At 71.5% G+C, this 57,244-nt stretch carries 51 protein-coding genes (1 of these 51 cut by a window edge); 31 read left to right on the top strand and 20 right to left on the bottom strand.

Going from position 1 to position 57,244, the window contains the following annotated elements; translation table 11 throughout:
- The 9 genes from AMK22_RS15535 to recQ all read left to right on the top strand — a co-directional run.
- Positions 1–241 carry the 3' end of an NADH-quinone oxidoreductase subunit G gene (locus tag AMK22_RS15535; protein WP_073785434.1) on the top strand. It extends 2,273 nt beyond the left edge of the window, so the window shows 241 of its 2,514 coding nt (coding positions 2,274–2,514); the start codon falls outside the window, past its left edge; its stop codon occupies positions 239–241.
- Positions 238–1,641: an NADH-quinone oxidoreductase subunit NuoH gene (nuoH, locus tag AMK22_RS15530; protein WP_073785432.1), complete on the top strand. Its 1,404-nt coding sequence runs from the start codon at positions 238–240 to the stop codon at positions 1,639–1,641. The genes AMK22_RS15535 and nuoH overlap by 4 nt, the downstream gene beginning before the upstream one ends.
- Positions 1,634–2,281: an NADH-quinone oxidoreductase subunit NuoI gene (gene nuoI, locus AMK22_RS15525; protein WP_073785430.1), complete on the top strand. Its 648-nt coding sequence runs from the start codon at positions 1,634–1,636 to the stop codon at positions 2,279–2,281. The genes nuoH and nuoI overlap by 8 nt, the downstream gene beginning before the upstream one ends.
- A complete protein-coding gene (locus AMK22_RS15520) occupies positions 2,278–3,174 on the top strand; it encodes an NADH-quinone oxidoreductase subunit J (protein WP_073785428.1) in 897 nt (298 codons plus the stop codon). The genes nuoI and AMK22_RS15520 overlap by 4 nt, the downstream gene beginning before the upstream one ends.
- On the top strand, positions 3,171–3,470 hold the full coding sequence (gene nuoK / locus AMK22_RS15515; protein WP_073785426.1) for an NADH-quinone oxidoreductase subunit NuoK: 300 nt from the start codon (positions 3,171–3,173) through the stop codon (positions 3,468–3,470). The genes AMK22_RS15520 and nuoK (AMK22_RS15515) overlap by 4 nt, the downstream gene beginning before the upstream one ends.
- A 14-nt stretch (positions 3,471–3,484) precedes the next feature.
- Positions 3,485–5,380, top strand: a complete 1,896-nt coding sequence (gene nuoL / locus AMK22_RS15510) for an NADH-quinone oxidoreductase subunit L (protein WP_073785424.1) — start codon at positions 3,485–3,487, stop codon at positions 5,378–5,380.
- A 5-nt stretch (positions 5,381–5,385) separates the two neighbouring features.
- A complete protein-coding gene (locus tag AMK22_RS15505) occupies positions 5,386–6,957 on the top strand; it encodes an NADH-quinone oxidoreductase subunit M (protein WP_073785422.1) in 1,572 nt (523 codons plus the stop codon).
- On the top strand, positions 6,954–8,657 hold the full coding sequence (nuoN, locus tag AMK22_RS15500) for an NADH-quinone oxidoreductase subunit NuoN (RefSeq protein ID WP_073785420.1): 1,704 nt from the start codon (positions 6,954–6,956) through the stop codon (positions 8,655–8,657). The genes AMK22_RS15505 and nuoN overlap by 4 nt, the downstream gene beginning before the upstream one ends.
- A 144-nt stretch (positions 8,658–8,801) precedes the next feature.
- Positions 8,802–10,904, top strand: a complete 2,103-nt coding sequence (recQ, locus tag AMK22_RS15495; RefSeq protein ID WP_443333294.1) for a DNA helicase RecQ — start codon at positions 8,802–8,804, stop codon at positions 10,902–10,904.
- Positions 10,905–10,929: 25 nt separating this feature from the next.
- Here the strand turns inward: recQ and AMK22_RS15490 are convergent, their stop codons facing one another.
- The 4 genes from AMK22_RS15490 to AMK22_RS15475 form a co-directional block, all read right to left on the bottom strand.
- Entirely contained in the window at positions 10,930–11,538 is a 609-nt protein-coding gene (locus tag AMK22_RS15490; RefSeq protein WP_073785676.1) for a Uma2 family endonuclease, read from the bottom strand.
- Positions 11,539–11,679: 141 nt separating this feature from the next.
- A complete protein-coding gene (gene fahA / locus AMK22_RS15485) occupies positions 11,680–12,909 on the bottom strand; it encodes a fumarylacetoacetase (protein ID WP_073785416.1) in 1,230 nt (409 codons plus the stop codon).
- A gap of 208 nt (positions 12,910–13,117) precedes the next feature.
- On the bottom strand, positions 13,118–15,115 hold the full coding sequence (locus AMK22_RS15480; RefSeq protein WP_073785414.1) for a CocE/NonD family hydrolase: 1,998 nt from the start codon (positions 15,113–15,115) through the stop codon (positions 13,118–13,120).
- Between the two features lie 89 nt (positions 15,116–15,204).
- Positions 15,205–16,704, bottom strand: coding sequence for a peptide MFS transporter (locus tag AMK22_RS15475; RefSeq protein ID WP_073785412.1), 1,500 nt, complete (start codon positions 16,702–16,704; stop codon positions 15,205–15,207).
- A 156-nt stretch (positions 16,705–16,860) separates the two neighbouring features.
- Between AMK22_RS15475 and AMK22_RS15470 the strand changes: the two genes are divergently transcribed.
- From AMK22_RS15470 to AMK22_RS15450, 5 genes are all read left to right on the top strand, one after another.
- Positions 16,861–17,868: a polyprenyl synthetase family protein gene (locus AMK22_RS15470; RefSeq protein WP_073785410.1), complete on the top strand. Its 1,008-nt coding sequence runs from the start codon at positions 16,861–16,863 to the stop codon at positions 17,866–17,868.
- A gap of 360 nt (positions 17,869–18,228) precedes the next feature.
- The gene (locus AMK22_RS15465; RefSeq protein ID WP_073785408.1) at positions 18,229–19,530 is read left to right on the top strand and encodes a LolA family protein; all 1,302 of its coding nucleotides are present in this window, start codon (positions 18,229–18,231) and stop codon (positions 19,528–19,530) included.
- Between the two features lie 175 nt (positions 19,531–19,705).
- Complete coding sequence (locus AMK22_RS15460; protein ID WP_073785406.1) at positions 19,706–20,671, top strand: ABC transporter ATP-binding protein; 966 nt, start codon at positions 19,706–19,708, stop codon at positions 20,669–20,671.
- A gap of 85 nt (positions 20,672–20,756) precedes the next feature.
- A complete protein-coding gene (locus AMK22_RS15455) occupies positions 20,757–21,632 on the top strand; it encodes an ABC transporter permease (RefSeq protein ID WP_073785674.1) in 876 nt (291 codons plus the stop codon).
- A gap of 222 nt (positions 21,633–21,854) precedes the next feature.
- Positions 21,855–22,475: a TetR/AcrR family transcriptional regulator gene (locus AMK22_RS15450; RefSeq protein ID WP_073785404.1), complete on the top strand. Its 621-nt coding sequence runs from the start codon at positions 21,855–21,857 to the stop codon at positions 22,473–22,475.
- Between the two features lie 64 nt (positions 22,476–22,539).
- Here AMK22_RS15450 and AMK22_RS15445 read toward each other — a convergent pair whose 3' ends face one another.
- Complete coding sequence (locus tag AMK22_RS15445; RefSeq protein ID WP_073785402.1) at positions 22,540–23,355, bottom strand: HAD family hydrolase; 816 nt, start codon at positions 23,353–23,355, stop codon at positions 22,540–22,542.
- 396 nt (positions 23,356–23,751) lie between these two features.
- On the opposite strand from AMK22_RS15445, the gene AMK22_RS15440 reads away from it, so the two are divergent.
- The 3 genes from AMK22_RS15440 to AMK22_RS15430 all read left to right on the top strand — a co-directional run bounded on the left by AMK22_RS15440 (position 23,752) and on the right by AMK22_RS15430 (position 25,901).
- On the top strand, positions 23,752–24,738 hold the full coding sequence (locus AMK22_RS15440; protein WP_073785400.1) for a nitroreductase/quinone reductase family protein: 987 nt from the start codon (positions 23,752–23,754) through the stop codon (positions 24,736–24,738).
- Between the two features lie 16 nt (positions 24,739–24,754).
- On the top strand, positions 24,755–25,150 hold the full coding sequence (locus AMK22_RS15435) for a VOC family protein (protein WP_242433986.1): 396 nt from the start codon (positions 24,755–24,757) through the stop codon (positions 25,148–25,150).
- Positions 25,151–25,283: 133 nt separating this feature from the next.
- The gene (locus AMK22_RS15430) at positions 25,284–25,901 is read left to right on the top strand and encodes a CGNR zinc finger domain-containing protein (protein ID WP_073785396.1); all 618 of its coding nucleotides are present in this window, start codon (positions 25,284–25,286) and stop codon (positions 25,899–25,901) included.
- Positions 25,902–26,017: 116 nt separating this feature from the next.
- Here AMK22_RS15430 and AMK22_RS15425 read toward each other — a convergent pair whose 3' ends face one another.
- The 5 genes from AMK22_RS15425 to AMK22_RS15405 form a co-directional block, all read right to left on the bottom strand.
- Positions 26,018–26,794: an HAD hydrolase family protein gene (locus AMK22_RS15425; protein ID WP_073785394.1), complete on the bottom strand. Its 777-nt coding sequence runs from the start codon at positions 26,792–26,794 to the stop codon at positions 26,018–26,020.
- A gap of 144 nt (positions 26,795–26,938) precedes the next feature.
- Positions 26,939–27,469 (bottom strand): hypothetical protein, encoded by a 531-nt coding sequence (locus AMK22_RS38375; protein ID WP_143203566.1) that lies wholly within the window; start codon positions 27,467–27,469, stop codon positions 26,939–26,941.
- Positions 27,470–27,589: 120 nt separating this feature from the next.
- Positions 27,590–29,191, bottom strand: a complete 1,602-nt coding sequence (locus AMK22_RS15415; RefSeq protein WP_073785390.1) for an FAD-dependent monooxygenase — start codon at positions 29,189–29,191, stop codon at positions 27,590–27,592.
- Positions 29,192–29,287: 96 nt separating this feature from the next.
- Positions 29,288–30,337: an EamA family transporter RarD gene (rarD, locus tag AMK22_RS15410; RefSeq protein WP_073785388.1), complete on the bottom strand. Its 1,050-nt coding sequence runs from the start codon at positions 30,335–30,337 to the stop codon at positions 29,288–29,290.
- 112 nt (positions 30,338–30,449) lie between these two features.
- Positions 30,450–31,352 carry an SDR family oxidoreductase gene (locus AMK22_RS15405; protein WP_073785386.1) on the bottom strand — a complete coding sequence of 301 codons (903 nt, stop codon included), beginning with the start codon at positions 31,350–31,352 and terminating at the stop codon, positions 30,450–30,452.
- A gap of 172 nt (positions 31,353–31,524) precedes the next feature.
- On the opposite strand from AMK22_RS15405, the gene AMK22_RS15400 reads away from it, so the two are divergent.
- Positions 31,525–31,929: a winged helix-turn-helix transcriptional regulator gene (locus AMK22_RS15400; protein ID WP_073785384.1), complete on the top strand. Its 405-nt coding sequence runs from the start codon at positions 31,525–31,527 to the stop codon at positions 31,927–31,929.
- Positions 31,930–31,998: 69 nt separating this feature from the next.
- On the opposite strand, the gene AMK22_RS15395 is transcribed toward AMK22_RS15400, so the two are convergent.
- The 6 genes from AMK22_RS15395 to AMK22_RS15370 all read right to left on the bottom strand — a co-directional run bounded on the left by AMK22_RS15395 (position 31,999) and on the right by AMK22_RS15370 (position 41,491).
- A complete protein-coding gene (locus AMK22_RS15395) occupies positions 31,999–33,987 on the bottom strand; it encodes an APC family permease (RefSeq protein WP_073785382.1) in 1,989 nt (662 codons plus the stop codon).
- Between the two features lie 102 nt (positions 33,988–34,089).
- Positions 34,090–35,148 carry a 2-oxoacid:ferredoxin oxidoreductase subunit beta gene (locus AMK22_RS15390; protein ID WP_073785380.1) on the bottom strand — a complete coding sequence of 353 codons (1,059 nt, stop codon included), beginning with the start codon at positions 35,146–35,148 and terminating at the stop codon, positions 34,090–34,092.
- Positions 35,141–37,096: a 2-oxoacid:acceptor oxidoreductase subunit alpha gene (locus tag AMK22_RS15385; protein ID WP_073785378.1), complete on the bottom strand. Its 1,956-nt coding sequence runs from the start codon at positions 37,094–37,096 to the stop codon at positions 35,141–35,143. Before AMK22_RS15385 ends, AMK22_RS15390 begins: the two co-directional genes overlap by 8 nt.
- Before the next feature lie 284 nt (positions 37,097–37,380).
- A complete protein-coding gene (locus tag AMK22_RS15380; protein WP_338014167.1) occupies positions 37,381–38,055 on the bottom strand; it encodes a response regulator transcription factor in 675 nt (224 codons plus the stop codon).
- 423 nt (positions 38,056–38,478) lie between these two features.
- On the bottom strand, positions 38,479–39,834 hold the full coding sequence (locus AMK22_RS15375) for a sensor histidine kinase (protein WP_073785377.1): 1,356 nt from the start codon (positions 39,832–39,834) through the stop codon (positions 38,479–38,481).
- Between the two features lie 412 nt (positions 39,835–40,246).
- Positions 40,247–41,491 carry a sensor histidine kinase gene (locus tag AMK22_RS15370; RefSeq protein ID WP_073785666.1) on the bottom strand — a complete coding sequence of 415 codons (1,245 nt, stop codon included), beginning with the start codon at positions 41,489–41,491 and terminating at the stop codon, positions 40,247–40,249.
- Positions 41,492–41,683: 192 nt separating this feature from the next.
- On the opposite strand from AMK22_RS15370, the gene AMK22_RS15365 reads away from it, so the two are divergent.
- The 12 genes from AMK22_RS15365 (at position 41,684) to htpX (ending at position 53,755) form a co-directional block, all read left to right on the top strand.
- Complete coding sequence (locus AMK22_RS15365) at positions 41,684–42,085, top strand: NADH-quinone oxidoreductase subunit A (protein WP_073785375.1); 402 nt, start codon at positions 41,684–41,686, stop codon at positions 42,083–42,085.
- The gene (locus AMK22_RS15360; RefSeq protein WP_274535424.1) at positions 42,076–42,816 is read left to right on the top strand and encodes an NADH-quinone oxidoreductase subunit B; all 741 of its coding nucleotides are present in this window, start codon (positions 42,076–42,078) and stop codon (positions 42,814–42,816) included. Before AMK22_RS15365 ends, AMK22_RS15360 begins: the two co-directional genes overlap by 10 nt.
- The gene (locus tag AMK22_RS15355) at positions 42,813–44,123 is read left to right on the top strand and encodes an NADH-quinone oxidoreductase subunit C (RefSeq protein WP_443333293.1); all 1,311 of its coding nucleotides are present in this window, start codon (positions 42,813–42,815) and stop codon (positions 44,121–44,123) included. Before AMK22_RS15360 ends, AMK22_RS15355 begins: the two co-directional genes overlap by 4 nt.
- Entirely contained in the window at positions 44,120–45,088 is a 969-nt protein-coding gene (locus tag AMK22_RS15350; protein ID WP_073785373.1) for a complex I subunit 1/NuoH family protein, read from the top strand. Before AMK22_RS15355 ends, AMK22_RS15350 begins: the two co-directional genes overlap by 4 nt.
- Entirely contained in the window at positions 45,085–45,795 is a 711-nt protein-coding gene (locus AMK22_RS15345; RefSeq protein ID WP_107430562.1) for a NuoI/complex I 23 kDa subunit family protein, read from the top strand. The genes AMK22_RS15350 and AMK22_RS15345 overlap by 4 nt, the downstream gene beginning before the upstream one ends.
- Before the next feature lie 11 nt (positions 45,796–45,806).
- On the top strand, positions 45,807–46,394 hold the full coding sequence (locus AMK22_RS15340; protein ID WP_073785670.1) for an NADH-quinone oxidoreductase subunit J: 588 nt from the start codon (positions 45,807–45,809) through the stop codon (positions 46,392–46,394).
- Positions 46,394–46,816, top strand: coding sequence for an NADH-quinone oxidoreductase subunit NuoK (gene nuoK, locus AMK22_RS15335; RefSeq protein WP_073785369.1), 423 nt, complete (start codon positions 46,394–46,396; stop codon positions 46,814–46,816). The genes AMK22_RS15340 and nuoK (AMK22_RS15335) overlap by 1 nt, the downstream gene beginning before the upstream one ends.
- Positions 46,813–48,813 carry an NADH-quinone oxidoreductase subunit 5 family protein gene (locus AMK22_RS15330; protein ID WP_073785367.1) on the top strand — a complete coding sequence of 667 codons (2,001 nt, stop codon included), beginning with the start codon at positions 46,813–46,815 and terminating at the stop codon, positions 48,811–48,813. The genes nuoK (AMK22_RS15335) and AMK22_RS15330 overlap by 4 nt, the downstream gene beginning before the upstream one ends.
- A 27-nt stretch (positions 48,814–48,840) precedes the next feature.
- Positions 48,841–50,397, top strand: a complete 1,557-nt coding sequence (locus AMK22_RS15325) for a complex I subunit 4 family protein (RefSeq protein ID WP_073785365.1) — start codon at positions 48,841–48,843, stop codon at positions 50,395–50,397.
- Positions 50,394–52,058, top strand: coding sequence for an NADH-quinone oxidoreductase subunit N (locus tag AMK22_RS15320; RefSeq protein WP_443333292.1), 1,665 nt, complete (start codon positions 50,394–50,396; stop codon positions 52,056–52,058). Before AMK22_RS15325 ends, AMK22_RS15320 begins: the two co-directional genes overlap by 4 nt.
- A gap of 98 nt (positions 52,059–52,156) precedes the next feature.
- The gene (locus tag AMK22_RS15315; RefSeq protein ID WP_073785363.1) at positions 52,157–52,615 is read left to right on the top strand and encodes a large conductance mechanosensitive channel protein MscL; all 459 of its coding nucleotides are present in this window, start codon (positions 52,157–52,159) and stop codon (positions 52,613–52,615) included.
- A 276-nt stretch (positions 52,616–52,891) separates the two neighbouring features.
- Complete coding sequence (gene htpX, locus AMK22_RS15310; protein ID WP_073785361.1) at positions 52,892–53,755, top strand: zinc metalloprotease HtpX; 864 nt, start codon at positions 52,892–52,894, stop codon at positions 53,753–53,755.
- 96 nt (positions 53,756–53,851) lie between these two features.
- Here htpX and AMK22_RS15305 read toward each other — a convergent pair whose 3' ends face one another.
- Positions 53,852–54,253, bottom strand: coding sequence for a YccF domain-containing protein (locus AMK22_RS15305; RefSeq protein WP_073785359.1), 402 nt, complete (start codon positions 54,251–54,253; stop codon positions 53,852–53,854).
- 113 nt (positions 54,254–54,366) lie between these two features.
- Between AMK22_RS15305 and AMK22_RS15300 the strand changes: the two genes are divergently transcribed.
- Positions 54,367–54,978 carry an SMI1/KNR4 family protein gene (locus tag AMK22_RS15300; protein ID WP_073785357.1) on the top strand — a complete coding sequence of 204 codons (612 nt, stop codon included), beginning with the start codon at positions 54,367–54,369 and terminating at the stop codon, positions 54,976–54,978.
- A gap of 61 nt (positions 54,979–55,039) precedes the next feature.
- Here AMK22_RS15300 and AMK22_RS15295 read toward each other — a convergent pair whose 3' ends face one another.
- The 3 genes from AMK22_RS15295 to AMK22_RS15285 all read right to left on the bottom strand — a co-directional run bounded on the left by AMK22_RS15295 (position 55,040) and on the right by AMK22_RS15285 (position 57,038).
- Positions 55,040–55,714 (bottom strand): alpha-ketoglutarate-dependent dioxygenase AlkB family protein, encoded by a 675-nt coding sequence (locus tag AMK22_RS15295; RefSeq protein ID WP_073785355.1) that lies wholly within the window; start codon positions 55,712–55,714, stop codon positions 55,040–55,042.
- 1 nt (position 55,715) lies between these two features.
- Positions 55,716–56,225, bottom strand: a complete 510-nt coding sequence (locus tag AMK22_RS15290; RefSeq protein WP_073785353.1) for a methylated-DNA--[protein]-cysteine S-methyltransferase — start codon at positions 56,223–56,225, stop codon at positions 55,716–55,718.
- A 150-nt stretch (positions 56,226–56,375) separates the two neighbouring features.
- On the bottom strand, positions 56,376–57,038 hold the full coding sequence (locus AMK22_RS15285) for a hypothetical protein (protein WP_073785351.1): 663 nt from the start codon (positions 57,036–57,038) through the stop codon (positions 56,376–56,378).
- Positions 57,039–57,244: the final 206 nt, after the last annotated feature.

Below are 57,244 nucleotides of genomic sequence, written 5' to 3'. Positions count from 1 at the left end.
CGCCGCCACCGCAGCCGAGACGGGTGTCGAGGACGGCGACCTGCTGGCCGTGAGTGGCCCGGCGGGCCGCGTCGAACTCCCGTTGAAGATCACCGACATGCCGGACCGGGTGGTCTGGGTGCCGCTGAACTCCGTAGGGCGGGGCGTCCCGGCCGACACCGGCGCCCGGCCCGGCGGCCTGGTCCGGATCGGCCCCGCCGCACCGGGCACCGACGACACCACACCGGAGGTGGGGGCGTGACTGCCTTCGCTCAACTGGCCGCGGCACCGCACGAACCGGTGCTCGCCGCCGAGAACCTGTCGATGTTCGGCACCGACCCATGGTGGCTGGTCGTCGTCAAGGCGGTGTTCTGCTTCGCGTTCCTGATGGTGACCGTGCTGTTCTCCATCGTGTGGGAGCGCAAGGTCGTCGCCTGGATGCAACTGCGCATCGGCCCCAACCGGAACGGGCCCTGGGGCATGCTCCAGTCGCTCGCCGACGGCGTGAAGCTGATGCTGAAGGAAGACGTCGTCGTCAAGCGCGCCGACAAGATCGTGTACGTGCTCGCGCCGATCGTCGCCGCCATCCCGGCGTTCATGGCGATCGCCGTGATCCCCTTCGGCCCGCCCGGCAACGAGGTCTCGATCTTCGGGCAGCGCACGGCGATGCAGCTCACCGACCTGCCGATCGCGATGCTCTACATCCTCGCGGTCGCCTCGGTCGGGATCTACGGCATCGTGCTGGCGGGCTGGTCCTCCGGTTCGACGTACCCGCTCCTCGGCGGGCTGCGTTCCTGCGCCCAGATGATCAGTTACGAGATCGCGATGGGCGCCGCGTTCGCCTCGGTCTTCCTCTACTCCGGGTCGATGTCGACCTCGAAGATCGTGGAGGCGCAGCAGGATCGCTGGTTCATCCTGCTGCTGCCGGTGTCGTTCCTCGTCTACATCGTCACGATGGTCGGCGAGACCAACCGGGCGCCGTTCGACATGCCGGAGTCCGAGGGCGACCTGGTCGGCGGGTTCAACACCGAGTACTCGTCGATCAAGTTCGCGATGTTCATGCTCGCCGAGTACGTGAACATGGTGACCGTCTCCGCGGTCTCCACCACCCTGTTCCTCGGCGGCTGGCGGGCCCCGTGGCCCATCAGCACCTTCTGGGAGGGCGCGAACCACGGCTGGTGGCCGATGCTCTGGTTCGTCCTCAAGGTCCAGCTGCTGCTGTTCTTCTTCATCTGGCTGCGCGGCACGCTGCCCCGGGTCCGCTACGACCAGCTGATGAAGCTCGGCTGGAAGGTCCTGATCCCGGTGTCCGTGGTCTGGCTGATGCTGGTCGCCACCGTGCGGGCACTGCGCAACGACGGCTACGACTTCACGCGGATCGTGCTGTACGTGGCCGGGGCCGTGATCGCGGTCCTGCTGCTCTCCTTCGTCGCGGACGTCTTCCGCGACAAGAAGGGCCGGGCCGAGGCGGCGAAGGCCGGGCCGGAGCCCGAGTTCGACCCGATGGCGGGCGGATTCCCGGTGCCGCCGCTGCCCGGACAGACCCTGCCGCCGGTGCCGCGCCGCAGGCCGCGGGGCGAACGGCAGCTCGTTGTCAGTGGTGGATCGGATACTGAGAGTGACGGAGATTCGAGTGACGGAAAGGAGGCTGACGGTGTCTGAGTCGAAGGAGCCCTCGGGGGAGAAGTTCCAGAACCCCGTCGCCGGCTTCGGCGTGACCTTCAAGGCCATGTTCAAGAAGCGGCTGACGGAGCAGTATCCGGAGACACGGAAGGTGACGGCGCCGCGCTTCCACGGCCGGCATCAGCTCAACCGTCACCCGGACGGCCTGGAGAAGTGCATCGGCTGCGAGCTGTGCGCCTGGGCCTGCCCGGCGGACGCCATCTACGTGGAGGGCGCGGACAACACGGACGAGGAGCGCTACTCCCCGGGCGAGCGATACGGCCGCGTCTACCAGATCAACTACGCGCGCTGCATCCTGTGCGGGCTGTGCATCGAGGCGTGCCCGACCCGGGCGCTCACGATGACCAACGAGTTCGAGCTCGCCAACACCTCCCGCGCGAGCCTCATCTACACCAAGGACGAACTGCTCGCAGGCCTGGAGGAGGGCATGGTCGACACCCCGCACGCGATCTACCCGGGGATGGACGAGCAGGACTACTACCGGGGCCTGGTCACCGAGGCCGCGCCCGGCACGGTGCGTCAGGCCGCCGTCTCCAAGGGCGAGAAGCCCATCGACGAGGCGTCCGGGACGAGCGACGGCCGTGGGAACGACGGCTCGGCGCGGGAGGTGGACGCATGATGCTCCTGGCCGCGGCGGCCTCGCAGACCTCGACCGGTGAGGCCGTCCAGTTCTGGCTGCTGGGCATCGTCGCCGTGATCGGCGCGCTGTCCACCGTACTGATGAAAAAAGCCGTGCACAGCGCGCTGAGCCTCGCCGGGACCATGATCGTCCTGGCGGTGTTCTATCTCGCCAACGGCGCCTACTTCCTCGGCATCGTCCAGATCGTCGTCTACACCGGCGCGATCATGATGCTGTTCCTCTTCGTCGTCATGCTCGTCGGTGTCACGGCCGCCGACTCGCTGAAGGAGACCATCAAGGGACAGCGCTGGCTGGCCGCGGCCTGCGGGATCGGCTTCGGCGTCCTGCTGATCGCGGGCATCGGCAACGCCTCGCTGAACAGCTTCAACGGGCTCGGCGCGGCCAACTCCGCACACGGCGGGAACGTCGAGGGGCTGGCCGCCCTCATCTTCACCAAGTACGTCTTCGCCTTCGAGATCACCGGCGCCCTGCTGATCACGGCGACGGTCGGCGCGATGGTGCTCACCCACCGGGAGCGCACCGAACGCGCCCGTACCCAGCGGGAGTTGTCCGAGGCCAGGGTGCGCGGCGGGGAGCAGTTGCCGCCGCTGCCCGCCCCCGGCGTCTACGCCCGGCACAACGCCGTGGACATCCCGGGTCTGCTCCCGGACGGCACCCCGGCCGAGCTCACCGTCATGCGGACCCTGCGCGAGCGCGGCCAGATCCGCGACGTGTCGGGCGAGTCCCTGGAACAGCTCAGGGCGCTGGAGCAGCGCTCCGAGGAGCGGCTCGGCCGCGGGGGCGAGGGGCGCGAGGACGAGGGCCGCGGCGGCGGGTCGCGCGGCCGGAACAACGACGGCAGCGACAACGAAACAGAGGAGGTCGCCAAGTGAATCCGGTCAACTACCTCTATCTCGCCGCCCTGTTGTTCACCATCGGCGCGGCCGGGGTGCTGATCCGGCGGAACGCGATCGTGCTGTTCATGTGCGTGGAGCTGATGCTCAACGCCTGCAACCTCGCGCTGGTGACCTTCTCCCGGATGCACGGCAACCTCGACGGCCAGATCATCGCGTTCTTCACGATGGTCGTCGCCGCCGCCGAGGTCGTGGTGGGGCTCGCGATCATCGTGTCGGTGTTCCGTTCCCGCCACTCGGCCTCGGTCGACGACGCCGGCCTGATGAAGCTGTAAGGGGACGTTGAATCGTGGAGAACCTGATTGCGCTGCTCGTCGCGGCGCCTCTGCTCGGAGCGGCGGTCCTGCTCTGCGGCGGCCGACGACTCGACCGCTCCGGACACTGGATCGGCACCCTGCTCGCCGCCGTGTCCTTCGTCATCGGCGCGGTGCTCTTCACCGACATGCTGGGGCGGGCCGCCGACGAACGGGCCCTGCACCAGAAGCTGTTCAGCTGGATCCCGGTCGAGGGCTTCCGGGCCGACGTGGCCTTCCAGCTCGACCAGCTGTCGATGACCTTCGTGCTGCTGATCACCGGCGTCGGCACCCTGATCCACCTCTACTCGGTCGGCTACATGGCGCACGACGAGCGCCGGCGCCGCTTCTTCGCCTATCTGAACCTGTTCCTCGCGGCGATGCTGTTGCTGGTCCTCGCCGACAACTACCTGCTGCTGTACGCCGGCTGGGAAGGCGTCGGCCTGGCGTCGTACCTGCTGATCGGCTTCTGGCAGCACAAGCCCAGCGCGGCCACCGCCGCCAAGAAGGCGTTCCTGGTCAACCGGGTCGGCGACATGGGCCTGTCGATCGCGATCATGCTGATGTTCACCACCTTCGGCACGTTCGCGTTCGGCCCCGTCCTGGCGGCGACGGGGGAGACCGGTGAGGGCAAGCTGACGGCGATCGGCCTGATGCTGCTGCTCGCCGCCTGCGGCAAGTCGGCCCAGGTGCCGCTCCAGTCCTGGCTCGGCGACGCGATGGAGGGCCCGACCCCGGTCTCCGCGCTCATCCACGCCGCGACCATGGTGACCGCGGGCGTCTACCTCATCGTCCGCTCGGCCGCGATCTTCGACGCCGCGCCCGACGCGCAACTGGTCGTGGTGATCGTCGGCGCGGTCACGCTCCTGTTCGGTGCGATCGTCGGTTGCGCCAAGGACGACATCAAGAAGGCCCTCGCCGGTTCGACGATGTCGCAGATCGGCTACATGGTGCTCGCCGCGGGCCTCGGCCCGATCGGCTACGTCTTCGCGATCATGCACCTGGTGACGCACGGCTTCTTCAAGGCCGGGCTCTTCCTCGGCGCCGGTTCCGTCATGCACGGCATGAACGACGAGGTCGACATGCGCAAGTACGGCGGCCTGCGCAAGCACATGCCGGTCACCTTCGTCACCTTCGGCCTCGGCTATCTGGCGATCATCGGCTTCCCGGGACTTTCCGGCTTCTTCTCCAAGGACAAGATCATCGAGGCGGCCTTCGCGAAGGGCGGCGCCGAGGGCTGGATCCTCGGCTCGGTCGCCCTGCTGGGCGCCGCGATCACCGCGTTCTACATGACGCGCGTGATGCTGCTGACCTTCTTCGGCGAGAAGCGCTGGCAGCCGGACGCGGACGGAAACGAGCCGCGCCCGCACGAGTCCCCGAGGTCGATGACCATCCCCATGATCGTCCTGGCCTTCGGGTCGGTCTTCGCGGGCGGCCTGTTCTCCGTCGGCGACCGCTTCCTGAAGTGGCTGGAGCCGGTCACCGGCCACAGCCACGGACATGCGCCGGTCAGTGCCACGACCGTCACGGCGGCCACCATGGTGGTGCTCGCCGTCGGCGTCGCCATCGCCTGGGCGATGTACGGGCGCAAGCCGGTCCCGGTCACTGCCCCGCGCGGCTCGCTGCTCACCCGGGCGGCCCGCCGCGACCTGCTCCAGGACGACTTCAACCACGTGGTCCTGGTCCGCGGCGGCGAGCACCTCACCCGCTCCCTGGTGTACGTCGACCACACCCTGGTCGACGGCGTGGTCAACGGCACGGCCGCCACGATGGGCGGGCTCTCCGGCCGGCTGCGCAAGCTGCAGAACGGCTACGCCCGCTCCTACGCGGTCTCGATGTTCGGCGGTACGGCGATCCTCATCGCCGCGACCCTGCTGATGAGGGCGGTCTGATCACCATGTCCTTTCCCCTCCTGACAGCGACGGCGGCGCTCCCGGCGATCGGCGCGATCGCCACCGCCGCCGTCCCGGCCGCCCGGCGCACCGCCGCCAAATGGACGGCGCTGGTGTTCTCGCTGGCCACGCTCGTCCTGGCGGGCGTCGCGCTCGCCCGGTTCGAGCCCGGCGGCGACCGCTACCAGCTCACCGAATCGCACGCCTGGATCAAGGACTTCGGCGTCCGGTACGAACTGGGCGTGGACGGTATCGGGGTGGCGCTCATCGCGCTCACCGCCCTGCTCATCCCGTTCATCGTCCTGGCGGGCTGGCACGACGCCGACCCCCTGGTGACGAAGTCCTCGCGCTGGCGCCCCACCCAGGGCTTCTTCGCCCTGATCCTGATGGTCGAGGCGATGGTGATCCTCTCCTTCGAGGCCACCGACGTCTTCCTCTTCTACGTCCTCTTCGAGGCCATGCTCATCCCGATGTACTTCCTCATCGGCGGCTTCGGGGACCGGGCGCACACGGGCAGCGACGAGAACGCGGCGGCGCAGCGCTCGTACGCGGCGGTGAAGTTCCTCCTCTACAACCTGGTCGGCGGGCTGATCATGCTGGCCGCGGTGATCGGGCTCTATGTGGTCGCGGGGACGTTCTCGCTCTCCGAGATCGCCGAGGCCCGTGCCAACGGCTCGTTCTCCATGGCGACGAGCACGGAGCGCTGGCTGTTCCTCGGGTTCTTCTTCGCCTTCGCGGTGAAGGCCCCGCTGTGGCCGCTGCACACCTGGCTGCCCAACGCGATGGGCGAGGCGACCGCCCCGGTCGCCGTCCTGATCACCGCGGTCGTCGACAAGGTCGGCACGTTCGCGATGCTCCGCTTCTGCCTCCAGCTCTTCCCGGAGGCCAGCAAGTGGGCGACGCCGGTGATCGTCGTCCTGGCCCTGGTCAGCATCGTGTACGGGGCGTTGCTCGCCGTCGGCCAGCGCGACATCAAGCGGCTGATCGCCTACGCGTCGATCTCGCACTTCGGCTTCATCGTCCTGGGCATCTTCGCGATGACCAGCCAGGGCCAGTCCGGCGCCACGCTCTACATGGTCAACCACGGGATCTCGACCGCCGCGCTGATGCTGGTGGCGGGCTTCCTGATCACCCGGCGCGGTTCGCGGCTCATCGCCGACTACGGCGGGGTGCAGAAGGTGGCGCCCGTCCTGGCCGGCACGTTCCTGATCGGCGGTCTGGCCACCCTGTCGCTGCCCGGGCTCGCCCCGTTCGTCAGCGAGTTCCTGGTCCTGGTCGGCACGTTCAGCGTGTACCCGGCGGCGGGCGTCATCGCCACGACCGGCATCGTGCTCGCCGCGCTCTACGTCCTCGTCCTCTACCAGCGGACGATGACCGGCCCGGTGAAGGCGGAGGTCAAGGGCATGGCGGACCTCAAGGTCCGCGAGATGGCGGTGGTCCTGCCGCTGATCGCGCTGCTGCTGTTTCTGGGGGTCTACCCGAAGCCGCTGACCGAGATCGTCAACCCGGCGGTGCAGCACACCATGTCGGACGTCCAGAAGAAGGACCCCCAGCCTGAGGTGGAGGCCGCCAAGTGAGCGCAACAGCTGTCCACAGCCTGTGGGCGACGGCGGGCGGGGTGACGTCGGCCGCCCCGGGCGAGAAGTTCCAGGCACCCGTCATCGAGTACACCCAGCTCATGCCGGTCCTGATCGTGATCGGCGCGGCCGTCGTCGGCGTGCTCGTCGAGGCGTTCGTGCCGCGCCGGTCCCGCTACTACACACAGGTCTTCCTGACCGTCGTCGCCCTCGCCGCCTCCTTCGCCGCGATCATCGGCCTCGCGGCCGGGGGACACGGCACGACGAAGGCGGGCGTCGTGGCGATGGGCGCCATCGCGATCGACGGCCCGACGCTGTTCCTGCAGGGCACCATCCTGCTGACCGCGCTGGTCGCCGTCTTCACCTTCGCGGAGCGCCGGCTCGACCCCGCCTCGCACGGCGATGGGGTATCCCCTGCTCGAACGAAGCTGAGAGCTTGGGGAAGGGTGGACTCCTTCGCCGCGCAGGCCGCGTCGGTCCCCGGCAGCGACAGCGAGAAGGCCGCGGTCCGGGCCGGGTTCACCACCACCGAGGTCTTCCCGCTGGTCCTCTTCTCGGTGGCGGGCATGCTGGTCTTCCCGGCGGCCAACGACCTGCTGACGCTGTTCGTGGCCCTGGAGGTCTTCTCCCTCCCGCTCTACCTGCTGTGCGCCGTCGCCCGCCGCAAGCGGCTGATGTCGCAGGAGGCGGCGGTGAAGTACTTCCTGCTCGGTGCCTTCTCGTCGGCCTTCCTGCTGTTCGGGATCGCCCTGCTCTACGGGTACGCGGGCTCCGTCTCGTACGCCGAGATCGCGCACGTGGTCGAGGGCTCCGTCACGAAGGTCGACCCGGCGCTCGCCGCCACCATGGGCAACGACGCGCTGCTGCTGATCGGCGGGGCGCTGATCCTGACCGGTCTGCTCTTCAAGGTCGGCGCCGTCCCGTTCCACATGTGGACCCCGGACGTCTACCAGGGCGCACCGACCCCGGTCACCGGGTTCATGGCCGCGGCCACGAAGGTCGCCGCGTTCGGCGCGCTGCTGCGTCTGCTGTACGTGGTGCTGCCGGGCCTCACCTGGGACTGGCGGCCGGTCATGTGGGCCGTCGCGATCGTCACGATGCTGGGCGGTGCGATCGTCGCCATCACTCAGACCGACATCAAGCGGCTGCTCGCCTACTCGTCGATCGCGCACGCCGGGTTCATCCTCGCCGGTGTCATCGCGGCCACCCCGGACGGCGTCTCGTCGGTCCTCTTCTACCTGGGCGCGTACTCCTTCGTGACGGTCGGCGCGTTCGCCGTCGTCACCCTGGTGCGCGACGCGGGCGGCGAGGCGACGCACCTGTCGAAGTGGGCGGGGCTCGGACGCCGCTCCCCGCTGGTCGCGGCGGTCTTCGCGGTGTTCCTGCTGGCCTTCGCCGGTATCCCGCTCACCTCCGGGTTCTCCGGGAAGTTCGCCGTCTTCAAGGCGGCGGCGGACGGAGGCGCGGGCGGGCTGGTCGTGGTCGGTGTGATCTCGTCGGCGATCGCCGCGTTCTTCTACATCCGGGTCATCGTGCTGATGTTCTTCAGCGAGCCGAAGGCGGACGGCCCGACGGTCGCCGTCCCGTCCCCGCTGACGATGACGACGATCGCGGTCGGCGTCGCGGTCACGCTGGCGCTGGGCCTGGCCCCGCAGTACTTCCTGGACCTGGCGAGCCAGGCGGGGGTCTTCGTGAGGTAGCGCACACGCGCACGGCCGGCACCCCCGGCCGGGACGGCGCCGGACGGGCTCGAGAAGTCAAGCCCGTCCGGCGTTGTCGTACGCGGCGCCTATCGTGGCAGGGAGCGGTGGCGGCACGGCACGTGCGGCACCGGGGCCAGGCGGATGAGCACGACGGGCGGGACCATGGATGTGACCGAGAGCGAAGCACGGCGGACCCTGCACCGCGTGTTCGGGTACGAGGCGTTCCGCGGCGAGCAGGAAGCCGTCGTGGACCACGTGGTGGCGGGCGGCGACGCCGTCGTCCTCATGCCGACCGGTGGCGGGAAGTCCCTGTGCTACCAGATCCCGGCCCTGGTCAGGTCGGGTACGGGCGTGGTCGTCTCCCCGCTGATCGCCCTGATGCAGGACCAGGTCGACGCCTTGCGGGCGCTGGGCGTGCGGGCCGGTTTCATCAACTCCACGCAGGACTTCGACGAGCGCCGCTCGATGGAGGCGCAGTTCCTCGCGGGCGAGCTGGACGTGCTCTACCTGGCCCCCGAGCGTCTCCGGCTGGACTCCACGCTGGGCCTGCTCGCGCGGGGCGAGATCTCCGTCTTCGCGATCGACGAGGCGCACTGCGTCGCCCAGTGGGGCCACGACTTCCGCCCCGACTACCTGGCCCTCTCGGTCCTCGGGGAGCGCTGGCCCGGCGTCCCGCGGATCGCCCTGACGGCCACCGCGACGAACGCCACGCACGAGGAGATCATCCGGCGCCTGGGCATGCCCGACGCCAAGCACTTCGTCGCCAGTTTCGACCGGCCCAACATCCAGTACCGGATCGTGTCCAAGGCCGATCCGAAGAAGCAGCTGCTGTCCTTCCTCAAGGAGGAGCACGCAGGGGACGCGGGCATCGTCTACTGCCTGTCGCGCAACGCGACCGAGAAGACCGCCGAGTACCTGTGCCGCAACGGCATCGAGGCCGTCCCGTACCACGCGGGTCTGGACGCGGGCACGCGCGCCGCGCACCAGTCCCGGTTCCTGCGCGAGGAGGGCCTGGTCGTCGTCGCGACCATCGCCTTCGGCATGGGCATCGACAAGCCGGACGTCCGTTTCGTCGCCCACCTCGACCTGCCGAAGTCGGTCGAGGGCTACTACCAGGAGACCGGCCGCGCGGGCCGTGACGGGCTGCCGTCCACGGCGTGGATGGCCTACGGGCTCCAGGACGTCGTCCAGCAGCGCAAGCTCATCCAGGGCGGCGAGGGCGACGAGGCGTTCCGCCGCCGCGCCGCCTCCCACCTCGACGCGATGCTGGCCCTGTGCGAGACGGCCCGGTGCCGCCGCGGCCAACTGCTGCGGTACTTCGGCCAGGAGCCCGGCGCCGCAGCCTGCGGCAACTGCGACACCTGCCTCACCCCGCCGGAGACCTGGGACGGCACGGTGGCCGCGCAGAAGCTGCTGTCGACGGTGGTACGGCTGAAGCGGGAGCGTGGGCAGAAGTTCGGCGCGGGCCAGATCACCGACATCCTGCTCGGCCGCAAGACCGCGAAGATCATCCAGTTCGACCACGACCAGCTCTCGGTCTTCGGCATCGGCGGTGAGCTGTCCGAGGCCGAATGGCGTGGAGTCGTACGGCAGTTGCTCGCCCAGGGCCTGATCGCGGTCGAAGGCGAGTACGGCACGCTGGTGCTGACGGAGGAGAGCGGCGCGGTCCTCGGGGGGCAGCGCCAGGTGCCGCTGCGCAAGGAGGCGGCGAAGCCCGCCTCGCGTTCCGGCTCCGCGAAGGGCGAACGCAAGGCGAAGTCCTCGCAGGCCGCCGCCGAGCTGGCGCCGGAGGCCGTCCCCGTCTTCGAGGCGCTGCGGGCCTGGCGCGGGGGCCGGGCGAAGGAGCAGGGCGTCCCGGCGTACGTCATCTTCCACGACGCGACGCTGCGCGAGATCGCGACGGTGCGGCCGGACTCGGTGGCCGCGCTCGGCGGCATCAGCGGCCTGGGCGAGAAGAAGCTGGCGACGTACGGGGAGGGGGTGCTGGAGGTGCTGGCGGAGTTCACGGGCGCGCCGGACGCGGCGGGCGCGCCGGACGCGGCGGCGGGGCCGCGGCAGGACGCGTTTTCGCAGGCCGGTCCGACGGCGGACCCGGGACCCGCGACGGGGTCCGGCCCGGCCGCGCCCGCCCCGGTCCCGGCTCCGGCCGCTCCCGCGCGGGCCGCTTCGACCCCGGCCGCTTCGGCCGCGCACGACGACCCGGGATTCGACTGGGACGAGGAGCCGCCGCCCGAGTACGAGTGAGCCGGGCGGGGCGGCGGCGGCGGGGCTACTCCGGGGCCGCCGCCCGGCGGCGCGCGGTGATCGCGGTGAGGTCGAGATCGACCGGGAAGGGGACGGAGACCTTCATCCGGTCGTGGAAGATGCCGGTGGATGTGTAGGTCCCGGTCGACGGCTCCAACTCGAAGACGTAGACCACCACCCTGCCGTCGTGGTTTTCCACTCGCCAGTAGTGAGGGATCCTCGCCCGCGAGTACTTCACAGGCTTGGTCTCCCGGTCCCGGGTCAGGGACTCGTCGGACACGACCTCGACCGCCAGCAGCACCGCCTCTGCAGGGAACCGTGTCTGCCGCAGACTCTCGACCGCGTCCGCCCGCACGACGACCACATCGGGTTCGGGCCGGTTCTGCCAGTCGACGTCGATGGTGAATTCGCGAAAGACTTCCAGGTCGAGCGGCGCGAGCGATTGCAGCTGCCACTTGAGGTAGTCGATCGCGCGCTCGTGGAATACGGTCTGCGGACTCACGAAAACGAGGCTCCCGTCGATCAGCTCCGTGTGCGGAGGCAGATTCGGGAGTGTGTCCAGGTCATCGGCGGTCCAGCCGCCCACGGGCGGAACCGCCCACCTCGGCTCGTTGGCCCCGGGTTCGACGCTCATCAGTGCTCCCATGCGCGGAGTCTCGCGGGTCTGTCCAGCGTATCGACCAGAAACCCATTCGGGACCGCGCGAACGAATGAACCCGTCGGGAGACATCGACGGCCGTGACCCTCGCGAGGGTCACGGCCGTCAATGCGTACGTCACGCGGACGGAACGATCCGCCCCGTCACCTCGCCGAGGCCCACCCGGGTGCCGTCCGGTCCCGGGGCCCAGGCCGTCATCGTGACCGTGTCGCCGTCCTCCAGGAACGTCCGCTTGCCGTCGGGGAGGTCCAGCGGGTCGCGGCCGTTCCAGGTCAGCTCCAGGAGCGAGCCGCGCAGGCCGGGCTCGGCGCCGCTGACCGTGCCGGAGCCGTACAGGTCGCCGGTGCGCAGCGACGCGCCGTTCACCGTCATCTGGGCCAGCATCTGGGCCGGGGTCCAGTACATGGTGGCGAACGGCGGCTCGGAGACGGTCTGCCCGTTGATCGCGACGGAGATCCGCAGGTCCAGCCCGCCGTCCTGCTCCTCGCCGCCGTCCTGCAGATAGGGCAGGAGCGGGAAGTCCCGGGCGGGGGGCGCGGTCCAGGCCGCCTCCAGGGCCTCCAGCGGGGTCACCCACGCCGACACGGACGTGGCGAAGGACTTGCCGAGGAACGGGCCGAGCGGCACGTACTCCCACGCCTGGATGTCCCGCGCCGACCAGTCGTTGAGCAGCGAGAGCCCGAAGACGTGCTCGCGGAAGTCGCCGAGCGGGACCGGGCGGCCGTGCTCGGAGCCGACGCCGACGACGAACCCGACCTCGGCCTCGATGTCCAGCTTGACGGACGGACCGAAGACCGGGGCCGCGTCGGTGGGCGCCTTGCGCTGGCCGGACGGGCGCACCACGTCCGTTCCGGAGACCACGACGGTGCCCGACCGGCCGTGGTAACCGATCGGGAGGTGCTTCCAGTTGGGCGTCAGCGGGTCGCCGTTCGGCCGGAAGATCTTCCCGACGTTGGTGGCGTGGTGCTCGCTCGCGTAGAAGTCGACGTAGTCCGCGACCCGGTAGGGGAGGTGCAGCGTGACGGACTCGACGGGGTGCAGCAGCGGTTCGATGTCCGGGCGGTGCGCCGGGACCGTCACCCACGCGGTCAGGGCCCGCCGGACGTCCCGCCAGGCGGTGCGGCCCGCGGCCAGCAGCGCGGTCAGGTCCGGCTGGGCGAGGAGCCGCGCGTAGGGGGAGCCGAGCGCGTGTGCGGCGGCCCCGGCGTCCAGCACGTGGTCGCCGATGCGGACGCCGACCCGGCGGTCCTCGGGGTGGCCGGGGGTGGAGAACACACCGTACGGAAGGTTGTGCGGGCCGAAGGGGTCGCCCTCGGCCAGATCGAGCGGGCTGCTCTGCTCGGGCATGTGTTGCCGCCTCGCTTTCCAGGTCGCTTGGGGGACACGTTACGTCGGTGCCGCCGCCCGTGGGAGTGTCCCGAGGGTGTCCCAACTGTCCGCGAGGACCGGAAAGTTCCGCCGTGCCCCGGGGGTACGGGGCTCGGCGGAAGCTCTCGTCGGCGGCGCCGGGCCCGCGCGCTCGGCAGGGCTCGTGTACTCGGCGGGGCCCGTGCGCTCAGCCGGCCGTGCGCGGGATCCGCTTCTCCCAGGTGCGGTGGAAGACGACCTCGCCGCCGTCCCGGCACACCACCTCGTCGGACGTGATGAAGTCGGTGGCGTCCGCGCTGATCTCGGAGCGGGTCTCGATCCGCACGTCCCAGGCCATCTCGGGCCGGTGCAGCCGGATCGACCAGTCGGAACGGGTGCGCGCCGAGAGCGGGTCGTCCTCCTGGATCGTGTACGTCTCCAGGGCGTCCTCGGTGAACTCCAGGCCGTCCGGGTAGACGCGGGTGCCGCCGTAGCGCGGGTCGACCTCCAGCCGCCACTCGCCCGTGGCGACGTCGCGCACCACCAGGCGCTCGGGACGCTGCCGCCCGTCCAGCTGCACCGGCTGGACGACGCCCAGCGGCGGGGACTGTTCCGGTTCCTCGAACCGGATCTCCGGGTCCTCGGTGTGCCGGCGCACCGGCAGTTCGAGGAAGCTGCCGTCGGCGTCCAGGGTGAAGCCCACCGACCCCGGCTGCGGCCAGATCCACGGCCAGTACGTGGAGGAGACCGCGAGCCTGATCCGGTGGCCGGGCGGGAAGGTGTGCCCGATGCCGTTCAGCTCGAAGCCCACGTCCTCGGTCGCCCCGGCCGGCCACTCCACCGCGCGGTCGCGGCCCTGCCGGGCGGAGAGGTTCAGCGCGCCGCGGGTGACCAGCGTGGACGAGCCGTCCGGCGCCACGTCGCAGAGCCGGGCGATCGCCTGCCCGCGCGGCGCGTCCATGCGCAGGCGCAGCCTCACCCGCGGCCGGCCCAGGATCTCGATCGGGGCGTCCTCGACCGGGAACTCGAAGCACACCGACGCGGCGTCCTCGTCGCGCTGGTCCGGCGGCAGGTCGGCGTCGTTGCCGAACGGGAAGAACCGTCCCGCGTCCAGCCCGGTGCGCTGCGGCGAGTCGACGATCTGCGGGCCGCCCCGGAGGGCGTAGGCGACGGTCGACACGTTCGGGGACGGCCAGACGCCGTCCCCGACCCAGCGGCCGGGCAGCGTCTCGTACGTGGTGGCGGGCCGGTGCGACTCGCTGATCCAGGACCGCAGCAGCGGCTCGGCCATGACACCGGTGTCCTCGCCCTTGAGATGCTGGTCCCACCAGCGCAGCGTCTCCTGGAGGAAGCCGATCGCCGGTCCGGGCGGCAGCCCCCGGTCCGGGTACTGGTGCGACCAGGGGCCGATCAGCCCGCGCACCCGGCCCTGCGGCAGGTGTTCCACGAGCCGCAGGACGGTGTCGCGGTACGGGTCGTGCCAGCCGCCCACCGCGAGGACGGGGGCCTGGATCGCGGAGTAGTCCTCGCAGACGCTGCCGTGCTTCCAGTAGTCGTCGCGGGTCTGGTGCGCCAGCCAGGTGTGGATGAACGGCTCGACGCCCTCCAGCCGCTTCAGCCACATGTCCTTCCAGCCCTCGCCGACCTGCGCCGGGTCCGGGGGCCGGCAGACGAAGGCCAGCATGGTCGCCGCCCAGGCGTGCATGTCGACGCCGAGGACCGAGCCGCCCATGTAGTGCACGTCGTTGTCGTAGCGGTCGTCGGTCGAGCAGACGGTGACGACCGCCTTCAGCGGCTCGGGGGCCAGGGCGGCGATCTGGAGCGAGTTGAACCCGCCCCAGGAGATGCCGAACATGCCGACCCGGCCGGAGCACCACTCCTGCTGGGCCAGCCAGTGGACGACGGCGACGCCGTCGGCCAGCTCCGTCGAGTCGTACTCGTCGCCCGGCATCCCCTCGCTGTTGCCGTGGCCGCGCACGTCCACCCGGACGGAGGCGTAGCCGTGGCCCGCGTACCAGGGGTGGCGCTGCCAGTCGCGCGGGGCCGTCCAGTCGCTCAGCCGGTACGGCAGGTACTCGAGGAGCGCGGGGACCGGCTCGTCGGTGACCGGCCGCCAGATCCGGGCGTAGAGCCGGGTGCCGTCCGGCAGCGGGACATGGACGTCCTCATGGGTGGTGTCGTACGGGAACGTGGTGCGGATGTGCATGGCGGTACCTCGGTCGACGGGGCGCGTGGCGCGTCGGTGGACGGGGGTGCGCGTGGTCTGTGCGTCGGCGCACGGGGCGCGTGTGGTGGTCAGCGGACGGGGTGCATGGTGCGCCTGAGCCAGGGGGCGGCGGCGATGACGGCCACCCCGGCCACCACCGCGATCGCGCCGTTGACACCGAAGTAGGCGGGGGTGGAGACCTCGCCGTACAACTTCACGACCTGGGCCTGGATGCCGTTGGCGAGGGCCAGCGAGAGGAACCAGAGCGCCATCGTCTGACCGGAGAACGCCTTGGGCGCGAGTTTCGTGGTCGCCGACATGCCGGAGGTCTCCAGCAGGATGTCGCCGAGCCCGAGCAGCAGGTACGAGCCGACGATCCACCAGGCGGCCATCCGGTACGTGTCGCCGGAGTGGCCGGACGTCGGCAGCACCATCACCAGGAACGACAGCCCGCCGAGGATCACGCCTATCGCGATCTTGTTGGAGGCGTGCGGCTGACGCGACCCCATCCGGGCCCAGACGGTAGCGACCACCGGGGCGAGCGCGACCTCGAAGGCGCCGAGCGCGGAGGCGTACCAGCCGGCCGGGAAGTGGAAGCCCAGGATCTCGGTGCGCGCGTTGGTCGACGCGAGCAGCATCATCGTCGAGTACGCCTGGAAGAGGATGAAGTTGAAGGCGACGGAGGCCAGGAACAGCACCACGTACGGGCGCAGCCTGCCGCGCTCCTCGGCGGTGACCCGCGGGCTGCGGAACATCACCACGAAGTACACGACCGGGGCGATCACCGAGACGAGGGTGAGCACGTCGACGAACCGGCCCATGGTGAGCCATCCCGCCAGGGACAGCGCGGTGGCGAGGACGGCGACGACGACCGCGCCGGCCGCGATCAGCCGTACGGCGCGCCGCATGGCCGGCGGCGCCAGCGCGAATTCGGCGCCGTGCTTTCGGCCGATCAGGTGACGTCGGCCCAGCACGTACTGGATCAGGCCGAGCGTCATGCCGACGGCGGCGGCGGAGAAGCCCCAGTGCCAGCTCGCGTGGTCGCCGAGCCAGCCGGTGACCAGCGGGCCCAGGAACGCGCCGATGTTGATGCCCATGTAGTACAGGGCGAACCCGGCGTCACGGCGCTCGTCGTCGGTGCGATACAGCTTGCCGACCATGGACGCCACATTGGGCTTGAGCAGACCCGTCCCGGCGCTGATCAGACCGAGGCCGGTCCAGGTCATGGCGTCGGAGGGCACCGCCATGGCGTAATGCCCGCAGGCGATGAGGATCCCGCCGTACAGCACGGCCCGGTACGAGCCGAGGATCCGGTCGGCCAGCCAGCCGCCGGCCACGGAGACCAGGTAGACCAGGGTGCCGTAGGCGGCCGAGACGGACGCCGCCGTGCCCGCCTCCATGCCCATGCCGCCCCGGGCGACGGTGTCCGCGAAGTACAGGACCAGAATCGCCTGCATGCCCAGGAACGAGAATCGCTCCCAGACCTCCAGGCCGGAGAGCGTCATCAGCCCCCGTGGCTGGCCGAAAAAGGCATGGTCGCCGCTGGGCGCGGACTGAGTCGGTTCGGTATCGGTTGTCGTGCGAGACAAAGGGAGTACTCCTGATCGTATGAGCTGATCCCGAACATACCGGCGGTGGCGGGAAGCCGCCCACGTTGATCCAAAGGGGACCGGATACGCTGAGTTGAGTGATGGCAGCGACACATCGACATTCCGTGTGATCGTCAGCAGACAGGAGATCCCCTCGTGACCGTCGTCGGGCCGTTCGGACTGAGCGTGCGGGACCACGCTCTTGAGGCCGATGTCCAGGCCGGTTTGGCTGCTGTCGAGTCCGGGCTGCTCGATGCCACCAAGAGCGGTGTGCCCTTCATCACGGAGGCCGCGCAGCATCTCGTACGCGCCGGGGGCAAGCGTTTCCGGCCACTGCTGGCGATGCTCGCCGCCCAGTTCGGAGACCCGGACGCGCCGGGCGTGGTGCCCGCCGCCGTCGTCGTGGAGCTGACCCACCTCGCGACGCTCTACCACGACGACGTGATGGACGAGGCGGACGTGCGGCGCGGCGTCGACAGCGCCAACAGCCGCTGGGGCAATTCGGTGGCCGTGCTGACCGGCGACTTCCTCTTCGCCCGTGCGTCGCACATACTGGCCGACCTCGGACCGGAGGCCGTGCGCATCCAGGCGGAGGCGTTCGAGCGGCTGGTCACCGGCCAGATCCTGGAGACCGCGGGCCCGGACGGCCGCGACCCGGTGGAGCACTACCTGGACGTGATGCGCGGCAAGACCGGCTCGCTGATCGCCGTGGCCTGCCGGTTCGGCGCGCTGATGGCCAGGGCGGACGATTCGGCCGTCGACATCCTCACCCAGTACGGGGAGCGGCTCGGCGTGGCCTTCCAGCTCGCCGACGACGTGCTCGACATCGCCTCCGACTCCCACGAGTCCGGCAAGACCCCCGGAACCGACCTGCGCGAGGGCATTCCCACCCTGCCGGTGCTCCATCTGCGGGCCCGGGCGGAGGCCGAGGGCAGGCCGGAGGACCTGGAGCTGGTCGAACTCCTCGACGGCGACCTGGGCGACGACGCCCGACACGCCGAGGTGCTGCGCAGGCTGCGCGCCCATCCGGCGCTGGAGCAGGCCCGGCGGGACACCGTCCGGTACGCGGAGGAGGCACGCCGGACGCTGTCCCCGCTGCCCGACTGCTATGCGAAGGCCGCGCTGGCGGAGATGTGCGAAGCGGTGGTGCACCGCGCCGGCTGAAAGCCGGGATGTGACAGGGCGCGCGACGGGTGATGCACGGCGCGCCGGGGCACGGCCCGTACGGGGCGCGCACCGGGCGCCGGGGCATGGCCTTCCCCGTGCCGGGCGCCGTGGCGCACCGCGCGCCCGCGGGCGCGTATGTCCTTGGTCATATGCCTGCCCCTACGGGTCGGGTGGGGTCGGTGCGAGCCCTGTCATACCGAAGAGGTAGGCGGAGTTGCTCCCCCGGGCTGACGCCTTCGCGCCGCCGATTTGGTCGGATGGAGTACATCCACTCCTGAACGAATCGGGTGAGAATGGCGGCGCGGAGTGGACGCGGGCATCCGGACGGAAGCCGCCGACCACGGAGGTAGGGCATACATGGCACCGAACGACAACGCGGCGACCGAGGGCGGGGCGGCGGACACCACGGTCCGCCGCAAGGCGGCACGCTACATCGTCCCGTTCGCTGTGGCGGGGGTGGCGGCCGCGACGATCGGGCTGGTCCCGGCACTCGCGAGCACGGGTGACCCCGATCTGCCGGAGATCACCGCACAGCAGCTCATCGAGAAGATCGCCGCTTCGGACACCCAGCAGCTCTCCGGCACGGTCCGGATCAGCACGGACCTCGGCCTTCCCTCGCTCGGCGGCCTGGCCGGCTCCTTCGCCCAGGGCGGCGCGCCCGGCGGCAAGGGCGGTTCGAGCGCCGACCCGCAGGAGAAGCTGACGGAGCTGGCGTCCGGCACGCACACCCTGCGGATCGCCGCCGACGGCCCCGACCGGCAGCGGGTCTCCATCCTGGAGAACGCGGCGGAGTACAGCCTGATCCGCAACGGCGACGAGGTCTGGGCGTACGACAGCGGCAGCAACCAGGCGTACCACGCCGGGGAGAAGCGCGGCGCGGCGGACGGGCACGGCGCTGCGGGCGAGCACGGGCGTCGGGCCCCGGCTCCCGGTTCCACCGTGCCGACCACGCCGAAGACGCTCGCCGAAGAGGTCCTGAAGGCGGCCGGCCCCACCACATCGGTGACGGTCGACGGCACGGCACGGGTCGCCGGGCGGGACGCGTACAAGCTGGTCGTCAAGCCGAAGCAGAGCGGTTCCACGGTCGGCTCGGTCACGGTCGCGGTCGACGCGAAGAACGGCGTGCCGCTCAAGTTCACCCTGCTGCCGAGCGGCGGTGGCAAGGCCATCGTCGACGCCGGGTTCACCCAGGTCGACTTCGCGAAGCCGGCCGCCTCCTCGTTCACGTTCACCCCGCCCAAGGGCGCCGAGGTGACCGAGGCGGACGACGCGAAGGCGCAGCGGAAGGCCGACGGGCCCCAGGGCCTCGGCCTCCTCCCGGGCGTCGGCGTACCCGGTGCCGGTGCCGAGGGCACCGACGGGATCGAGGGCGCCGAGGGGTTCGAGGAGCCGAAGGTCATCGGTGAGGGCTGGAACGCGATCGCCGAGATCACCGTTCCCGGCGGCACCGGGCTTCCCTCGAAGGCGTCGGGCGACGACATGCCGCCCGAGGCGCAGCAGTTCCTGGACGCGCTGGGCGACAAGGTCTCCGGCAAGTTCGGCTCGGGCACGGTCTTCAAGACCCGCCTGGTCAACGCGCTGATGACCGACAACGGCAAGGTGTACGTCGGCGCGGTCACGCCGGCCGCCCTGGTCGAGGCGGCCAACGGCGCCTCCTGACGCCGCGGGGCGCGGCACGCCGCCCCCGTCGCCGTTCCCCCGCCCCGTCGTACGCTCCGTACGGCGGGGCGGTCCGTCCGCACGTCCGGACCCGTCCGCACGGGCCCGCGCGCACAGCCGGGGCCGTCCGGTCCCGGTCCGCCGGTCCCGGTCGGCCCGACCGAGGGGAGCACGCATGACACGGCCCGGAAACACGCCCGAGCCGGGCCCGGTCATCGAGACACGGGGCCTCACCAAGCGCTACGGCGGCGGCAGGCCCGCCGTCGACGGCCTCGACCTCGCCGTCCCCGCGGGCAGCGTCTTCGGCTTCCTCGGCCCGAACGGCTCCGGCAAGACCACGACGATCCGGATGCTGATGGGCCTGATCGAGCCGACTTCCGGCACGGCCCAGGTGCTCGGCCGGGCCATGCCGGGCGCGGCCCGTACGGTGCTTCCGCAGGTCGGGGCGCTGATCGAGGGGCCCGCGCCGTACGGCTTCCTGAGCGGCCGGGACAATCTGCTGCGTTACGACTCCGCCGACCCGACCGCCGATCCGCGCACCCGCAGGGCCCGGGTCGGACAGGCCCTGGACCGGGTCGGTCTGGCCCCGGCGGCGGGGAAGAAGGCCAGGGCGTACTCGCTCGGCATGAAACAGCGCCTCGGTCTCGCGGCCGCCCTGCTCCGGCCGCGCCGTCTGCTCGTCCTCGACGAGCCGACCAACGGCCTCGACCCGCAGGGCATGCGCGAGATCCGCACCCTGGTCAGGGAACTGGCGGCGGACGGCACCACGGTCTTCCTCTCCTCCCACCTCCTCGACGAGATCGAGCAGGTCTGCACGCATGCCGCGGTGATGGCCGGCGGGCGGCTGGTCACGCAGGGCCCGGTCGCGGAGCTGGCGGCGGACGCCCGGGGCCGACTGGCCGTCACGACCCCCGACCCGGACGAGGCCGCCCGCGTCCTGAAGGTACGGGACCTCACCGGCATCACCGTCGACGGCGAGCGGGTGAGCGCCGACGCGCCACCGGGGGACGTCGAACTCGCGGACCTCAACGCGGCGCTGGTGCGTGCCGGTGTGCGCGTGCGGTCGTTCGGCGTCGAACGGGCGTCGCTGGAGGACGCCTTCGTCGCACTCACCGGAGAGGGATTCGATGTCGCGGGCTGAAGCAGGAACCGTACGCGCCAAAGCGGGCGAGGCCGCCGGGGTCGGGAAGACCACCGGAGCCGGTGGGACCACCGGGACCACCGGGATGACCGGGGCGGGCGGGACCACCGGGGCGCGCGGGCGGCTGTGGACGCTCGGACTCCTGCGTTCCGAACTGACCATCACCTTCCGCCGATGGCGCACCCTGGCCCTGCTCGGGGTGCTGGCCGCCGTTCCCGTGCTGATCGGGATCGCGGTGCGGATCGAGACCGGCCACGGTTCCTCGCCCGGGCCGGGCGACGGCGCGGGAGGGCCCGCGTTCCTCTCCCAGGTCACCAACAACGGCCTCTTCCTGGTCTTCGCCGCCCTCGCCGTGACGCTCCCGGTCTTCCTGCCGATGGCCGTCGGGGTCGTCGCGGGTGACTCGGTCGCCGGGGAGGCGGGCGCGGGCACGCTGCGCTATCTGCTGGTCGCCCCGGCGGGCCGGAGTCGCCTGCTGCTGACGAAATACGCCTCCGTCCTCACGTTCTGCCTGGTAGCGACCCTGGTCGTGGCGCTCTCGGCACTCGCCACGGGCGCCCTGCTCTTCCCCGTCGGCGATGTCACCACCATCTCGGGGACCCGGATCGGCTTCGGCGAGGGGCTGCTGAGGGCGGGGCTGATCGCGCTGGCGGTCGCGGCCTCGCTGATCGGTTTCGCGGCGCTCGGGGTGTTCGTGTCGACCCTCACCGGAAGCGGGATCGCGGCCATGGCCGCGACCGTGGGCCTGCTGATCACCGTGCAGATCGTCGACACGATCCCGCAGTTGAGCGGCGTCCACCCGTATCTCTTCCCGCACTACTGGATGTCGTACGCCGACCTGCTGCGCGCACCCGTCTACTGGGACGAGTTGGTCAAGAACCTGGGGCTTCAGGGCTTGTACGCGATGGTGTTCGGCTCGGCGGCCTGGGCCCGTTTCACGACGAAGGACATCACGTCCTGACGCATGGTGCGTCGAGTGCGAGTCATGGGACGCGGAACACCGCCTCGCACCGTCGGCCGGGCGAGCCGTCCCCCGATCGGCTCGTCGCGGCGCGAACGGTGCGAACGGTGCGAACAGCGGGAACGTTGCGACACGGCACGTTCCGTTTCCGCCTCAGCATTGTTCGACTTGTGGCGACGGACTGTCAACAAGGGTGGGTACGAACGCACCTATGCTCACCGAATGATCACATCGCCGAGTTCACTGCGCCGCAGCGAGAGATCACGACGGGCGATCCTGGAAGCCGCGCTCGAACTGTGCACGGAGAAGGGGTACGGCCGGGTCACCATCGAGGCGATCGCGGCGAGAGCGGGTGTCAGCAAGAAGACGATCTACCGCTGGTGGCCCGCGAAGAGCGCGGTGATCCTGGAGGCGTTCACCGACGCCCTGGTCGGCACCACGCCGTTCATCGACACCGGGGACATCGCCGCCGACCTGCGGGACAACCTGATGGGAGCGGTGCGGCTGCTGTCCACGCCGCCCTTCGGCCCCGCGTACGCCGGGATACTGTCCGAGGTCCATCACGACGACGGCCTGGCGGAGACGGTCAGGGCGAAGCTGGTCGACCCCCGCTTCGAGGAGGCGGTCGCCCGCCTGCGCCGCGCCCAGGCGCAGGGGCAGATCCCGGCCGACGCCGATCTGCCGCTGGCGGTGGAGATGCTGTACGGGCCGGTGTACTACCGCCACGTGCTGCGCAAGCCGGTGCCGGACGAGGAGACGATCGCGGCCCTGGTCACGCAGGTGCTGCGGGCGTTGGGGGCGCGGGCACCGGACGGGTTCGGGGTACCGGAGGGCGTCGGCTGAGGGGCGGGGCGGGAGGCGGCGCGGGACCGTGGGCCGGTTCCCGCGGTCGGGCCGCGCGGCCCGTTCAGGTCCGGCCGAACACCCGCTCAAGCACCTCGGCGACCCCGTCGTCCTCGTTCGACGACGTCACCTCGTCCGCCGCTGCCCGCAGGTCCGGGTGGGCGTCGGCCATGGCGACGCCGTGACCGGCCGCGCGGAACATCGGCAGGTCGTTGGGCATGTCCCCGAAGGCGATCGCGCTGCGGGCGTCCACGCCCAGGAACTGCGCGGCCAGTGAGAGGCCGCTTCCCTTGTCGACCCCGTACGGCTGGAGTTCGACCGTGCCGGGCCCGGAGTGGGTGACGGAGGCGAGAGTGCCGACGGCGGAGCGGGCCGCGCCGGCGAGCTCGTCGTCGGTGAGCCGCGGATGCCGGACGAGCACCTTGATGACGGGCGCGGACCACAACTCGGCGCGCTGGCTGGTGCGTTGGGCGGGCAGGGACGGATGCGGCAGCACGTAGCCCGGTTCGATCAGCGTCCGCCCGTCGGTGCCGTCCTGGTCCACCGCCGCGAACACCGGCCCCACCTGGGCCTCGATCTTTCCCAGCGCGGCGTCGGCGGCCGTTCGGTCCAGTGTGACCGTGCGTATCATCCGCCCCGTCCCGGCGTCGTACAGCTGGGTCCCCTGCCCGCAGACCACCGGGCCCCGGTAGTCCAGCCCGGCGAGGAGCCTCCGTACGCCGGGCACGGGCCGTCCGGTGACCACGAGGTGCCGGGCCCCGGCGCGGGCCGCCAGGGCGAGCGCGGCGCGGGTGCGGGGGCTCACGGTGTCGTCGCGGCGCAGCAGGGTGCCGTCCAGGTCCGTGGCGACGAGGGCATGGGCGGGGGGTGGGGTGGACATGGTCCGGACTCCGTTCTCCGACGCGCCCGCCCGTGGTGTCACATGCCGCGTTGACAGGCGACGGCGGGCTGCGTGTAATGAAACCGGTGTCGCGTGACGTCGGCCAAAGAGCAGTGGGCCGGCCGACGATCGGGCGAACACCCTTCATCCAAGGGTTGCGTCATGAGTAGTTCGTACTCCGTGCCCTCCTTCTGACGCGGCGCGGCCGCCGCGCGGCGTTCTCCGCCCTCCGGGCCTTCTTGTGCCCTGCGGGCTCTCCATGCTCCCTGGGCGCTCCCTGCCCTCCGGGGTCTTCCCGCCGCGATGTGAGCCGCACGCGCATCACGTCACGTCCAGTCGTTCCCGGGGCCGCCGTGCCGCGGCCCCGTCCCCATCTTCCGGAGAGGCAGCACACGCATGCCCACATCTTTCGACCAGTCCGTCATCGACGAGTTCCGCGCCAACGGGGGAAGGGTCGGTGGCCCCTTCGAGGGCGCCGACCTGCTCCTGCTGACGACCACCGGCGCGAGGTCGGGGAAGGAGACCACGACCCCGCTCGGCTACGTCCGTCACGGCGACACGCCGTTGGTCGTCGGCTCCGCCCTGGGGGCCCCGTCGCACCCCGCCTGGTACCACAACCTGCTCGCACACCCGGTGGTACGCGTCGAGCTCGGCACGCGTACGTTCGAGGCCCTCGCGGTCCCCGCCGAGGGGGCGCGGCGCGACGCGTTGTTCGCGCACGTGGTGCGCGCGGCGCCCGGGTACGCCGGATACCAGGCCCGTACCACCCGGATCCTGCCGGTCGTTGCCCTGGAGCGCGCCGAACCCGAGGGCTGGGAGGCACGCGCGGAGACCGTCAGCCTCGCCGACAAGCTCATGGAGGTGCACACCTGGCTGCGGGGCCAGTTGCGCCAGGTCAGGGCGGAGGCCGACGCGCACTTCGCCGCGCGGGCGGCCCACCAGGGCCCCGGTGAACCGCCGTCCTTGGGCCTGGGCCTCCAGATCCGGCAGCGGTGCCTGGCGTTCTGCCAGTCGCTGCGGTTCCACCACACCAGTGAGGACGCGCACCTGTTCCCAGGGATCGCCCGCCACCACCCGCACCTGGCCGACACGTTCGCCCGGCTCGCCGAGGAGCACCGGTCGATCGCGCGCATTCAGGACGAGCTGGTCGCGCTGCTCGCGGGCATCGGCATCGCGGATCCCGCACGCTTCCGCGCGGAGCTGGAGAGGATGTCCGTGGAGCTGAACGCGCATCTGGACGACGAGGAGGAGCGGCTCCTGCCCCTGCTGGCCGAGGTCCCCTGGCCTCCGCCCGCCCCGGCCCCCGCGGACCCCGAGGCTCCTGCGGCCGGACCGGCCCGGACCGAACCCACCGAACCGTCCGAACCACATGTCAATGGCTGAGTCGAGAGGTTGTGCCGTGCGAGTAAGAGTCAAGGACTTCGATCATCTGGTGCTCAATGTGCGGGACGTCGAGCGGGCGCTGGAGTTCTACTGCGGCCCGCTCGGCCTGGAGCCGATGAGGGTGGACGAGTGGAGGGCCGGTGAGTTCCCGTTCCCGTCGGTGCGGGTCAGCCCCACGATGATCATCGATCTGCTGGAGCGGCCGCGCTCCGAGTCGAACGTCGACCACATCTGTCTGGTCGTCGAGCCGCTGGACTGGCAGCAGGTCATCGACTCGGGCACCTTCACCGTGCTGGAGGGCCCGGTCAGCCGCTCCGGCGCCCGGGGCACGGCGCAGTCGGTGTACGTCCGCGATCCGGACGGCAACACGGTCGAGCTGCGCTGGTACCCGCAGGACGCGGCGGCGGACTGAGCCGGGGCCGGGGGCGAGGCGGGGCCGGGGGCAGGGACGAGGCGGGCGGCGGGGCCCGGCCGCAGGCCCCGCCCGCCCCGGGAGCCGGTACCGGTGACACCGTCCGCCCGCGGAAACCGCTTATCCTGGTTACATGACCGTGACCGAGGCCGCGAAGGAGCCCCCGGGACTGGTTCTCCATACGCCGGAGGGCCGTCCCTACCGCTTCGATCCCGGCGCCCTGTGCCTGGAGCTGCTGCCCACCGGCGGGTGCGCGCGGTACGCGGCGTACGAGGTGCTGCGCACCCCTGCCGACCTGGTGCGCTGGGCGGGCGAATGCCGGCTGCCGGGCGGGCTGTCGCCGGAGGTGGGCCCGGAGGAACTGCGCCGGGCCCACGTGCTGCGCGCCGCTCTGTGGGAGCTGGCGTCCGCCCGCGCGCACGGCCGTCCGCTCGACCCGGGCGCGCTGGGCACGGTCAACGCGGCGGCGGCCGAAGCGCCGCTCGTCCCTCGTGTCGACGCCGTGTCCGGTGCCTTCGCGTGGGCCCCGGGCGCGACCGGAACAGCCCTGCTGTCGACGGTGGCGCGGGACGCCGTGGAGCTGTTCACCGGGCCGTACGCCGACCGCGTGCGCGAATGCGGATCGGACCGGTGCGCATTGGTCTTCGTCGACACCTCGCGCCCGGGCCGACGGCGCTGGTGCGCGATGGAACGCTGCGGAAACCTCCACAAGGTACGCGCCCACCGCGCCCGGCACGCCGCCACCGGCTGAGGGGCCGCGTCGGCGCCGTGCCCGGCCGGCACGGCTCGCCGACCGAGCGGCACGGATCACGCCGAACGAATGCGGCTCACGCCGAGGTGCGGCTCACCGGGCGACCCGCGTGCGGCTCACCGGGCGTCGGTCGGGGAGGTCCGTGCCAGCAGGGAGATCTCGGCCGCGACCGCCTCCGGGTCGGCCGGGACGGTCACATGAGCGACGTCGTCCAGGCTCGGGTGCGCGCCGACCCGTACCGCTCGCTCCGCGTTCCGCAGGAGATCGAGGTCGTTGATGTCGTTGCCGAACGCCACGTACTCGTCGATCCCCAGCGAGGTCAGGGCTTCCCACTTCGTCGTCGACCCGGGGCCGATGTCGACGATCGCCTCGTCGAGGTGATGATTGACCGTCAGTCCGAGCCCGCGGCCGGCCTCGGCGAGTTCCGCCATGTCCGACGCGCCGACGACAAGGAACTTCACGACCTCGGGAAGCTCTGCGAGGTCCACCCTGCTCGCCAGGTCGCCCTGGTCGACACGGCTGCGGATCGGGTGGTCCGCGGGCCCGGTGTAGGCGTAGTCCCAGGGGCCGTCGGCGAGATAGGTGCCCTTGTACCGCTCGACCGCCTCCAGCAGCGCGCCGAGCCCGGTGGGATCGAACGCGGCCCGGGCCCGCACCCGGCCGTCGACCGAGACGAGGCTCCCGTTCCCGCCGATCAGCGTGGCGGACGGGAACGCTCCGTCGAGTACGGGCAGCAGATCGCGAACGGGGCGGGCGGACGCGAAGACCACGTGGTGGCCGACGCGTTCGCACGCGTCGATCGCCGAGAGTATCCGGTCGTCGATCGTCCGTCCGTCGAAGCAGAGCGTGCCATCGATGTCGAAGACCACGGTGCGGGCGCGAAGATTGAGCATCGTCGGATTGTATGGGGGCGCTCGGGTCGTACGGGGACAGCCCTTGGGGGAGCGGGCGTGGTGCGCCCGGTGCTCGCGCCCGGCCCCCGGACCGACCGGACGGCCGCCGACCGCTTTCACGCCCCCGCCCCCGTCGGGCGCCGCTCAGCCCCGGTCGCCGCGCCGCACCGTGCGGAGGCCGCCACCCCCGACGGCCCAGGCGACGGCCAGGAGACCGGCCGTGGTGAACGCGAGACCCGCGTGGGAGAGCCCGGGGTGACCGGCTCCCGAGGCGCTCGGCACCAGGTGGCCCCCGTCCCCGGCCACGGACGTCGGGATGCTCGGGACCCCGGAGCCTCGCGGGGCCTCCCCGTCGTCCGCCGCGAGCACGCCGGTGCTCATCGGGCCGTCGGCGTACGCGGCGGCGAAGCGGGGATGCGCGGGGTCGGCGACGAGCGCGGGCGCCGGGGAGGCCGTCCGGTTCCCCGGCGTCCGGGCGTGGTGCGAGCGGCCGTCCTGGAAGCGGGGACCCGGACCGCCCGGTTCGTGGCCGGACGGCCGGGCGCGCTCCGCGGCGTCGGCCGCGTGCGCCGTGGGCGAGGCTTGGCCGACGAGGAACGACAGCGTGGACACGGTCGCGACGACGGTACGCAGGAGCACGCGGACGGCCCCGGACATGCGCGTGGATCGGCTCATGGCATGTCAGAAGAATATAAACGGTTGGTAGTTCAGCGATGCCTCACCGTGACGCCGTCAAACCCCGCCTGAATGCCGTACGGAACACTGTGCGGAATGCAGTAGGCCCGCCCCGGCGGTTCAGGCGTCCGGTCCGGCGCCGACGACGCGGTCCAGGTAGTCGCCGACGGCCCGGCCGTCCTCCGCGGGCGCGATCAGCCCTATGTGGTTGTCCGGGCGCACCAGGACGAGGGTGTCGCGTTCGACGCCGTACGCCGAACGGGCGTGGCCCGCCACGTCGTTCAGGCCGTGCCCTGCTCCCGCGTCCACCCCGGTCGCCCGCAGCAGGTCGCCGTGGTCCGCCTCCGCCGCGCGCAGCGCCTGCGCCGTACCGGGACCGAAGCCCAGCAGGGTGAAGTGCGGCCCCGCGAAAACCTCGAAGAGGCGCGTCGGCGCACCCGTCGTGCTGTCGAGGCAGGGGGCGTCCGGGGCCCGGTCGCCCGCCCGTGGGCCGGTGGCCGGTCCGGTGGCCGGGTCCACGGGGGAGTGCGCGGTGCGGCGGGTGTCGCGGGACAGCGGACTCCAGGGGTAGCCGCCGTCCGGCCCCAGCCCCATGGTCTTCGCGGTGACCACCGTGTCCAGACCGCCGCCCGGCTCCTTGACCGCGTCGAGCACGGTCCGCAACTGCTCGGCCGTCAGGCCCAGCGTCCACGCCGCCACCGGCAGCCGCTCCTCCTCGTACGTGTCCAGCAGACCGGGGGCCGCCCGCCCGGCGACGACCAGGGCGAGCTTCCAGCCCAGGTTGAACGCGTCCTGGATCCCGGTGTTCATGCCTAGCCCGCCCGCGACGGAATACACGTGTGCGGCGTCCCCGGCCAGCAGCACCAGGCCCACCCGGTAGCGGTCGGCCATGCGCTCGTTGACCCGGTACGTGGACAGCAGCTCCGCCCGCGACATGCGGTCGCCCGGCAGCCCGGTGTGCTTGGTGAGGAGCCGGCGGAAGCTCTCCAGCGAGGGCGGTACGGGGGCGCCCGCCGCGTCCCGCTCCGGACCCGCCTGGAACCACCAGCCCGATCGCGTGCCCGGGATCGGGCACAGCATCACGGCGCCGTCCTCGTCGAACCACTGGTGCCAGATGCCGCGGTCCAGACCGTCCACCGTGACGTCCCCGCAGACCATCATCCGGTCCTCGGCCGTCCTCCCCTCGAACGTGACGCCCAGCATCTTGCGCACCGGGCTGTGGCCGCCGTCGCAGCCCACCACGTAACGCGCCCCGATGCTCCGGCCGTTGGCGAGCCCGACGGTCACCGAGTCGGCGTGCCGGGTCAGCCCGACCGCCTCCGAACCGAGTTCCACGCGGACGCCGTACTCCGCGAGGCGGTCACGGAGGATCTCCTCCAGCCGCCACTGGGCGATGAGCCGCGGACGGTCGTACGGGGTGTCGGGCGCCGGACGCGACGCCCCGTACGGGTCGGCGTCGGCGACCGGCAGCCCGTTCCGGTACTTGCGCATCGGCAGCGGCGCCGAACCGGCCGCCAGCACCCGGTCCACCACCCCCAGGTCCGCCAGCACCTCCAGGGAGCGGGGGTTGGGGCCCTTCGCCCGTGAACTGCGCGGGAAGTCCGGCGACCTGTCGATGATCCGTACGTCGACGGAGCGACGGGCCAGATCGCAGGCGAGGATCAGGCCGGTCGGGCCCGAACCGACGATCAGTACCTGGGTGACGGGTGCGGCTGGGGACATGCGGGCTCCTCGGTCAGGGGTTTCGTGGGTGGTGCCCAGCAAAACGTAACCGAGTTAAAAAAGCGACCGAGTAACCTTTGTGTCACCCGGTCACGGTCATGGTGCCGGGGTCGTGGCGGAGGGCGGGGCGGGGTCCCCGGCCGACGGCGGTACCGAGGGGGAGGGCTGTGCCGCCGTCCGCGCCGCCAGGGTCCGGGCCGCCTCGGCCCTCGTCCGCCGCGCCGTCCGGAGGGCGTCCCATGTCAGCAGGGTGAGGGCCAGCCAGACCAGGGCGAACCCGGCCCATCGCTCCGGCGGCATCTCCTCGTGGAAGTACAGGATGCCCAGCACGAACTGGAACACCGGCGCCAGGTACTGCAACAGGCCCAGCGTGGACAGCGGCACGCGGATCGCCGCCGCCCCGAACAGGACGAGCGGTGTGGCCGTGACGACACCGGTCGCGGCCAGCAGCGCCGCGTGGCCGGGCCCCTCGGAGCCGAACGTCGACTCGCCGCGCGCGCCCAGCCAGAGCAGATAGCCGAGGGCGGGCAGGAACAGCACGGCGGTCTCGGCGGCGAGCGATTCCAGCCCGCCCATGGCGACCTTCTTCTTCACCAGGCCGTACGTCGCGAAGGAGAACGCCAGCGTCAACGAGATCCACGGCGGCCGCCCGTAGCCGATCGCCAGCACCAGCACCGCCGCGACCCCGGTGGCGACCGCCACCCACTGTGCCGGGCGCAGTCGTTCGCCGAGCAGCAGGACGCCCATGGCGATGGTGACCAGAGGGTTGATGAAGTAGCCCAGCGACGCCTCGACGACATGGCCGTTGTTCACGGCCCAGATGTAGAGGCCCCAGTTGACCGTGATCACGGCCGCCGCGACCGTGATCAGGCCGAGCTTCCGCGGCCGGCGTACCAGCGCGCCGATCCAGGACCAGCGGCGCAGCACCAGCAGCGCGATGCCGACGACCCCGAGGGACCAGACCATGCGGTGGGCGAGGATCTCGATCGCGCCCGCGGGCTTCAGCAGCGGCCAGAACAGCGGGACGATGCCCCACAGTCCGTAGGCGCCGACGCCGGACAGCAGTCCGGCCCGTTGTTCGTTCGTTCCCTTCGTGGACCCCGCGGACCCTATGGACCCCACCGACCTCACGGCTCCTCCCGGCATGTCTGGGTCGGGCGCTGCACCGACCGCACGACGGTATCGCCGCCGGACGCCCTGTGTCATGACCGTATGACGATACGGCCATGACACAGGGGTCTCTGCCCGGTGGGTGGGGTTACGCCCCGGGCCCGGCGACCGCCGCGGCGACCGCCGTGCTGTCCGTCCCTGCGACCGCCGCGGCGATCGTCTCGGCGAGAGGCGTCGTCGGGCGGCCGATCAGCCGGGCCAGGTCGCCGCCCGCACCGGCGAGCAGCCCGCGCCCGATCGCGGCGTCGACGTCGACGAGGATCGCCGCGAAGGGCTCGGGGACACCGGCGCCGACCAGGATCTCCTGGTGCGTGGCGGCCGGGACGTGCCGGTACACGATCTCCTTGCCGGTGGCCTTCGCGACCTGCTCCGCGTACTCGGCGAACGACCAGGCGACGTCGCCGCTCAGCTCGTACGCCGCGCCGATGTGGCCCTCGCCGGTGAGGACCGCCGCCGCGGCGGCGGCGTAGTCGGCGCGGGCGGCGGAGGCGACCCGCCCGTCGCCCGCGTTGGCCACGACCGCACCGTGCTCCAGGACGGGCCCGAGGTGGGCGGTGTAGTTCTCGGTGTACCAGCCGTTGCGCAGGAAGGTGTACGGCAGCCCGGAGTCGAGGATCAGGCGCTCGGTGACCTTGTGCTCGGCGGCCAGCTCGAAGTCGGCGTCGGGGCCGCCCAGGATGCCGGTGTACGCGAGCTGGGCCACCCCCGCCGCCTTGGCCGCCCCGATCACGGCGGTGTGCTGCGGCACGCGCCTGCCGACCTCGCTGCCGGAGATGAGCAGGACGCGGTCACCGGCCCGGAACGCGTCCTTCAGGGTCTCGGGGCGGTCGTAGTCGGCGACCCGGATCCCGACGCCGAGGGCGGCGAGCGGGGCCGCCTTCTCCTCGTTCCGGACGACGGCGGCGATCTCGCCGGCGGGGACGGTGGTGAGCAGCCGGTCGACGACGAGGCGGCCGAGCTCTCCGGTGGCTCCGGTGACAACGATGCTCATGAGGATTCTCTGCTTTCTGCTTTCGGTGCTTCCGCGCTTTCGGAGCCTTCGGCGGCGCTGGTCCCGGTCCGTGCTCCCCGACGTCCGGGCCTTTCTGCGTCCGGACTCTTCGGCTCACCCTAAGAGGGGTACTAACTAATGGAAAGTGCCCACTTTGAAGTAAGGTACTGACATGAGTGTGAGCGCCGTGGACTCCAGGCCCGAGGACCGCAGACCCGATGTGAACCGGCCGATGTGCCCCTCCCGGCTGGTGCTCGAACACGTCACCAGCCGCTGGGGGGTGCTGGTGCTCGCCGCCCTGCTGGAGCGTTCGTACCGCTTCAGCGAGCTGCGCCGCCAGGTCGGCGGGGTCAGCGAGAAGATGCTGGCCCAGACCCTCCAGACGCTGGAGCGCGACGGCTTCGTGCACCGGGACGCGAAGCCGGTGATCCCGCCCCGGGTGGACTACTCGCTCACCCTGCTGGGCCGGGAGGCCGCCGGGCAGGTGTGGGCGCTGGCCCGCTGGACGGAACGCAGCCTGGACGCGGTGCAGTCGGCGCGCGAGACGTACGACCGGCGGAAGGCCCACGAGGGGTAGCGGCCCCGGGGGCGAACGGGCTCGCCGCTTTCTCCCCGCGCCCCGGCCGCTCCGCGCGGTCGTCGTTCGTCAGTCCGGCCGCGATGCGCGCCCCTCCTCCAACTGCCGCAGCGCCCACGACACATCGAACGGCAGGATCGTCACCGCCACGTGCGGCAGCCGCGCCAGGGCCTTCGCCATCTGCTCGCCCGTGCCCCGGTGCAGCAGCTTGCCCAGTACGTTGCGGTACGTCCGCCGGGGCACCAGCACCGTCAGCCAGGTCTGCCCGTCCTCCGTGGTGCGGGAGGCGAGCTGCAGCATCGCGTGCCGCAGCCGCCGGTCCGGGCACGCCACCAGCTCCAGCGGCACGGAGGTGGCGGACGTCGCGCCCCACCGGGTGGCCAGCCGCCGGCCGTACGCCTCGTCGATCGCGAAATGCACCGCCCGGATCTCGTCCGGGCGCAGCTCACGGGCGTACCGCAGCGCCTTCAGCGTCGCCAGGTCCAGCGACTCGACGAGGACCAGGACCAGATGGCGGCGGTACCGCCCCCGGCCGATGCCCGGGGGCGGGAAGTTCTGCAACGCGGCCGCCTCGCGCCGGTACTCGCGGTTGATCCGCATCAGCGCCCACACCCCCAGCGGGAAGACGATCACGACCAGCCAGGCGCCCTCGGTGAACTTGGTGATCGCGAAGATCAGCACCACCGCGGCCGAAACGCCTGCGGCCATGGCGTTGACGGCGATCTTCAGCCGCCGGTACGGCTCGCGACGGCGCAGGTGGTGCGCGGTGAGTCCGGACCCGGCCATGGTGAACGCGGTGAACACGCCGATCGCGTACAGCGCCACCAGCCGGTCCACGCTGGCGCCGGTGACCAGCAACAGCGCGAGCGAGACCACGGCCAGCGAGATGATGCCGTTGGAGAACGCCAGCCGGTGCCCGCGCCGGGTCAGCTGCCGGGGCAGGAACCGGTCCTTGGCGACGAAACTGGCGAGGTACGGGAAGCCGGTGAACGGGGTGTTGGCGCCGGTGTACAGCACCAGCGCGGTCGCCAGCTGCACGAAGACCAGCCCGGCCGTGCCCAGCGGTCCGTCGCCGAACGCCAGATGGGCCTCCTGCGCGATGACGGTCGGCGTGCCGTCCACGTACGGCACGGCATGGGTGAAGTGCGCCATCGTGGACACCCCCAGCACGAGGACGCCCAGGATCAGGCTCATGGCGATCAGGGTGCGGCGGGCGTTGCGGCCCTGCGGTTCGCGGAAGGTGGAGATGCCGTTGGAGATCGCCTCCAGCCCGGTCAGCGACGAACCCCCGTTGGCGAACGAGCGCAGCACGATGAAGAGCGAGGTCCCGTACAGCCAGCCGTCGCCCGGGGTACCGACCGGCACCACGCCCTCGGCGCGCAGATCGGCGTGCGGCAGTCCGCCCGTGAGCCCGCGCACCGTTCCGACCAGCAGGATCAGACCTACCGCCGCCATGAAGAGATAGGCGGGCAGCGCGAAGGCCCGGCCCGCCTCCCGGACCCCGCGCAGGTTTCCGTACGCCAGGATCACGATCACGGCGACGGACACCGGCAGTTGGAGGTGGTTCAGGCCGGTGAAGCCGTTGCCGACCAGATGGGCGAGCGAGATCAGGGCGTTGGTGCCGGCCGAGACCTGCACGGCGACGGTGACGATGTAGTCGACGAGCAGGGCCACGGCGGCGATCTGCGCCACGTCCGGCCCGAAGTTCTCCCGCGCGACGACGTACGAACCACCCGCACGGGTGTAGATCATCACGACATCGCTGTAACAGAGCGTCAGCAGCACCAGAACGAACAGGATCGCGCCGGTCACCGGCATGAGCAGGGTGAACGCGGCCGCGCCGACGACGGGCACGAGGACCCGGAGCATCTCCTCGGAGCCGTACGCGGACGAACTGATGCAGTCGGAGGCGAGCACCCCGAGCGCCGTCCGGTTGTTCAGCTTCTCCTCGCCGATGCGCTCGGTGGTGAGCGGTCGGCCGAGCAGACGCCGCTTGATGCGGTACGCGGGACGGTCGAACGTGGGACGACGGTCGTAGGCCGGACGGTCCGAGGTCATGGCCACATGGTGGGGGCCCGGACGGCGGTCCACCGGTACGCAAACGCCGGACGGGCCGGAATTTCAGCCCGTCCGGCGATCGCGGACGCTCGTGACCGGCGGTCAGCCGACGACGGTCCAGGTGTCGTTGCCCGCGAGGAGTGCGGAGAGGTCGCCCTTGCCGTTCCGCTCGACGGCGGCGTCGAGCTGTTCGGCCATCTGTGTGTCGTAGACCGGCCGCTCGACGCTGCGCAGCACCCCGATGGGGGTCTGGTGCAGGGTGTCGGCGTCGGCCAGCCGGGAGAGCGCGAAGGCGGTGGTCGGGGACGCGGCATGCGCGTCGTGGACCAGGACGCGGTCCCGGTTGCCGTCCGTCACCTCGACGACCTCCAGATCCCCGGTGGCGGGGTCGCGGACGACGCCCTTGGAGTCGTCGGCGCCGAAGAGGATGGGCTGGCCGTGTTCGAGGCGGATCACGGCGTCCTGGGCGCGGTCCTTGTCCTTGAGGGCTTCGAAGGCACCGTCGTTGAAGATGTTGCAGTTCTGGTAGATCTCCACGAGCGCGGTGCCGGGGTGGTCGGCCGCGGCGCGCAGCACGCTCGTGAGGTGCTTGCGGTCCGAGTCGATGGTGCGGGCGACGAACGACGCCTCCGCGCCCAGGGCCAGGGACACCGGGTTGAAGGGGGCGTCGAGGGAGCCCATCGGCGTCGACTTGGTGATCTTTCCGGTCTCGGAGGTGGGGGAGTACTGGCCCTTGGTCAGCCCGTAGATCCGGTTGTTGAACAGGAGGATCTTGAGGTTGACATTGCGGCGCAGGGCGTGGATGAGGTGGTTGCCGCCGATGGAGAGGGCGTCGCCGTCGCCGGTGACGACCCAGACGGACAGGTCGCGGCGGGAGGTGGCGAGCCCGGTGGCGATGGCGGGGGCGCGGCCGTGGATGGAGTGCATCCCGTAGGTGTTCATGTAGTACGGGAAGCGGGAGGAGCAGCCGATGCCGGAGACGAAGACGATGTTCTCCTTGGCGAGGCCGAGCTCGGGCATGAAGCCCTGGACGGCGGCGAGGACGGCGTAGTCGCCGCAGCCGGGGCACCAGCGCACTTCCTGGTCGGACTTGAAGTCCTTCATGGACTGCTTGGCCTCGGCCTTGGGCACCAGTTGGAGGAGTTGGTTGGTGTCAGGCATCGATGGCCTCCTTGAGGGCCGTCGCGAGCTGTTCGGCCTTGAACGGCATTCCGTTGACCTGGGTGTGGCTGCGGGCGTCGACGAGGTACTTGGCCCGGATGAGGGTGGCGAGCTGGCCGAGGTTCATCTCCGGCACGACCACCTTCTCGTAGCGGGCCAGGACCTCACCGAGGTTGGCGGGGAAGGGGTTGAGGTGGCGCAGGTGGGCCCGGGCGATGGGGTGGCCCTCGGTGCGCAGGCGGCGGACGGCGGCGGTGATGGGGCCGTAGGTGGAGCCCCAGCCCAGGACCAGGGTGCGCGCGCCGTCCGGGTCGTCGACCTCTGCGTCGGGGACGGCGATGTTGTCGATCTTCGCCTGGCGGGTGCGGACCATGTGGTCGTGGTTGGCGGGGTCGTAGGAGATGTTGCCGGTGCCGTCCTGCTTCTCGATGCCGCCGATGCGGTGTTCGAGACCGGGGGTGCCGGGCACCGCCCAGGGCCGGGCCAGGGTCTGCTCGTCGCGTTTGTAGGGCCAGAAGACCTCGGTGCCATCGGCCAGGGTGTGGTTGGGGCCGGCGGCGAACTGGACCCGCAGGTCGGGCAGCTCGTCGGGCTCGGGGATCTTCCACGGTTCGGACCCGTTGGCGAGGTAGCCGTCGGAGAGGAGGAAGACGGGGGTGCGGTACGTCAACGCGATCCGCGCGGCGTCCAGGGCGGCGTCGAAACAGTCCGCCGGGGTCCGCGGGGCCACGACCGGCACCGGCGCCTCACCGTTGCGGCCGTACATCGCCTGGAGGAGGTCGGCCTGCTCGGTCTTGGTCGGCAGACCGGTCGACGGGCCACCGCGCTGGATGTCCACGATCACCAGCGGCAGCTCCAGGGAGACGGCGAGGCCGATCGTCTCCGACTTCAGTGCCACACCGGGGCCGGAGGTGGTGGTCACGGCGAGGGAGCCGCCGAACGCGGCACCGAGGGCGGCGCCGATGCCCGCGATCTCGTCCTCGGCCTGGAAGGTGCGCACGCCGAAGTTCTTGTGCTTGCTGAGTTCGTGCAGGATGTCGGAGGCGGGGGTGATCGGGTAGGAGCCCAGGTAGAGCGGCAGGTCGGCCTGCCGGGAGGCGGCGATCAGCCCGTAGGACAGGGCCAGGTTCCCCGAGATGTTGCGGTACGTACCCGCCGGGAACGCGCGGGTGGCGGGCGCGACCTCGTAGGACACGGCGAAGTCCTCGGTCGTCTCACCGAAGTTCCACCCCGCCCGGAACGCGGCCACGTTCGCCTCCGCGATCTGCGGCTTCTTCGCGAACTTGGCCCGCAGGAAGGCTTCGGTGTTCTCGGTGGGCCGGTGGTACATCCAGGAGAGCAGCCCCAGGGCGAACATGTTCTTGGAGCGTTCGGCCTCCTTGCGGGAGAGCCCGAACTCCTTGAGCGCCTCGATGGTGAGCGTGGTCAGCGGCACCGGGTGGACGCTGTAGCCGTCCAGCGAGCCGTCCTCCAGGGGGTTGCTGTCGTAGCCGACCTTCGCCATGGGGCGCTTGGTGAACTCGTCGGTGTTCACGATGATCTCGGCGCCGCGCGGCACGTCGGCGATGTTCGCCTTCAGCGCGGCCGGGTTCATCGCGACGAGGACGTTCGGGGCGTCGCCGGGGGTGAGGATGTCGTGGTCCGCGAAGTGGAGCTGGAACGACGAGACGCCCGGCAGGGTCCCGGCAGGAGCCCGGATCTCGGCGGGGAAGTTCGGCAGCGTCGACAGGTCGTTCCCGAACGATGCCGTCTCCGACGTGAAACGGTCGCCCGTGAGCTGCATACCGTCACCCGAGTCACCCGCGAACCGGATGATCACACGATCAAGGCGACGGACTTCCTTGTCCCCGGAGCTCGCGTGACCGGCGCCGAGGGCACGCTGCTCCCCGGCGAGTGCCTCGTCGGCCTCGTCGGCCTGTCCGGCTGGGCTACTGACCTGGCTGGTCACTGAACTGGACCTCCCTCGCGGCGGCTCGGGACCGGCCGGCCCGCCGACGGTCCCGGTGCCCACCCTACGACGGTAAGGGTCGCCTTCCCTGGACCGGTCACATGGTGGACATGGTCATGAGACGCGATTCCGTGCCGTTTTGTCATGTTTCGCGAACCCCCCAAATCGTTCGACGAAGACGCTGTGCGTTCATTCTTTGGTTGTAGGACCCGCCGGCGGGATTCCTGCCCGGGGGCGGTGAACTCCACCCCGATGCGACGAATACCTGACAGAGTGTCAGCCCATCAGGAGTTCAGATAGGTCAGCACGGCCAGCACCCGGCGGTGATCCCCCTCACTGGGGGACAGACCCAGCTTCAGGAAGATGTTGCTGACGTGCTTCTCCACGGCCCCGTCGCTCACCACCAGCTGCCTGGCCACCGCGGAGTTCGTCCGTCCCTCGGCCATCAGACCGAGCACCTCCCGCTCGCGCGGCGTCAGCCCGGCCAGGACGTCCTGCTTCCGGCTCCGGCCCAGCAACTGCGCCACCACCTCCGGGTCCAGCGCCGTGCCGCCCCGCGCCACCCGGACCACCGCGTCCACGAACTCGCGGACCTCCGCGACACGGTCCTTGAGCAGATAACCGACACCTCGGCTGGAACCGGCCAGCAACTCGGTCGCGTACCGCTCCTCGACATACTGCGAAAGGACCAGGACCCCGATTCCCGGGTACTCCTTGCGCAGCCGCACGGCCGCCCGGACGCCCTCGTCCGTGTGGGTCGGCGGCATCCGTACGTCGGCGACCACCACGTCGGGCAGCGCGTCCTGACCGGCGAGATCGCGCACCGTCCTGATCAACGCCTCGGCGTCGCCCACACCCGCGACGACCTCGTGCCCGAGATCGGTCAGCAGCCGGGTGAGCCCTTCGCGCAGCAGCACCGAATCCTCGGCGATGACCACCCGCACCCTGTCCTCCACCATGACTTCCTGTTCCCCCACTGATCGCCGGTCCCGCACGTCGCCGCCGGTCCCGCGCCTTCTTCGCCGGTCCCGCACATCGTCTGCCGGTTCCGTACCGCCTGCCGGTCCCGCGCCGTTCGCGGGCCGGTCCGTACGGCGTTCAGCATCCCAGTATTCGCCGTATTCGCGGATTCGTGTGCCCGGCCGCCGCACAGGCTTGATTTCGAGCCTGCGCGGCGGCGGGGAGCAGGGGATGCGAAGGCCGTGCTGCGGGAGCACGGGACACGGAGGGGCGTGCGACGGGATTACGACGGGATACGGAGGGCGTGCGCGGGGGCACGGCGCGCGGAGACCCGTGGCGCGGGGGATGTGCGCCACGGGCCTCCGCACGCAGGCCGCTGTCGCCCCCAGGGCGTCGGTGCGCGCGGACCGCTACGAACGGATTCAGCCACGCCAGGGCAGCTCGGCCGTGATCCGCGTCGGACCGCCCGTGGGGGAGTCCACGGCGAGCACCCCGTCCACCGCGTCCAGCCGTTCGGCCAGACCGGCGAGCCCGCTGCCCGAGGACGGATCGGCGCCGCCGCGGCCGTCGTCGGTGACCTGGAGCATCAGGCGGTTCCCGGCCCGCCACACGTCGACGGAGGCGGAGCGGGCGCCACTGTGCTTGCTGATGTTCTGCAGCAGTTCCGACACGGTGAAGTAGGCGATGCCCTCGATGGCCTGGGCGGGCCGGGACGCCAGGTCGACCTCCACGGTGACGGGGACGGTGCAGCGGGAGGCGATGGAGGAGAGTGCGGCGTCGAGTCCGCGGTCGGTGAGGACGGCGGGGTGGATGCCTCGGGCGAGGTCGCGGAGTTCCTGGAGGGCGGTTTTCACTTCGCCGTGGGCTTCGTCGACCATGCGGGCGGCGGCCTGGGGGTCGTGGGTGAGTTTTTCCTTGGCGAGGCCGAGGTCCATGGCGAGGGCGACGAGTCGGGCCTGTGCGCCGTCGTGGAGGTCGCGTTCGATGCGGCGCAGGTCGGCGGCGGCGGTGTCCACGACCACCCCCCGGTCCGACTCCAGCTCGCTGACGCGGGTGGCCAGCCGGGACGGGCCGAGCAGCCCCGCCACCATCAGCCGGTCCACACTCGCCAGACCGCGGATGAGCCACGGCGTGAACAGGACGAGGACCAGACCGCACACACTCGTCGCGGCCAGCTCGAACGGGGAGTCGAGGTAGATCTGGTGGTGGTCGTCGCCGTACAGCTGGATGCCGCCGGTGCCCGCGTACGTCGGGAACACCCACTGCCACAGCGGGTAGGTGAAGACGGCCCACCCGGTCACCCAGAACGTCAGCGAGACGGTACCGGCGAATATCGCCCACGGGAGGTGCAGCAGCATGTAGAGCAGGTGGCGCCAGGACGCCCCGCTCTTGAGGACCGCGCCCATCCAGGACATCAGGCTGCCGGTCCTGCCGCGCACCGGCTCCGGGTCCGCGACGTCCAGGTGCAGCAGCCCGCGCGCCCGGACCCGCTCGAACGCGCCGAAGCCCCGGCACATGGCCAGCGCGCCGGCGAGGATCGGCACCCCGACGAAGGTGATCAGCGTCCCGATTCCCGCAGCCGTGAAACCGACCGCGAAGGCGAACAGGACCGGGCTGATCAGCAGGCTCAGCGACAGATGGCCGAGCTCCCGCAGGGTTCTGCCCTCGAAGGGCGCGCGCAGCACTGGGGGCAGGAAGTGCCGCACCGGGGCGTGGTCCCCGAAGCCGGCTCCGGACCGCTGGTGGTCCCGGGAGTCAGGTCCGTATGCCGTGGCCATGGATGGTGTCCGTTTCTTCTCGTTCTGCGCGGCGGTCTGCGGTCTGCGGTCTGGGGCCGGGGGCCTGCTGGGGTGGTGTATTCGGCGGTCTGCCGGGGTGGCGGGCCGGCGGTACAGGCGCTTGTGGCCGAGGTTCTCGTGGCTGTGGTCGTTCTCGTGGCCGTAGTCCAAGAGTGCTGGGCCGAGGGCGCGCCCACCATGAGGGCGGTATCCCTCTTCGGACGGGGGTTTTCCCCACCCCCGAGCGATGTCGACCATGACGGCGCGGAGGACCGGCCCCCGTGGTGACCGGTCCTCCGCACCGCTTTTGACCATGGGCGCGCCGTGAGCGCGCCGTGAGCGCACGGCGCATTCACCCGGGTTCAGACGCATTCAGGTGTGTTCAAGTGCATTCAGGTGTGTTCAAGCGCGTTCAGGCGCGCTCGGCGGACGCTGCCGCGCCACCCCGGCCCTGTTCCCGGCCCTGGCCACCCCGGCCCCGTCCCTCCTCTTCACGGTCCCGCCAGGGCAGCTCGGCGGTGACCGTCGTGGGGCCGCCCGGCGGCGAGTCGAGGACGAACAGCCCGTCGACGGCGCCCAGCCGTTCGGCCAGCCCGGCCATGCCCGTACCGCCGTCCAGCCGCGCCCCGCCGCGGCCGTCGTCGGTGACCTGGAGCATGAGCCGCTTCCCGGCCCGCCACACCTCGACCGACGCCGTTCGCGCCCCGCTGTGCTTGCTGACGTTCTGCAGCAGCTCCGAGACCGTGAAATAGGCGATGCCCTCGATCGCCGCCGCCGGGCGCGCGGGCAGATCCACCGAGACCGTGACGGGGACGGTGCAGCGGGAGGCGATGGAGGAGAGTGCGGCGTCGAGTCCGCGGTCGGTGAGGACGGCGGGGTGGATGCCTCGGGCGAGGTCGCGGAGTTCCTGGAGGGCGGTTTTCACTTCGCCGTGGGCTTCGTCGACCATGCGGGCGGCGGCCTGGGGGTCGTGGGTGAGTTTTTCCTTGGCGAGGCCGAGGTCCATGGCGAGGGCGACGAGTCGGGCCTGTGCGCCGTCGTGGAGGTCGCGTTCGATGCGGCGCAGGTCGGCGGCGGCGGTGTCCACGACCACCCCCCGGTCCGACTCCAGCTCCTCGATCCGCCGCTCCAGCTCGTCCGAGGGCGACAGCAGCCCGCGAGCCATCATCCGGTCCACGTTGGTGAGGAACCGCGTGATGAAGGGGAGCACCGGCCACAGCAGGAAGAAGCTCACACACGTCACACCGAAGGTGAGCACTCCCCACGGCAGCCGGATGAAGGAGTACAGCACCGCCCGCCAGCCCACCGGATCCTTGAGGCTCGACCACAGCCACGGGAAGAACCCCTGTTCCGTGCGGGTCAGCACCACCGGGCTGGGCTCGTCGACGTGCACCCCGAGCATCGCCCGTGCCCGGGCCCGCTCGGCCCTGCCGATCAGTCGCGCCCCGTGCAGACCGGCGGCGAGCAGCGGCAGCCCGACCACCGTGACCGAGAACCCGACACCGACCCCGATCATGAACACCGCGTAAACAAATCCGGCCACGGCCATGGGGAGGTTCGCCAGGAGGTGCGCGATCTCCTTCCACGTCCACCGGTCGAGGGCGAAGCGGGCGGGCGGCGGAACGTCGTCGGCGGGCACCAGGGGGCTCATGGTCATGCCCCCAGCCTGCCGGGCGGGGGCCGCGCATGCCATGGGGTTCATGGGTGGCGTGAAGTAGGGATAACCCCACCCGTTGTCCGACGCGGCTGCTTACCCTCCCTTTAACAGGGCCTAGACTCCCGTGCGTACAAACTGCGCGACCGCATACAGCATCGCCGAACGGATCGATCGAGGGAGCGAGGGACGGACGTGGCGGATCTGCCGGAACCGACCGTTCTCGCGTCGGACTACTTCCACGGCTACGCGGTGGTCGGAATGCTCGCCGTGATCGGCGTGCTGTTCGTCGCCGTCGCATTCGGTGCCGGGCGGCTGCTGCGCCCCGTGGTGCCCACCCCGGAAAAGCTCCTGACGTACGAGTGCGGCGTGGACCCGGTGGGTGAAGGATGGGCGCATACGCAGGTCCGTTATTACGTGTACGCCTTCCTGTACGTGATCTTCGCCGTCGACTCGATCTTCCTGTTTCCCTGGGCGACCGTGTTCGCCGCTCCCGGATACGGGGCGACGACCCTGGTGGAGATGTTCATCTTCCTCGGCTTCCTGGCCGTAGGACTGCTCTACGCATGGAAGAAGGGCGTCCTCGAATGGACGTGACGAGCCCTCCGCCCCCCGAGCACCAGTACGGAGCGGGTCCGGGAACGGAACCGGGAACGGAATCGGCGCCCGGGACGGGTGCCGCACCGGCCGACGGGTCGGGCGTCGTGCCGACCGACGACGGGGCGGGGACCGAACCGCGGCCCGTTCCTGTGTTCCTGCCGGAGCCCAAGCGGCTCGGCGTCCTGTCCCGGCTCGCGCCCGAGCCGATGAAGGTGGTCCTGAACTGGGGCCGCCGCTACAGCCTCTGGGTCTTCAACTTCGGGCTCGCCTGCTGCGCCATCGAGTTCATCGCCGCCTCCATGGCCCGGCACGACTTCATCCGGCTCGGTGTGATCCCGTTCGCCCCGGGCCCCCGCCAGGCCGACCTCATGATCGTCTCCGGCACGGTGACGGACAAGATGGCCCCGGCCGTGAAGCGGCTGTACGAGCAGATGCCCGAGCCGAAGTACGTCATCTCCTTCGGCGCCTGCTCCAACTGCGGCGGCCCGTACTGGGACTCGTACTCCGTGACGAAGGGGGTCGACCAGATCATTCCGGTCGACGTCTACGTCCCCGGCTGCCCGCCCCGGCCCGAGGCACTGCTCCAGGGCATCCTCAAGCTCCAGGAGAAGATCGCCCGCGAGTCGCTGGGCGAGCGGTACGCAACGGGCGGAGGCCGTCCCTCCACCGCCGCGCTGCGCAGCGGCCTGGTCACCGCCCCACCGGTACCGGGGGAGGAGCGGAAGTGACCGGAGGAGCGGAGAACCGCGACCACGAGGGCCGCGCCCCCGAGAACCGAAGGGCCGACGAGGAGCGTGTGGCCCCCGGGCGGGACGCGTACGACCCCACCGCCTACGACCGGTTGCCGGACGCCGCCGCCGAACTCTTCGGCGAGGGTGCGACGGCCGAGCTGGCGTACGACCTGCTGACCGTCGACGTGCCCGCCGGTTCCTGGACCACCGCCCTGGAAACGGCCCGCGACCGGCTGGGCTGCAGCTACTTCGACTGGCTGAGCGCGGTCGACGAGCCGGGCACCGGTTTCCGGGTGTGCGCCCATGTCGCGGCCCTGACACCGGGCGTGGTCCGGCGGCTCCTCGTCCGTACGACCGTTCCGCACGACGCCGCGTCGCTCCCCACGGCCGTCCACGTCTACGCGGGCGCCGCCTGGCACGAGCGCGAGACGCACGAGATGTTCGGCATCGGCTTCGAGGGCCACCCCCATCTGGTGCCGCTGCTGCTGCCCGAGGGGTTCGAGGGCCACCCGCTGCGCAAGGACTTCGTCCTGGCCGCCCGCGTCGCCAAGGCGTGGCCGGGCGCGAAGGAGCCGGGCGAGTCGGAGCACGGCGGCCCGAAGCGGCGCACGATGCTGCCGCCGGGCGTCCCCGACCCGAACGAGTGGGGCCCGCTGAAGGGCCAGCTCCCGCCCGCTCCGTCCCGCGCCGCCCGCACCGCGCGCGCGGCGGGCGACCGCCCCGTACGGCGTACCCGCAGCGCGAGCGAGGGCTCGGCCGGTCGGCCGACGGCGGGGGCGTCGTCGGCCGGGGCCGCCGAGGCCGTGCCGCCCGCGCGCCCGCGCCGTACGCGCAGCGCGTCCCAGGGTTCCGCCAGCCAACGGCCGGCCGCCGCCGAGCCGGGCACGACCGCGCCGCCCGCGGCGCCCGCCCGGGACACGGCCCCGAAGCCGACGACCGGCCCGGCGCCGACCGAGCCGACACCGGCTCCCACCGCGCCGACCGAGCCGACACCGGCTCCCACCGCGCCGACCGGGCCGACACCGGCTCCCACCGCCCCGGCAGCCCCGACCGGCCCGGCCGCCCCGAAGCCGGGGGCCGGAGGCGGCGACGCGCCCTGGCACCACGCCCGCCCCGCCTTCGACGCCCCCGGAACCACCCCGGAGTCCGCCCCCGGAAGCACCCCGGGACCGGACTCCGCCACGTCGCCGGACTCCGCCGCATCGCCCGACACCGCCGCATCGCCCGAACCCCCCGGCACCGCGCCCGAAAGCCCTGAAAGCCCCGAAACCCCCGACCGTCCCGACGGAGGCGATACCGCGTGAACGACGTACTCGACGTCGCCCTCCGTCTCGTCATCGTCTTCGTCGCGTTCATGGTCCTCCCGCTCGTCGTGGGGCAGACCGAGCACAAGGTGATGGCCCATATGCAGGGCCGGCTCGGACCCATGTACGCGGGCGGCTTCCACGGCTGGGCCCAGCTCGTCGCGGACGGCGTGAAGTTCGCGCAGAAGGAGGATGTCGTACCGGCCGATGCCGACCGCCGCGTCTTCCAACTCGCACCGGCCGTCGCGCTGCTCCCGTACCTCCTCGTCCTCGTCGCCCTCCCGATCGGCCCCGGCGAGGGCGCGGTCGGGCAGGTCGTCGACGCGGGCATCTTCTTCGTGCTCGCCGTGATGGGCGTCGGCGTGCTCGGCTCGCTGATGGCCGGCTGGGCCTCGGCCAACAAGTTCTCCCTCCTCGGCGGACTGCGCACGGCCGCCCAGCTGCTCGCGTACGAACTGCCGATGCTGCTCGCCGCCGCCTCCGTCGCGATGGCCGCCGGGACCGTCTCCCTCCCCGGCATCCTCGACGCCTTCGAGTGGTGGTGGCTGCCCTGGCAGATCACCGGCGCGCTGGTCTTCTTCGTGGCCGGACTCGCCGAGCTCCAGCGCCCGCCCTTCGACATGCCGATCGCCGACTCGGAGATCATCTTCGGTGCGTACACCGAGTACACCGGGCTGCGCTTCGCGCTGTTCCTGCTCGCCGAATACGCGGGCATCGTCGTACTGTCCGGGCTGACCACCGTGCTCTTCCTCGGTGGCTGGCACGGTCCGTTCGGCGCCGACGGGCTCGGCTGGTTCTGGACGCTCGCCAAGACCGCGGTCCTCGCCTTCGTCGTCATCTGGCTGCGGGTGAGCTACCCCCGGCTCCGCGAGGACCAGCTCCAGAAGCTCGCCTGGACCACGCTCATCCCGCTCGCTCTCGCGCAGATCGCGCTCACCGGCATCGTGAAGGTGGCGATGAACTGATGGCCGTTCCCGGCTCCGGCCTGGCCAAGGGCCTGGCCGTCACCCTGCGGACGATGACGCGGAAGAACGTCACCGCGCAGTACCCGGACGTCCAGCCCGAACTGCCGCCCCGGTCCCGTGGCGTGATCGCGCTGTTCGAGGAGAACTGCACGGTCTGCATGCTCTGCGCCCGCGAGTGCCCGGACTGGTGCATCTACATCGACTCGCACAAGGAGACGGTGCCGGCCGCCGCCCCCGGCGGACGCGAGCGCAGCCGCAACGTCCTCGACCGCTTCGCGATCGACTTCTCGCTCTGCATGTACTGCGGCATCTGCATCGAGGTGTGCCCCTTCGACGCCCTCTTCTGGTCGCCGGAGTTCGAGTACGCCGAGACGGACATCCTCGAACTCACCCACGAGCGCGACAAGCTCCGCGAGTGGATGTGGACGGTGCCCGAACCGCCCGCGCTCGACCCGGCCGCCGAGGAGCCGAAGGAGATCGCCGCCGCCCGCAAGACGGCGGAGAAGCTCCAGGCCCAGCGCGCCAAGGAGGCGCAGGAGGCCCAGCAGGCCACCGAGCCCCGACGGACCGCCGGGACGCGGCAGGCCACCGAGGACCAGAGGGCCCACAAGGACCGGACGGACAGGAACAGAAGCCAGCAGGAACAGAAGGACCGGACGGACCAGCAGGGACAGCAGGAACAGAAGGAAGAAGAGGGGGAGGCGTGACACTCGCAGCCATCGCGGCCCAGTCCGCCGCCGGGGCCGCCCAGTCCCTCCCTTCCGTCCCCTCCGCACCCTCCGGCTTCCTCTCCCCGACCGGCGTCGAGATCGCTTTCGTGCTCGTCGGCATCGCCACCCTCGGCGCCGCCCTCGTCACCGTCACGACCAGGCAGCTGGTGCACGCCGCCCTCTGGCTCGTCGTGGCCCTCGGCGGACTCGCCGTCGAGTACCTCCTGCTCACCGCCGAGTTCATCGCCTGGGTGCAGGTACTGATCTACGTCGGTTCCGTGGTCGTCCTCCTCCTCTTCGGGCTGATGCTCACCAAGGCGCCCATCGGCCGCTCCCCGGACGCCGACTCCGGCAACCGCCGGGTGGCCCTCGGCGTAGCGGCGGCCGCCGCGGGCACGCTCGTCTGGATCGTCGTCGACGCCTTCCGCACCACCTGGATCGACCTCGAAGGACCCGTCGGCGGCTCCACGGAAGTGACCGGTTCGTCCCTCTTCCGGCACTGGGTGCTGCCGTTCGAGGCGCTCTCCGTCCTGCTGCTCGCCGCCCTCGTCGGCGCCGTCGTCCTGTCCCGCAAGCACGGCAAGGAGCAGAGCTGATGCACCTCGCCTACCCCGCCGTGCTCGCCGTCCTCCTCTTCTGCACCGGGCTGTACGGGGTGCTCGCCCGCCGCAACGCGATCCTGGTCCTGATGTCCGTCGAGCTGATGCTCAACGCGGTCAACCTCAACCTGGTCGCCTTCGACGTCTGGCTCCGCGACACCCTGCACGCCGGACAGGCCCTCACTCTCTTCACCATCGCCGTAGCGGCGGCGGAGATCGGCATCGGCCTGGCCATCGTCCTCGCCGTGTACCGCAACCGGGGCACCTCGGACATCGACCGTCTCCGCGACACCGCCGAGACCGACGCCGCCGAGACGCTCCCCGACGAGCCGCCCCCCGGCACCGACGGGAACCACGACACCGCAGACCAGGCCGCTGCTCCGGCAGGGAAGGCACAGAAGGCAGAGGCCACTCCGTGACCACCACGACCCTCGCCGTCCTCGTCCCCCTCCTTCCGTTCCTGGGCGCCGCGGGCGGTCTGCTCACCGGACGCATCGCGCCCGGCTTCGTACGCCCCCTCGCCGTACTGCCCACCCTCACCGCCTTCCTGCTCGCCGTCGTCGTCGCCTCGCGTCAGGCCGGCGGGCCGGCCGTCGACGCGGCGACCCGGCTCACCCCCACCGGGTCCGTGCCGATCGACCTCGCCCTGCACCTCGACGGCTTCGCGGTCCTCGTCGCCGTCCTGGTCGGGCTCGTCGCGACCTGCGTGCAGATCTACTCGACCGCCTACCTGCGCGACGACCCCCGCTACCCCTCGTACACCGCCCTCGTCTCCCTCTTCACCTCCGCGATGCTCCTCGTCGTCTACTCCGGCGACCTGATGGTGCTCCTGGTCGGCTGGGAGATCATGGGCATCTGCTCGTACTTCCTCGTCGGCCACTACTGGGAGACGCCCGAGGCCCGCGCCGCCTCCCTCAAGGCATTCCTGGTCACCAAGCTCGGCGACGTCCCCTTCCTGATCGGGCTGTTCGCGCTCGCCGCCGACACCGGCTCGTTCCGCATCACCCGCATCCTGGGCGCCGTCGCGAACGGCGGCCTCGACCACCCCACCCTCATCGCCCTGCTGCTCCTCGCGGGCGTCGCCGGAAAGTCCGCGCAGTTCCCCCTCCACACCTGGCTGCCCGATGCGATGGCCGGCCCCACCCCCGTCTCCGCGCTGATCCACGCCGCGACGATGGTCGCCGCCGGCATCTACTTCGTGGCCCGGCTCCTTCCCGTCTTCGCCCAGTCCGGCGCGGCCCTCGTCGTCCTCGCCGTGATGGCCGCGGTCACGATGACCGGCTCCGCCCTCGCCGCCCTCGCCCAGGACGACATCAAACGCGTCCTCGCCTACTCGACGATCGGACAGCTCGGCTACATGGCCGGTGCCCTGGCCGTCGGCGACCGCGGCGCCGCCGTCTTCCACCTCCTCTCGCACGGCGCGTTCAAGGCCGTCCTCTTCCTCGCGGCGGGCGTCGTCATCCACGCCGCCGGGACCAACTCACTGGCCGCCATGTCCCGCATGGGCGGCCTGGCGAAGCGCATCCCCGACGCCTACTGGACGATGACCGTCGCCCTTCTCGCGCTCGCCGCCATCCCGCCGTTCTCCGGCTTCTTCTCCAAGGAAGCCGTCCTCGTCGCCGCCGAGCACACCGCGCTCGGGGACCGGCACGTCGCCCCGTCCGCCGCCGGCTGGACCGTCCTCGTCGCCGGACTGCTCACCGCGGCCCTCACCGCCGCGTACGCCACCCGCCTCTGGCTCCTCGCCTTCCGGGGCCGCGGCGCCGAGGCCCCCGACCACGGCCGCCAGCCCGTCGCGATGACCACCGTCCTGTGGGTCCTCGCCGTCCCGACCATCGCCTTCGGGCTGACCGTCGGCGCGATCGGCGACTGGTTCGACGGCCACGACCTCACCCCCTCCCTCACCACCGCCGTCCTCTCCACGGGCATCGGACTCGTCGGCGGCCTCGTCATCTACGGCGCCTGGCGCCACACCTCGGCACTCGCCGCCCGTACCGCCGTCGGCACCGTCGCCCCCCACCCCGACGCCGAACCCGCCCTCGTCGAGGCCGAGGCGCTGACCGCGCACACCGCCGCCTACGGCACCGCCGGGGACGCCCCCGACCCGGCCGACCCGGGCCGCTTCCTGCTCGGCCCGATCCACCGCCACGCCGCCACCGGCTTCCACCTCGACGCCCTCTACACGGCCCTGTTCGTCCGCCCCGTGCGGGCCGCCGCCGGCCTGGTCCGGTTCCTGGACCGCGAGGTCGTCGACACCTACGTACGCGGCTCCGGCACCGGAGCGCGCTGGCTCGGCGCCGCCGTACGCCGCGCCCAGACCGGCAACGTGCAGACCTACCTCAGCGCACTGCTCGCCGGTTCCCTGGTCCTGGCGATCGCCGCCGTCGTCTTCGCCAACGTCAACGCCGGGTCGTGAGCCGTGATCGATATCAGTGAATCCGTGATGCAGTTCCTTCTCGCGTTCGTCGTCCTCGCCCCGCTCGTCGGCGCCGTGGCCGCTCTGCTGCCCGCCCCGCCCGGACTGAAGGGCACCGGCCCCGACCAGGCCGTGCTCCGCCACGGCGTGACCGTCACCGGGGCGGTCCTCGCCGCCACACTCCTCCTCGCCGCGGGCTTCGACCACGACCATCCGTCGAAGATGCAGGCCACGACCGACATCAGCTGGATCCCGGCGCTCCACGTCCGCATCCACCTGGGCATCGACGGCATCTCGCTCCCCCTCCTCGTACTGACCGCGCTGCTGACCTTCCTCTGTGCGCTGTACAGCTACTTCAAGCTGCCCGAGGGCCCCTCCCCGAAGGCGTTCGTCGCTCTCGTCCTCGCCCTGGAATCCGGCACCCTCGCGACCTTCGCCGTCCTCGACCTGGTGCTGTTCTTCCTGGCGTTCGAGATGGTGCTCATCCCCATGTACTTCCTGATCGCCCGCTGGGGCGGTGCGGGCAGGCAGCCCGCCGCCTGGAAGTTCATCCTCTACACCCTCCTCGGCTCGGTGATCATGCTGCTGGGCCTGCTCCTCATCGGGCTGAAGAGCGGCACCTTCGACATGGTGGCACTCGCCACTGACAACGGCCGTGGGCTCACCACGTCCGTGCAGGTCATCGCCGTTCTGGCGATCGGGATCGGGCTCGCCGTGAAGACCCCGATGTGGCCGCTGCACAGCTGGCTCCCCGACGCCCACACCGCCGCCCCGACCGTCGGCTCGGTGCTGCTCGCGGGCGTCCTGCTGAAGATGGGCACGTACGGATTCGTCCGCATCCTGCTCCCCGCAGCCCCCGACGGCATGCACACCTTCGCGCCCTACCTCGCCGCCTTCGCGGTGGTCGGCATCGTCTACGGATCACTCGCCTGCCTGGCGCTGGCCCGCCCCGGATCCAAGGGCGACCTCAAGCGGCTGATCGCGTACTCCTCCGTCGGACACATGGGCTTCGTGCTCCTCGGCATCGCGAGCATGACCCCCACCGGCGTCAACGGCGCGCTCTTCGCCAACATCGCCCACGGCCTCATCACCGGCCTGCTGTTCTTCCTCGTCGGTGCCGTCAAGGACCGTTGCGGCACCGCCGACCTCGACACCCTCTCCGGCGCGACCGGAGCCGCGCTCTACGGCCGGGCGCCGCGCCTCGGCGGTCTCCTCGCCTTCGCCGCGATCGCCTCCCTCGGCCTGCCCGGCCTCGCCGGGTTCTGGGGCGAGATGCTCGCCCTGTTCGGCTCCTTCGACCCCGCCGACGGACTCAGCCGCCCCGCCTTCCTCACCTTCATGGCGATCGCCGCGTTCGGCACCCTGCTCACCGCCGCGTACATGCTGATCGTCGTACGCCGCGTCTGCATGGGCGACACCGGTGCGAAGCGGGAGGAACCGCGACTCACCGACGTCCAGGCGTACGAGTTCGCCACCTGGACCCCGCTCGTCGCCCTCACCGTCCTCGCCGGCCTGTGGCCCGCCGTCCTCCTCGGCCTCACCGACCCGGCCGTGCAGAAGCTCCTCGCAGGAGGCAAGTCGTGACCACAGCCGCAGCCCTGGCCGCCGTCACCACCGCGCCCGGCCTCGCCGCCGCCGCGCCCCACGGCGGCACCGGTCTCGTCACCACGGCCGCCGACAGCACCACCAGCCTCGTCCAGTCCGTCGACTGGCTCGCGATCGCGCCCCCCGTCGTCGTCGCGGCCGCCGCCCTGGTGGTCCTGGTCGCCGACCTCTTCCTGCCCAGGGAACGCAAGCCGGTCCTCGGCCTGATCACCCTCGCCGGACTCGTCGCAGCCCTCGCCCTCCTCGTCCCGCTGCGGGACGGCGACCGCTCCACCTTCTGCCTCACCCCGGCCGCCACCGGTACCGGCGCCACCGGGGCCTGCAGCTACACCGCCGACCACTTCGCCCTCGTCATCCAGGCCCTCGTCCTCGTCGGCGCCCTGCTCACCGCCCTGCTCTCGCTCGACGACACCCGCAGGCTCCCGGCCGGCGAGTTCTGGTTCCTGCTGCTGTCCTCCGCGGCCGGCGCCGTGCTGCTGCCCGCCGCCCGCGACCTCGCCACCCTCGTCATCGCCCTCGAAGTCGCCTCGCTGCCCGCCTTCGCCCTCGTCGGCCTCAAGCGCGGCGACCGCCGGTCCTCCGAGGCCGCGCTGAAGTTCTTCCTGTCCTCCGTCGTCGCCACCGCCGTCATGCTCCTCGGCGTCAGCTTCGTGTACGCGGCCACCGGCACCCTCCATCTCACGGAACTAGCCACCCGGCTCGACGACGTCCCCGGACAGCTCGGCACCCTCGCCGAGACGGGCGTCGTCCTCACCCTCGTCGGCTTCGCCTTCAAGACGGCCGCCGTGCCCTTCCACTTCTGGGTCCCCGACACCTACGTCGGCGCCCCCCTGCCGGTCGCCGCGTACCTCTCGGTCGTCGGCAAGGCGGCCGGCTTCTCCGGCCTCATCCTCGTCACGGTGATCGGCTTCCCGGCGTACGCGGACGTCTGGGGACCGGCCCTCGCCGTCCTCGCCGCCCTCACCATGACCATCGGCAATGTCGCGGCCCTGCGCCAGAACGCCGACCGCGCCCGCAGCGCCGTACGCCTGCTCGCCTGGTCGTCCGTCGGCCAGGCCGGCTACCTCCTGGTGCCGATCGCCGCCGCCGCGTACGCCAGCGACCGGCACGTCGGTTCCACCGTCGCGTACGCCCTCATGTACGCCGTCGTGAACCTCGGCGCGTTCGCGGTCGCCGCGCTCGTCGCGCGTACCCACCCCGGAAACCGGCTCTCCGACTACCGCGGCCTCTACGCCGACCGCCCCCTCGCCGCCCTCGCGCTGGCCTTCTTCCTGCTGTGCCTGGCCGGTCTGCCGCCCGGCATCATCGGCCTCTTCGCCAAGGTCACGGTCTTCTCCGCCGCCGTCGACGCGGGACTCGGCTGGCTCGCGGTCGTCATGGCCGTCAACGTGGTGATCGCGTTGTACTACTACCTGCGGTGGACGGCGGTGATCTTCCGCGCCCCGGAGCGGGCAGCGGACGAGGCTGCGGACCGGCCCGCCGGCGGGACACCGGCCGTGAGCCCGGCCGCACCCGCCTCCACCGGGCACCATGTCCCGGTCCCCGTCACCCTCGCGATCGCCCTCACCGCCGTCGTGGGCATCGTGCTCTCCGGAGCCCCGCAGACCATCCTGGAATTCGCCGCCGTCGGTCTCTTCTGACACACCCGAGATCGGTTTGCCCGGGACGGTCCGCACAGGGCAAGGTCTAGGGCCGCACATCGCGACAACACACCCAGGTCCCAGAGGGAGCAAAAGCAGTGCTGAACGGGTTCAAGGACTTCATCCTGCGCGGAAACATCATCTCGATGGCCATCGGTCTGGCCGTCGGATCCGCGTTCACCGCCGTCGTCACCGGATTCAGCACCGCGTTCATCACCCCGCTGATCGGCCTCGCCACCGGCTCGGTCGGCGACTTCAGCTCCGCGGAGTTCGCGATCGAGGGCACGGTCTTCCCGTACGGGAAGTTCCTGGCCGCCGCCATCGCCTTCCTGATCACCGCCGCGGTGCTCTACTTCGGCGTCGTCGTGCCCATGGCGAAGGTCCAGAACCGTTTCTCCAAGGCCGACGAGAAGGTCGACATCAAGGCCGCCGTCCGCGACTGCCCGCGCTGCTACACCGAGATCCCGGCCATCGCCTCCCGCTGCGCCCACTGCACCAGCGAGATCGAGCCGGACCCCGAGGCCCTCGCGGTCGCCGGGTTCCCCGCCCAGCGCTGACCCGCCCGGACACGGCTCCCGGACACGGCACGGACCCCGCCCGGGAGCGCGGTACGGCACGGTACGGACACGGGTGACGAGGCGCACACGGCCCCGCCACCCGTACGGCGCAGCGCCCGCCCGGACCGCGTGTCCCGTCCCGGCCCCGCCCCGCGGCGGCACGCACAAGGGAACTAGCTCACCTCGCCTGGCGTTGACCCGTACGGGAGGCTCCACTGGGGAAGTGGAGACCACCGAGCAAAGGGTTCCCCTGCCGCACCACTTGGAGGGCGTACCGTGCACCGCCGGCACAACGGGCTGAAGACCGCAGTACTTCTCGGCGGTCTCTCCGCGCTCATCATCGTCATCGGAAGCTTCTTCGGACGTACGGGCCTGATCGTCGCGCTCCTCGTGGCCGTCGGCACCAACGCCTACGCGTACTGGAACAGCGACAAGCTGGCGCTGAAGGCCATGCGCGCCCGACCCGTGAGCGAGTTCGAGGCGCCGGGGCTGTACCGCATGGTCCGCGAGCTCTCGACGGCCGCCCGGCAGCCCATGCCCCGGCTCTACATCTCCCCGACCCAGGCCCCCAACGCCTTCGCCACCGGCCGAAACCCGCGCAACGCGGCGGTCTGCTGCACCGAGGGCATCCTCCAGATCCTCGACGAGAGAGAGCTGCGCGGCGTCCTCGGGCACGAGCTGAGCCACGTCTACAACCGCGACATCCTGATCTCGTCAGTCGCCGGGGCACTCGCCTCCGTCGTCATGTTCCTGGTCAACTTCGCCTGGCTGGTCCCGGTGGGCCGGTCCGACGACGACGAGGGTCCCGGCATTCTCGGCATGCTGCTGATCATGATCCTCGGCCCGCTCGCCGCCTCCGTCATCCAGCTGGCCGTGAGCCGCTCCCGCGAGTACGAGGCGGACGCCTCGGGTGCCCAGCTCACCGGCGACCCGCTGGCCCTCGCCGGTGCCCTGCGGAAGCTCGACGCGGGGACGAAGCAGCTCCCGCTGCCTCCCGAGCCGAGGATCGAGACCGCGAGCCACATGATGATCGCGAACCCCTTCCGCCCCGGTCAGGGCATGTCCAAGCTGTTCTCGACGCACCCGCCGATGGCGGAGCGCATCGCCCGGCTGGAACAGATGGCGGGCCGCCGCCCGTGACGCCGTCGGTCCCGCGCACCGGCACCGGGACGCACGAGGCGCTCCGCGCGAACCGCCTCCGTTCCATTCCCGTCGCTTCTGTTTCCGTGCGGTCCGCTACCGCGCCCCGAACCTCTCGTCGGTCGGGACCACCTCGCGCCCCAGCGGCATGAGGGAGATCGGGATCAGCTTCAGGTTCGCCCAGCCGAACGGGATGCCGATGATCGACACGAACAGCGGGATGCTGGTCAGCAGGTGCCCGAGCGCCAGCCACCACCCGGCGAAGACCAGCCAGATGACGTTGCCGACGCACGAGGGCGCCCCCGCGTCGGGCCGTTCCACGGTGGTCCGCCCGAACGGCCACAGGACGTAGCCCGCGATCCTCAGGGACGCGATGCCGAACGGGATCGTCACGATCAGCACGAAGCAGATGATCGCGGCCACCAGATATCCGAGGGCCATCCAGAACCCGCAGAACACCACCCACAGGACGTTCAGGATCAGTTGCAGCAGCTTCATGTCTCCCAGCCTTCCACGTGTTTCGCCCGGCAGCGCCGTTCGCCGCCGGTCTCGGCCGACGGCCCGGACCACCGCTCCGGCCGATTGTCAGTGCCGTCACTCACCATGAACGCATGATGGACATCGAGCAGTTGCTGGCGACCGTGGAGAAGACCGCGCGCACCGGGCCGCGCTGGGCGGCGTACCCCCTTCCGGCGCCCCTGTCCGCCGAGGGCGTCGAGCGGGCCGAGGCCGCCCTGGGCTTCCCCCTGCCGCCGCTGCTGACCGCGCTCTACACCCGGACGGCCAACGGCGGCTTCGGGCCTGCGTACGGCTTCCTGCCGCTGATCGGCGACCGGACGCCCGACGGGGAGGAGTCCGCCGTCGCGCAATACCTCGCGCTGCGCCGGGACGACGCGGAGGAGGGGGAGTGGCCGTGGCCGGAGGGCGTGCTGCCGATATGCAGTCTGGGCTGTGGGATGTACTCCTGCGTGGACTGCCGCAGCGAGCGCACCACGGTCCTGCTCTTCGAGCCGAACGCCGGTGTGCCGGAGCTCGCCTGGTACGTGGACAAGCCCGATCTCGCCCAGTGGCTCCACGCCTGGCTGGACGGCACCGCGTGGCACTGCGAGGAGGCGGAGGACGAGGAAGCCGACATGGAGCCGTGGCCCGACTTCGGCGCCCGCATACGCCCCGTGGCCGTCGGCGCCGTGTCCGCCGACGCCGGGAGAGCCACTCGCCCCTGACGCTCCTCGGACCGTCCGACCCGTGGGCCGTCCGCTCCTCGGGCCCTGCGGACCACCCGGACTATCCGGAAGGGGCGAGAGGGTCGAGTCCCGTCTCGCGCAGGGTCAGGTTGAGCCGGCCATGGCCCAGCCCCGACGCGGGATCGGCCGTCCCAGGGACGATTCTCGGTACGCCGTGGAAAGCGAAGCGCGACGGGCCGCCGAAGACGAACAGGTCGCCGGAGGCCAACTCCACGTCCGTGTAGGGCTTTCCCCTGTTCTCCGTGTTGCCGAAGCGGAAGACGCAGGTGGCGCCGATGCTGAGCGACACCACCGGGGCACCGGACCGTTCCTCCTTGTCCTGGTGCATGCCCATCCGTGCCGCGCCGTCGTAGAAGTTGACGAGGGCTGCGTCCGGCGCGTACGCCCGCGCGGGGCTCTCGTCCCCGTACGCCGCCACCAGCGCCTCCCGGCCCAGCTCCGCGAGCCGGTCGGGGAACGCGGCGACCCGCGCGCCGTTCACGTCGTCGGCCGTGCGCGAGTAGTGGTACGGCTGCCAGTGCCAGCCCAGGCAGACCGTCCGCACCGACATCACACCGCCGCCCGGCAGCACCGTGTGCCGCAGCGGCACCGGCCCTCGCGCCCACTCCCGGCAGGCGGCCACCAGCTCCCGCCGACGCGCGGGCGACAGCCACTCCGGCACGTGCACGGCCCCCGGCGCCACGACGGCCCGCGGCCTGGGAAAGAGCCCGGACATGTCAGCGCACCACCAGGGCGCCTTCCAGCCTCAACAGCCGTTCCTTGCGCTCCACGCCGCCCGCGTAGCCGCGCAGGGCCCCGTCCGCGCCGATCACCCGATGGCACGGCCGTACGACCAGCAGCGGGTTGCGGCCGATCGCCGTGCCCACGGCCCGCACACCCGCCCCGGACGCTCCCACGCGCTCGGCGACCTGCCCGTACGACACGGTCTCCCCGTACGGGAGAGTGTCGAGCGCGGCCCACACCCGGCGCTGGAAGTCCGTGCCCGCGCCGTCGGCGTACACGATGTCGAAACGGGTCAGCCGCCCCGCGAAGTACTCCCGCAGCTGTGCGGCGATTCCCTCGAAGGCGTCCGGCGCGCGTACCCAGTCGTCCCGGACGACCGCGGCGCCCTTCTGGCCGGGCAGGGAGAGCGAGGCGAGCGCGACCCCTCCGGCCGCGTCGGCGGTCTCCTCGCCGACCAGCAGCAGTTCACCCAGCGGGCTGTCGACCGTCGCGTACATGGTCATGGCTCGTCCTCTCCGCGCCTGTCGTGCCGGAGGCGACAGGATCATCGTCCGGCACTCATCAGTCTGCGTCCCCGGCCGCACCGCGACCGGCGGTATTCGGACATCGCACCGGGCCGATGCCGCCACCCGTCACCTGCCACGCGCCGCCCGTCACGCATCCACAGGGGCGGCTTCGACGGCGTCGACGGACTCGGCGGTGGCACCGGGCAACGGGAGCGGCCGAAGGGCACAGGCCCTGATCCGCTCCGCGAGCTCCCCGTAGCCGACGGGTTCGCCGCAGAGCCTCCGTACGGAGGCCAGGCCCAGACTGGCCTGCCCCGTGGCCTCCACGAGCGCCCGGGAGGCGACGTGGAAGCACCACTGGCCGACGTCGAGCGGGTCGTACGCGGCGTGGGTACGCGCGGTGTGGAGTGCGAAGACGTAGACGTCCGCGTTGTAGGACTGCTCCGCGGCATCGCCGTCCTCGGGCGTCCAGGTCCGCCCGCGCAGCCGGGAGAAACGGATCTCCGACAGTCGGTGCTGCTCCCACACCTGGAGGTAGGCACTGGTCTTGACCTCGATCTTCAGCCCGTCCGGTGCCAGGACGTCGAAGCTCTCCCATTCCGCGTTGCGCTGCTCGGCGCCGACCGCGCGGTGGACCAGGAACTCCGCGAGCAGGCCCCGGGTCGTGTTGGTCCGCAGATCGGGCATCGCGTAGCGCCAGAAGTCCAGCACCGTCCCGGCATCCGCGCTTCGGAAGACCTCACCGCCCGCGAGCGGCGTCGGTTCGGCCGGAGTGTGCCGGCCGTCGGGGGTGGTGGACTCGGAGGACATCCCCCCAGCCTGGCATGCGGCCGGGGCGTGATGCGGCCGAACGGCCGGACGGCGACGGTCGGGGAGGGCGTGCCGGGGGGGGGCCGCAAGCCCCGTTGGCGACCTCCCGGTGGGGGCGTGCCCGTTCGGCTTTTGCTCTTCCCCGTTGACGATGGGCGGCGACGGATCCGGTGGCCCTTCATCGTCCCCGGCACCACATCGATGTC

This window comes from Streptomyces sp. CB01580 (genome assembly GCF_001905795.1).
Classification (GTDB): domain Bacteria; phylum Actinomycetota; class Actinomycetes; order Streptomycetales; family Streptomycetaceae; genus Streptomyces.
The sequence above is the reverse complement of the archived record's forward strand: the minus strand, read 5'-3'. Positions and strand labels throughout refer to the sequence as shown.

What these genes read in the sequence shown, in the direction of transcription:
- AMK22_RS15300 (WP_073785357.1), top strand. Translation starts at nt 54,367, where the DNA reads ATGATGGACATCGAGCAGTTGCTGGCGACCGTGGAGAAGACCGCGCGC.
- AMK22_RS15480 (WP_073785414.1), bottom strand. Translation starts at nt 15,115, where the DNA reads ATGCACATCCGCACCACGTTCCCGTACGACACCACCCATGAGGACGTC.
- recQ (WP_443333294.1), top strand. Translation starts at nt 8,802, where the DNA reads ATGAGCACGACGGGCGGGACCATGGATGTGACCGAGAGCGAAGCACGG.
- AMK22_RS15425 (WP_073785394.1), bottom strand. Translation starts at nt 26,794, where the DNA reads ATGCTCAATCTTCGCGCCCGCACCGTGGTCTTCGACATCGATGGCACG.
- AMK22_RS15430 (WP_073785396.1), top strand. Translation starts at nt 25,284, where the DNA reads ATGACCGTGACCGAGGCCGCGAAGGAGCCCCCGGGACTGGTTCTCCAT.
- AMK22_RS15460 (WP_073785406.1), top strand. Translation starts at nt 19,706, where the DNA reads ATGACACGGCCCGGAAACACGCCCGAGCCGGGCCCGGTCATCGAGACA.
- AMK22_RS15415 (WP_073785390.1), bottom strand. Translation starts at nt 29,191, where the DNA reads ATGTCCCCAGCCGCACCCGTCACCCAGGTACTGATCGTCGGTTCGGGC.
- AMK22_RS15360 (WP_274535424.1), top strand. Translation starts at nt 42,076, where the DNA reads ATGGACGTGACGAGCCCTCCGCCCCCCGAGCACCAGTACGGAGCGGGT.
- AMK22_RS15395 (WP_073785382.1), bottom strand. Translation starts at nt 33,987, where the DNA reads ATGACCTCGGACCGTCCGGCCTACGACCGTCGTCCCACGTTCGACCGT.
- rarD (WP_073785388.1), bottom strand. Translation starts at nt 30,337, where the DNA reads ATGCCGGGAGGAGCCGTGAGGTCGGTGGGGTCCATAGGGTCCGCGGGG.
- AMK22_RS15290 (WP_073785353.1), bottom strand. Translation starts at nt 56,225, where the DNA reads ATGACCATGTACGCGACGGTCGACAGCCCGCTGGGTGAACTGCTGCTG.
- AMK22_RS15305 (WP_073785359.1), bottom strand. Translation starts at nt 54,253, where the DNA reads ATGAAGCTGCTGCAACTGATCCTGAACGTCCTGTGGGTGGTGTTCTGC.
- AMK22_RS15285 (WP_073785351.1), bottom strand. Translation starts at nt 57,038, where the DNA reads ATGTCCTCCGAGTCCACCACCCCCGACGGCCGGCACACTCCGGCCGAA.
- AMK22_RS15520 (WP_073785428.1), top strand. Translation starts at nt 2,278, where the DNA reads ATGATGCTCCTGGCCGCGGCGGCCTCGCAGACCTCGACCGGTGAGGCC.
- nuoK (WP_073785369.1), top strand. Translation starts at nt 46,394, where the DNA reads ATGCACCTCGCCTACCCCGCCGTGCTCGCCGTCCTCCTCTTCTGCACC.
- AMK22_RS15440 (WP_073785400.1), top strand. Translation starts at nt 23,752, where the DNA reads ATGCCCACATCTTTCGACCAGTCCGTCATCGACGAGTTCCGCGCCAAC.
- AMK22_RS15445 (WP_073785402.1), bottom strand. Translation starts at nt 23,355, where the DNA reads ATGTCCACCCCACCCCCCGCCCATGCCCTCGTCGCCACGGACCTGGAC.
- AMK22_RS15450 (WP_073785404.1), top strand. Translation starts at nt 21,855, where the DNA reads ATGATCACATCGCCGAGTTCACTGCGCCGCAGCGAGAGATCACGACGG.
- AMK22_RS15325 (WP_073785365.1), top strand. Translation starts at nt 48,841, where the DNA reads ATGCAGTTCCTTCTCGCGTTCGTCGTCCTCGCCCCGCTCGTCGGCGCC.
- AMK22_RS15370 (WP_073785666.1), bottom strand. Translation starts at nt 41,491, where the DNA reads ATGACCATGAGCCCCCTGGTGCCCGCCGACGACGTTCCGCCGCCCGCC.
- AMK22_RS15505 (WP_073785422.1), top strand. Translation starts at nt 5,386, where the DNA reads ATGTCCTTTCCCCTCCTGACAGCGACGGCGGCGCTCCCGGCGATCGGC.
- fahA (WP_073785416.1), bottom strand. Translation starts at nt 12,909, where the DNA reads ATGCCCGAGCAGAGCAGCCCGCTCGATCTGGCCGAGGGCGACCCCTTC.
- AMK22_RS38375 (WP_143203566.1), bottom strand. Translation starts at nt 27,469, where the DNA reads ATGAGCCGATCCACGCGCATGTCCGGGGCCGTCCGCGTGCTCCTGCGT.
- AMK22_RS15390 (WP_073785380.1), bottom strand. Translation starts at nt 35,148, where the DNA reads ATGCCTGACACCAACCAACTCCTCCAACTGGTGCCCAAGGCCGAGGCC.
- AMK22_RS15295 (WP_073785355.1), bottom strand. Translation starts at nt 55,714, where the DNA reads ATGTCCGGGCTCTTTCCCAGGCCGCGGGCCGTCGTGGCGCCGGGGGCC.
- AMK22_RS15490 (WP_073785676.1), bottom strand. Translation starts at nt 11,538, where the DNA reads ATGAGCGTCGAACCCGGGGCCAACGAGCCGAGGTGGGCGGTTCCGCCC.
- AMK22_RS15375 (WP_073785377.1), bottom strand. Translation starts at nt 39,834, where the DNA reads ATGGCCACGGCATACGGACCTGACTCCCGGGACCACCAGCGGTCCGGA.
- AMK22_RS15465 (WP_073785408.1), top strand. Translation starts at nt 18,229, where the DNA reads ATGGCACCGAACGACAACGCGGCGACCGAGGGCGGGGCGGCGGACACC.
- AMK22_RS15405 (WP_073785386.1), bottom strand. Translation starts at nt 31,352, where the DNA reads ATGAGCATCGTTGTCACCGGAGCCACCGGAGAGCTCGGCCGCCTCGTC.
- AMK22_RS15455 (WP_073785674.1), top strand. Translation starts at nt 20,757, where the DNA reads ATGACCGGGGCGGGCGGGACCACCGGGGCGCGCGGGCGGCTGTGGACG.
- AMK22_RS15380 (WP_338014167.1), bottom strand. Translation starts at nt 38,055, where the DNA reads ATGGTGGAGGACAGGGTGCGGGTGGTCATCGCCGAGGATTCGGTGCTG.
- AMK22_RS15400 (WP_073785384.1), top strand. Translation starts at nt 31,525, where the DNA reads ATGAGTGTGAGCGCCGTGGACTCCAGGCCCGAGGACCGCAGACCCGAT.